The sequence below is a fragment of the Streptomyces sp. YKOK-I1 genome, from assembly GCF_054660435.1.
Window position 1 is genome coordinate 2,890,781 of the sequence record NZ_BAAGDR010000001.1, and the last position, 56,194, is coordinate 2,946,974.

Below are 56,194 nucleotides of genomic sequence, written 5' to 3' on the forward strand. Positions count from 1 at the left end.
GCGCTTCATCTTCAACCTCTGCGACCGCGTGGCCGTCCTGGTCCAGGGCGAGAAGCTCGTCGAGGGCGACAGCGCCACCGTCCAGGGCGACGAGCGCGTCGTCGCCGCCTACCTCGGCGAACCCTTCGAGAACGCCCCCGGCGACGAGGAAGTGGCCGAGGTCGAAGCCGCCGAAGCACAGGCCGGGACCCCGACGGACGCCGCGCCCGGCAAGGAGAACGACCGATGACCGCACTGCTCGAAGTCGAGGACCTCCGGGTCGCCTACGGCAAGATCGAAGCCGTCAAGGGCATCTCCTTCAAGGTCGAGGCCGGCGAGGTCGTCACCCTCATCGGCACCAACGGCGCCGGCAAGACCACCACCCTGCGCACCCTGTCGGGTCTGCTGAAGCCGGTCGGCGGCCAGATCAAGTTCAACGGCAAGTCGCTGAAGAAGGTCCCGGCCCACGACGTCGTCTCGCTGGGGCTCGCCCACTCCCCCGAGGGGCGGCACATCTTCCCCCGCATGACGATCGAGGACAACCTGCGCCTCGGCGCCTTCCTCCGCAGCGACAAGGCGGGCATCGAGAAGGACATCCAGCGCGCCTACGACCTCTTCCCGATCCTGGGAGAACGCCGAAAGCAGGCCGCGGGCACCCTGTCCGGCGGTGAGCAGCAGATGCTCGCCATGGGCCGCGCCCTGATGTCCCAGCCGAAACTGCTCATGCTGGACGAGCCCTCCATGGGCCTCTCCCCCATCATGATGCAGAAGATCATGGCCACCATCGCCGAGCTGAAGTCCCAGGGCATGACGATCCTGCTCATCGAGCAGAACGCCCAGGCGGCGCTGTCCCTGGCGGACCACGGCCACGTCATGGAGGTCGGCAACATCGTCCTCTCCGGCACCGGCCGGGACCTCCTGCACGACGAGTCGGTCCGCAAGGCCTACCTCGGCGAGGACTGAGGTCCTGACGTCCTGAGGCTACGACGAGGCCCGCACCCCTTCTCCGGGCGCGGGCCTTCGTCGTAGGTGCTGGACCTGCGGGGGTCAGCCCTTGTTGCTCTTCTTCTCCGCGGCGTCCTGGATGACGGCCTCGGCGACCTGCTGCATCGACATCCGCCGGTCCATGGACGTCTTCTGGATCCACCGGAACGCGGCGGGCTCGGTCAGGCCGTACTCCGTCTGGAGGACCGACTTCGCCCGGTCGACCAGCTTGCGGGTCTCCAGGCGGAGCGTGAGGTCGGCGACCTCCTTCTCCAGCTCCTTCAGCTCGTTGAACCGCGAGACGGCCATCTCGATGGCCGGGACGACGTCACTCTTGCTGAAGGGCTTCACGAGGTACGCCATGGCGCCGGCATCGCGGGCCCGCTCGACCAGGTCGCGCTGCGAGAAGGCGGTGAGCATCAGCACGGGCGCGATGCGCTCTTCCGCAATCTTCTCCGCGGCGGAGATGCCGTCCATCTTGGGCATCTTCACATCGAGGATGACCAGGTCGGGCTGGTGCTCGCGGGCCAGCTCGATGGCCTGCTCGCCGTCACCGGCCTCACCGACAACGCTGTAGCCCTCCTCCTCCAGCATCTCTTTGAGGTCGAGCCGGATCAGGGCCTCGTCCTCGGCGATGACGACACGGGTCGTCAGCGGAGGCACGTGCGACTTGTCGTCATCGGGCACGTCTACGGGCTGGGGCGACTCGGGGGCGGTCACGGGGGCTCCTTGTTGCGGGCCGGGCAGGTGCTGCTCCCCTAGAGCCTACCTAGCTGCAGCTCGGCATGGTCACCCGGTACACTCCTCTCGGGTTGGCTAGCCGGGTTGGCGCAACTGGCTGACGCGGAGGTCTCAAACACCTCTGTCCGAAAGGACGTGTGGGTTCGAATCCCATACCCGGCACCGATAAGGGGAGGATCACGTTCGCGTGATCCTCCCCTTTTTGCTGCGCGCCGTCGCGATTAGTCACGCAACGTGTTCGTATGAACTTTCATGGCACCGAGGTTCGGCAAAGGGCCCTCTCACTGCTGCGCAACGGTAGTCGGAACTCCGACGTGGCTCGTCAGTTCAACATCCCGCTGGGCACAGTCAGCTACTGGAAACACATGGACCGCGCGAAACGCGGCGAGGTGTACCAGCACCCCACCGACTGCCCCAGATGCACGGACCACGAGGTCGACCGGCCCGCCTACGCCTATCTCCTGGGCCTCTACCTCGGCGACGGCCACATCATCTCGAAACCCAAGCAGCATCACCTGTCCATCTTCTGCAATGAAAGGCAGACCGGGCTGATCGCGGCTGCGGAAGAAGCCATGCGCAAGGTGATGCCGCTCCCCCACATCAGTCGGCGTCACAGAATGGGGTGCGTGGAGGTCAAGTCGTACACCAAACACTGGACGTGCATGTTCCCCCAGCACGGCCCCGGCAAGAAGCACGAACGCCGGATCGTCCTCGAAGACTGGCAGCAGGCCATCGTCGACGCCCACCCCTGGGACTTCATCCGCGGCCTGATCCACTCCGACGGATGTCGTCTCACCAACTGGACGACCCGTGTCGTCGCCGGCGAACGCAAGCGCTACGAATACCCCCGCTACTTCTTCACCAACGTCTCCGACGACATCCGGAGGCTCTACACCGACACCCTCGACAAGCTCGGCGTCGAGTGGACGCACTGCACCCGCAACGGAAACCCGTACAACATCTCCGTCGCCCGCAAAGCCTCCGTCGCCCTCCTCGACGCCCACGTGGGCCCCAAGAACTGACCGGCCCCTACTTCGGGCTGTCGTCCTCGCCCACGTGGTGGACTCGGACCAGGTTTGTCGCGCCCGAGACTCCCGGCGGGGAGCCTGCCGTGATCACGATGATGTCGCCCTTCTCGCAGCGGCCGTACCTCAACAGCAGCTCGTCCACCTGGGCGACCATCGCGTCCGTGGAGCCCACCGGCGGGACCAGGAAGGTCTCCGCGCCCCAGGTCAGGCTCAGCTGGGAGCGGGTCGACTGTTCGGGGGTGAAGGCCAGGAGGGGGATCGGGGAGCGGTAGCGGGAGAGGCGGCGGGCCGTGTCGCCGGTCTGGGTGAAGGCGACCAGGAGCCTGGCGTTCAGGAAGTCGCCGATCTCCGCCGCCGCGCGGGCGACCGCGCCGCCCTGGGTGCGGGGCTTGTTGCGTTCGGTCAGGGGCGGGAGGCCCGTCGCCAGGATGTCCTCCTCGGCCGCCTCGACGATCTTCGCCATCGTGCGGACCGTCTGGATGGCGTATTTGCCCACGCTGGTCTCGCCGGACAACATCACGGCGTCCGTGCCGTCGATGATCGCGTTCGCCACGTCCGAGGCCTCCGCGCGGGTCGGCCGGGAGTTCTCGATCATCGAGTCCAGCATCTGCGTCGCCACGATCACCGGCTTGGCGTTGCGCTTCGCCAGCTTGATCGCTCGCTTCTGGACGATCGGGACCTGCTCCAGGGGCATCTCGACGCCGAGGTCGCCCCGCGCGACCATGATTCCGTCGAAGGCCGCCACGATGTCGTCTATGGCGTCCACCGCCTGCGGCTTCTCCACCTTCGCGATGACCGGGAGTCGGCGGCCCTCCTCGTCCATGATGCGGTGGACGTCGAGGATGTCCCGGCCGCTCCTGACGAACGACAGGGCGATCACGTCGGCCCCCGCGCGGAGCGCCCAGCGCAGGTCCTCCTCGTCCTTCTTGGAGAGGGCGGGGACCGAGACCGCGACTCCGGGGAGGTTCAGGCCCTTGTGGTCGGAGACGAATCCGCCTTCGACGACCCTCGTGTGGACCTCGTGGCCCACGACGTCCATGACCTCCAGACAGACCTTGCCGTCGTCGACGAGGATCCGTTCACCCGGTGTCACGTCCTCCGCGAGGCCGGCGTAGGTCGTGCCGCAGCGCTTGCCGTCGCCCGCGACGCCGTCCTCGACGGTGATCGTGAAGGTGTCGTCGCGTTCGAGGAGTACCGGCCCTTCCGCGAAGTGGCCGAGGCGGATCTTCGGGCCTTGAAGATCGGCGAGGACGCCGACGCTGCGGCCGGTCTCGTCGGAGGCCTTGCGGACGCGGCGGTAGCGCTCCTCGTGTTCGGCGTGGCTGCCGTGGCTGAGGTTGAGTCGGGCGACGTCCATTCCGGCCTCGACCAGGGCTTTGATCTGGTCGTAGGAGTCGGTGGCGGGGCCCAGGGTGCAGACGATTTTTGCTCGGCGCATGTTTCGAGCCTATGTCTTACCGGGCGGTAGCGAATTGGGGGGACGTGACCGGCCAACAACCGTTTGGTGAAGGAGAGTTGACAACTGTTGAATTGTGCGGGGTGCCGCTCTTATGAGCACACCGCAATCGGGCTCGCATTCCCCGAAAGGGTGAATTCACAGGGTCGGCGGCACCATCGTGAATTGCGCGCTGACCTCGGCCCGGACCCGCATCCGCTCCGGTTCGAGGTCCAGGGGCTCGGGCGCCGACTCCATCTCCTCCGCCGCCGCCGACATACGGCGCGCACGGCGGCCGAAGCCGGACTGCGGGCGGCCGGGCGCCGTGCCGGTCCCGGTGTCGGCCAGCTCGATCAGCGCGCCGATCGTCGTGCCCAGCGCTTCCGCGTACTCCTTCGCCCGCTGCACGGCGTCCCGCACGGCCTGCTGCCGGGCGCGGCGGTACACGGGCGAGTCGGGGCGCAGGGTCCACCAGGGGCCGTCGACCCGGGTCAGGTCCTGGTCGGCCAGGCGTGTCGTCAGCTCACCCAGTGCGGTGAAGTCGGTCAGCTCGGCGGTGAGGTGGACGCGGCCGTGATAGGCGCGGACACGTTCGCCGCGGCCGCGCTGTCCGAGTTCGGGGGTGAGGGAGACGGCGCCCGTGGAGACGTCCTCGACGGCGTCGCCGTAGGACTTGACGAGGGCGACGACCGTGGTGTTGCGGCGGGTGAGGTCGTCGAGGGTGGTGCGGCGGTCGCGTCCCCGTGCGGTGACGGTGATGCCGATGCGGGCGAGGTCGGGGTCGGTTTCCAGTTCGGCCTCGCCGCGCACGGCGAGGAGGGGCGCGTCGGGGGTGCCGTACGGGGGAATCCTCGGTGAGGTCATACGCCCCACCATGTCACGCCTTTCCCTTTTGCCGGGCCGGAGTTGACCCCTGGCTGCCCTCTCTGGTCACCAGATCGAAACCTTCGGGGCCTGTTGCCGTCGGTCATGGACGGGTCAGAATCTACGCGCGTTTGTCTACGCGCGTTGTTGACCATTCCCCTAGGAGCTCGCGACATGCCGTTGAACCGCCGGAAGTTTCTGAAGAAGTCCGCCGTGACCGGGGCCGGAGTGGCGATCGCGGGGGCGGCTGCGGCTCCGGCGGCGCAGGCCGCGGAGGCGAAGAAGCCGGGGAAGCCCGTCAAGCAGCCGAAGCGGTACGCGCTGACCGTGCTGGGGACGACGGACCTGCACGGGCATGTCTTCAACTGGGACTACTTCAAGAACGCGGAGTACACGGACAAGGCCGGCAACGCCCAGGGCCTCGCGCGCATCTCGACGCTGGTGAACCAGATCCGCGCCGAGAAGGGGCGGGAGAACGTGCTGCTGCTGGACGCGGGCGACACGATCCAGGGCACCCCGCTGACGTACTACTACGCGAAGGTGGACCCGATCACCGCCAAGGGCGGTCCGGTGCACCCGATGGCGCAGGCGATGAACGCGATCGGGTACGACGCGGCGGCGCTGGGCAACCACGAGTTCAACTACGGCATCGAGACGCTCAGGAAGTTCGAGAGCCAGTTGCGTTTCCCGCTGCTCGGGGCCAACGCGGTGGACGCCAAGACGCTGCGGCCGGCCTTCCAGCCGTACGCGATCAGGACGTTCTGCGTGAAGGGCGCGCCGCCGGTCAAGGTCGCGATCCTCGGTCTCACCAATCCCGGTATCGCGATCTGGGACAAGGCCTATGTGCAGGGCAAGCTGGCGTTCCCGGGGCTGGAGGAGCAGGCCGCGAAGTGGGTGCCGAAGCTGAAGGCGATGGGTGCGGACGTGGTCGTGGTCTCGGCGCACTCGGGTTCGTCGGGCACGTCCTCGTACGGTGACCAGCTGCCGTACGTCGAGAACTCGGCGGCGCTGGTGGCGCAGCAGGTGCCGGACATCGACGCGGTGCTGGTCGGGCACGCGCACGTGGAGATTCCCGAGCTGAAGGTGACGAACGAGAAGACCGGCAAGACGGTCGTCCTGTCGGAGCCGCTGGCGTACGCGGAGCGGCTGTCCGTGTTCGACATCGAGCTGGTGTTCGACAAGGGGCGGTGGACGGTCGAGTCCGTGGCGTCGAAGGTGCTGAACTCCAACACCGTGGCCGACGACCCGAAGATCACCAAGCTGCTCTCGGACGAGCACGCGAAGGTCGTGGAGTACGTCAACCAGGTGGTCGGTTCGGCGACGGAGACGCTGACGACGGTCGAGGCGCGGTACAAGGACGCCCCGATCATCGACCTGATCACCAAGGTCCAGGAGGATGTCGTCAAGGCGGCGCTGGCGGGGACGTCGTACGCGTCGCTGCCGGTGATCTCGCAGGCGTCGCCGTTCTCGCGCACGTCGGAGATCCCGGCCGGCAAGGTGACGATCCGGGATCTGTCGAGCCTGTACGTGTACGACAACACGCTGGTGGCGAAGCTGCTGACGGGTGCGCAGGTCAGGGCGTACCTGGAGTACTCGGCGCAGTACTTCGTGCAGACCGCGGCGGACGTGGTCGTGGACGTCGACAAGCTGACGAACGCGAACAACCGGCCGGACTACAACTACGACTATGTGTCGGGGCTGTCGTACGACATCGACATCGCGCAGGCGGCAGGGTCGCGGATCAAGAACCTGACGTACAACGGGGCGGCGCTGGACGACGCCCAGCAGTTCGTGTTCGCGGTGAACAACTACCGGGCGAACGGCGGCGGCGCGTTCCCGTATGTGGCCTCCGCCACCGAGCTGTGGTCGGAGTCGACGGAGATCCGGACGCGGATCGCGGAGTGGGTGACCGCGAAGGGCGTGCTGGACCCGAAGGACTTCGCGTCGGTGGACTGGAAGCTCACGCGGGACGGTACGCCGGTGTTCTGAGCCATGCTCTGAACCGAGGTGACGGCCTCAGATTCCGTCGCGCAGGGGGGTCAGTGTGTGGGGCCGGCGTGCGGGCGGGATCTGGGGCTGTCGTTGTTCGAGGCCGAAGGTGGTGAAGGCGGTGCGGGTGGGCAGGGGGTAGTTGTCCTTGCCGGTGAGGGTGTTGAGGACGGTGGCGCTGCGCCAGGCGGCGAGGCCGAGGTCGGGGGCGCCGATGCCGTGGGTGTGGCGTTCGGCGTTCTGGACGTAGATCTGGCAGCCGGTGGCGGTGATGGAGGGGTCGAGGGCGAGGCGGAACTGTGCGTCGATGCGGGGGCGTCCGGCGCTGTCGCGGCGCAGATAGGGGTCGAGGCCGGCGAGCATGCGGTCGAGGGGGCGTTCGCGGTGGCCGGTGGCGAGGACGACGGCGTCGGTGGTGAGGCGGGAGCGGGTGTTCTGCTGGGTGTGTTCGAGGTGGAGTTCGATGCGGGTGGTGGAGATGCGGCCCGCGGTGCGGACCTGGACGCCGGGGGTGAGGACGGCGTCGGGCCAGCCGCCGTCGAGGGTGCGGCGGTAGAGCTCGTCGTGGATGGCGGCGAGGGTGCCGGCGTCGATGCCCTTGTGGAGCTGCCACTGTGCGCCGACGAGGCGGTCGCGCACGGGTTCGGTGAGGGCGTGGAAGTAGCGGGTGTAGTCGGGGGTGAAGTGTTCGAGGCCGAGCTTGGAGTACTCCATGGGGGCGAAGGCCTCGGTGCGGCCGATCCAGTGGAGTTGTTCGCGGCCGGCGGGGCGGTGGCGGAGGAGGTCGAGGAAGACCTCGGCGCCGGACTGTCCTGATCCGACGACGGTGACATGGCCGGCCGCGAGGAGGGTGTCGCGGTGGGCGAGGTAGTCGGCGGCGTGCAGGACGGGGACGCCGGGGGCGTCGACGAGGGGGCGCAGGGGGTCGGGGACGTGGGGTTCGGTGCCGATGCCGAGGACGACGTTCCTGGTGTGGGTGCGGCCGAGGGCCTCGGCTTCGCCGTCGGTGTCGAGCTGGGTGAAGTCGACTTCGAAGATGTCGCGTTCGGGGTTCCAGCGGACGGCGTCGACCTGGTGGCGGAAGTGGAGTCCGGGGAGGTGGTCGGCGACCCAGCGGCAGTAGGTGTCGTATTCGGCGCGCTGGATGTGGAAGCGCTCGGCGAAGTAGAAGGGGTAGAGGCGGTGGTGGGCCTTGAGGTAGTTGAGGAAGCTCCAGGGGCTGGTGGGGTCGGCGAGGGTGACGAGGTCGGCGAGGAAGGGGACCTGGACGCGGGCGCCGTCGATGAGGAGGCCGGGGTGCCAGTCGAAGCGGGGGCGTTGTTCGTAGAAGACGGCGTCGAGTTCGGCGAGGGGGTGGGCGAGGGCGGCGAGGGAGAGGTTGCTGGGGCCGATGCCGATGCCGACGAGGTCGCGGGGGGTGTCGCTGTCCGGGGGTGGGGGCGTGTTCATACGGGGGTGCTTCCTTGTTTGTTTTCAGGAGACCGCGTTCAGGAGGGCGGCCAGGTCGTGGGGGCGGGTGTGGGGGTTGAGGAGGGTGGTCTTGAGCCAGAGGCGGCCGTCGAGGCGGGCGCGGCCCAGGACGGCGTGGCCGTCGGTGAGGAGGCGGCGGCGTATCTCCGCGACGGCGGTGTCGGTGGCGCCGGTGGGGCGGAAGAGGACGGTGCTGATGGTGGGCGGGGCGTGGAGTTCGAGGCCGGGGTGGTCGCGGACGAGGGCGGCGAAGGCGTGGGCGTGGTCGCAGACCTGGTCGACGAGGGCGCCGAGACCGTGGCGGCCGAGGGTCTTGAGGGTGACGGCGATCTTGAGGACGTCGGGTCGGCGGGTGGTGCGCAGGGAGCGGCCGAGGAGGTCGGGGAGGCCGGCTTCGGTGTCGTCGTCGGCGTTGAGGTAGTCGGCGTGGCTGTGCAGGGCGGTGAGGTCGGCGGGGTCGCGGACGGCGAGGAGTCCGGCGGCGACGGGTTGCCAGCCGAGTTTGTGCAGGTCGAGGGTGACGGTGTGGGCGGCGTCGAGTCCGGCGAGCCGGGGGCGGTGGCGGTCGCTGAAGAGGAGGCCGCCTCCGTAGGCGGCGTCGATGTGGAGGCGGGCGCCGTGGGCCGCGCAGACGGCGGCGAGGTCGGGGAGGGGGTCGATGAGTCCGGCGTCGGTGGTGCCCGCGGTGGCGGCGACCAGGTGGGGACCGGGGACGGTGGTGAGGGCGGCGTCGAGGGCTGCGGGGTCGAGGGTGCCCGCGGGGGCGGGGACGACGACGGGTCCGGGCAGGCCGAGGAGCCAGGCGGCGCGGGCCAGGGAGTGGTGGGCGTTGGCGCCGCACAGGAGGCGGACGCCGGGGCCGAGGGTCTCCCGGGCGAGGAGCAGGGCGAGTTGGTTGGACTCGGTGCCGCCGGTGGTGATCAGGGCGTCGGTGAGGCCGGCCAGCTGTGCGAGGGTCCGGGTGACGAGGGCTTCGAGTGCGGAGGCGGCCGGGGCCTGGTCCCAGGAGTCGAGGGAGGGGTTGAGGGCGGAGACGGCGAGGTCGGCGGCGGTGGCGACGGCGAGGGGCGGGCAGTGCAGATGGGCGGCGCACAGGGGGTGCGCGGGGTCGGCGGAGCCTTCGGCGAGGGCGCGGACGAGGGTGGGCAGGGCGTGGGGGTCGCCGTGGTCGGGGAGTACGTCGCCGACGGCGGCGCTCAGCCGGGCGGCGACCGTGTCGGGGCCGCCGGCCGGGAGGGGTCCGCCGCGTGCGGTGCGGCCGGCGTCCAGGGCGTCGAGGACGGTGGCGAGGAGCGGCCGGAGTGCGTCGGCGGCCTCGGGGCCTGAGGCGAGCGGCGGGGTGCTCATGGGGTCCTCCTGGCGGGCGTGTGGCGGGGGGGTTCCACCTTGTACGCCGGTGCGGGGACACGCCCGAAGAGAGCAACGATCGGTACCCGAAAGGGGGTACCGATCGTCGGGGTCGTCGCGGGGTCGTCGCGGGGCCGGTCCGGGCTAGGCCGTGCGCACCTTCAAAGCTCGCCGCAGGTCGTCGAGTTGGTCCGTCAGTTTGCGGCGCAGGGCCGGGATGGGGTCGGCGTCGCGCAGACAGGTCTCGCCGAGGGCGAGGGCCTCGGTGTCGACGGCGTGGGCGGGGAAGGCCCAGTGGCCGGCGGCGTCGGCGATGGCGGGGCCGCGGCGGGCTGCGACGGCGACGGCGTCCTCGTAGTAGCGGGAGACGTACGGGCGGACCAGGTCGGCCTGTTCGGGCTGCCAGAAGCCCTGGGCGGTGGCGGTGAAGAGGTAGTTGGAGAGGTCGTCGGAGGCGAACATGGCGGCCCAGGCCCTGGCCTTGGCGTCCTTGTCGGGGAGTGCGGCGCGGCAGCGGGCGGCGCCCTCGCGGCCGGCGGCGGAGGGGTCGCGCTCGAGTTCGGCGGCGATGGCGCTCTCGTCGGTGGCGCCGAGGACGGCGAGCCGGGCGAGGACGCGCCAGCGCAGGTCGGGGTCGAGTTCGGGGCCGCCGGGGACGGTGCCGTCGGCGAGCCAGGCGGCGATGGTGTCGGGCTGGGCGGCGACGTTGATGAAGTGGCGTACGGCGATCAGGCGCAGGCCGGGGTGGTCGCCGTCCTCGGTGCGGCGGATGAGGTCGCGGCACAGGGCGGAGAGGGTGGCGAGGGCGGCGGGGCGCTCGTCGGGGGCGAGGTAGCGGCCGGCGATCTGGGTGCCGGCGAAGGCGAGGACGCCCTGGACGAGGGCGAGGTCCCTCTCGTGCGGGAGGTGGGCGCGGGCGGCGTCGAGGTAGGCGGTGGGGGCGAGTTCGCCGTCGCGGACGGCGTCGCGCAGGGCGTTCCAGACGACGGCGCGGGTGAGCGGGTCGGGCAGTCCGCAGAGGTTGGCGGTGACGCCCTGGAAGGAGTGGGCGTCGAAGCGGATCTTGGCGTAGGTGAGGTCGCCGTCGTTGAGGAGGAGCAGGGTGGGGCGCTTGCCGACGGGGACGGGTGCGTCCTGCGGGACGTCGAGTTCGAGGCGTCCGCGCCGGGTGAGGCGGCCCTCGTCGCCGGGGAGGTCGAGGTCGTAGAGGCCGACGGCGATGCGGTGGGGGCGGCTGCCGGTGCGTTCGACGGTGAGGTGGTGGTCGCCGTTGTCGCCGGTGACGACGGGGGTGAGGGTGTCGACGCCGGTGGTGCGCAGCCAGGCGTCGGCCCAGGCGTGGACGTCGCGGTCGGTGCCGGCGGCGAGGGAGTCGATGAAGTCGGCGAGGGTGGCGTTGGCGAACTTGTGGCGGGCGAAGTGGGTGTTGATGCCGGCCAGGAAGTCCTTCTCGCCGAGCCAGGTGACCAGTTGGCGCAGGGCGGAGGCGCCCTTGGCGTAGGAGATGCCGTCGAAGTTGAGGAGGGCGGAGGCGGTGTCGGGGACGTCCTCGGGGGCGACGGGGTGGGTGGAGGGGCGCTGGTCGGCGTCGTAGCCCCAGGCCTTGCGGACGACGCCGAAGTCGGTCCAGGTGTCGGTGAAGCGGGTGGCTTCGGTGAGGGTCTGGTAGCCCATGTACTCGGCGAAGGACTCGTTGAGCCAGATGTCGTCCCACCAGGTGAGGGTGACGAGGTCGCCGAACCACATGTGGGCCATCTCGTGGGCGACGACCATGGCGCGGGTCTGGCGTTCGGTGTCGGTGACGGCGGAGCGGTAGACGAACTCGTCGCGGAAGGTGACGAGTCCGGGGTTCTCCATGGCTCCGGCGTTGAACTCGGGGACGAAGGCCTGGTCGTAGGAGTCGAAGGGGTAGGGCTCCTCGAACTTCTCGTGGTAGCGGTCGAAGCACGCGCGGGTGATGTCGAGGAGTTCGTCGGCGTCGGCGTCGAGGTGGGGGGCGAGCGAGCGGCGGCAGTGCAGGCCGAAGGGCAGGCCGCGGTGTTCGGTGCGCACGGAGTGCCAGGGGCCGGCGGCGACGGCGACGAGGTAGGTGGAGATGAGAGGGGTGGTGGCGGCGCGCCACTGTCCGTCGCCGAGGTGTTCGGTGACGCCGTTGGCGAGGACGGTCCAGCCTTCGGGGGCGCGGACGGTGAGGTCGAAGACGGCCTTGAGGTCGGGCTGGTCGAAGGCGGCGAAGACGCGCTGGACGTCGTCCATGAAGAGCTGGGTGTAGAGGTAGGTCTCACCGTCGCTGGGGTCGGTGAAGCGGTGCATGCCCTCGCCGGTGCGGGAGTAGCGCATGCGGGCGTCGACGCGCAGTTCGTGTTCTCCGGCGCCGAGGCCGTGCAGGGCGATCCGGTTGCCGTCGAGGCTGTCGGGGTCGATCGGCTGTCCGTCGAGCGTGACCGAGCGCAGGTCGGCGGGCTTGATCTCGACGAAGGTGTCCCCATCGGTGTGCGCGGTGAACCTGATGGCGGTGCGGGAGCCGAAGGTCTCGTCGCCGGTGGTCAGGTCGAGCTCGATGGTGTAGCGGTGGACGTCGAGGAGCCGGGCACGGCTTAGCGCTTCGTCGCGCGTCAGTACGGACATGCACGACATGCTGCCTGATACCGCTGGCCGGGCACAGGGGCGGATCGTTACGCGCCCAATGTCCCTTCTCGCGCCGGAGGCGCCGGGCATCGCCCGTGGTGGGGCGGGGCCCGGCCGGTTCTCGCCGTCGGGGGCGAGCGGGTGTCCCCGGGCCGGCCGTGGGCGCCGCGGCCCGGTGCGGGTCAGCCGGCCGTGGGGGTCGCGGTGTCCTCGGCGATGCGCTCGTGGTGGCGGATCACCTCGGCGATGATGAAGTTGAGGAACTTCTCGGCGAACGCGGGGTCGAGCTTGGCGTTCTCGGCGAGGGTGCGCAGCCGCTCGATCTGGCGGGCCTCGCGGGTCGGGTCGGCGGCGGGCAGCTGGTGGCGGGCCTTGAGGTGGCCGACCTGCTGGGTGGCCTTGAAGCGCTCGGCGAGCATGTGGACGACGGCCGCGTCGATGTTGTCGATGCTGTCGCGCAGCCGGTCGAGTTCGGCGCGGACGGCGGGGTCGACGCCTGCGGCGCCGGTTCCGGGGGTGTTGCGGGTGGTCATGGGCGATCACCCTAGGGCATGCCGTTCCGGGCCACCGTGCTGCCCGTACAGTGGAATCGGGTGCAGACGTCTTGGGGGTGCGGGCGTGGCCAACGGTGGACCGGTCGAGCACGGTTTTCCGCATCTGCAGACGGTGCGGGCCGCCGTCACGGCGCTGTACAGGAGGTTGTCGTACGACACGATCCACCAGTTCGCGGCCAGTGTGCCGCCGGTGGACGTGGCGTTCTGCGACACCGACGATCTGCATCTGGGGACGCAGCGGGTGGCGCGGGAGCTGGTGCGGCACTACCGGCTGCCGGACGCGCGGATGATCGTGGCGTTCCGGGAGATGGAGCACGCGGCGAACGTGGAGCTGGCGGCGGGTCCGGAGTACTTCGTCGAGCTGAACGACCGTTTCCGGACACATCGGCGGGACATCGGGGCGGCGCTGGCGCACGAGATCATGCATGTGTATCTGCACCGGCTGGATCTGTCGTTCGCGGGGACGCGGGACAACGAGATCCTCACGGACACGGCGACGACGTATCTGGGCGCGGGCTGGCTGCTGCTGGACGCCTACCGGGAGGACGCGGCCTCCTCGCAGAAGCTGGGGTATCTGACGCCGGAGGAGTTCGGCTATGTGCTGGCGAAGCGGTCGCTGGTGTTCGGGGAGGATCCGTCGGCGTGGTTCACCAGTGCCGAGGCGTACACGGCGTATGTGCGCGGCCGTGAGCGGGCTCTGCACGACGGGCGGCAGCCGCCGCTGACGGCGGCGGGGTGGGCGGGGCGGCGCCGGTACGCCCGGGACCGGCGCCGCGCGCAGGGCCGTGGGCACGGCGGGGACCACGGGCCGGCGACGGCCGCGGACCCGCCGTACGCGTTCGCGCCGGATCCGCTGGGGCCGCTGCGGGTGACGTTTCCCTGTCCCACCTGCCATCAGCGGATCAGGGTGCCCGTGAAGGGCCGGGTCCGGGCGCGGTGCGGGCTGTGCCGGACGGTTCTGGAGTGCGACACGTAAGGCTTCCGGCCCGGGGATGCGTCAGGAGCCGGAGATCGCCGTGCGGGGCAGTGCCGTGCACAGCACTGCCCCGCCGGTCGCCCAGGGCGTCGCGGTGCCCAGCGCCTCGGTGAGCCCTTGGTCGGCGTGGCCGGAGAACACGGTGCCGAGGATCGCCGCGCCGAGGGCGCCGCCGAACCGCTGGGCGGTGGAGAGGATCCCGGAGGCGCCGTCGGCGAGGTCGGCGGCGTACGGCGGACAGGACGACGTTGGCCGGGGGCACCACCAGGAAGCCGAGGCCGGCGCCGGGGGCGAGCGGCCGGGTGCCCCTGTGGACGGCGGCGGCGCGGTCGACGGCGGCCCCCACCCAGCCGAAGCCGCCGGCCCTGAGCAGTGCTCCGGCGGCCAGGACGGGCCGTGCGTGGCGTACGGCGAGGGCGTCGGCGGCCGGGGCGGTGAGAAAGCCGTCGGCGGAGAAGGTGGCGGTGAGCAGACCGGCCCGCACCGGGGTGTGGCCCTCGCCGGGAAGCCCAGCGGAAGGCCACGGCCCGTCTGACGGAGTGACGACTACGCCCCGTACACCGCCCCCGGCGGTTCGGCCGTCGCCAGCAGCTTCTGTACGGCCTCCCCCGCCTCCGCCGGGCTCCAGCGCGCGCCCTTGTCGGCGGTGGGCCCCGGACGCCAGCCCTCCATCACGGTGATCCGGCCCGCCTCCGCCTCGAAGACCCGGCCGGTGACGCCCGCGCTGGCGGCGGAGCCCAGCCAGACCACGAGCGGTGAGACGTTCTCCGGGGCCATGGCGTCGAAGCCGGACTCGGGGGCCGCCATGGTCTCGGCGAACGTGCGTTCCGTCATCCGGGTGCGGGCGGCGGGCGCGATCGCGTTGACCTGGACGCCGTAGCGGGCGAGTTCGGCGGCGGCGACCAGCGTCAGGCCGACGATCCCGGCCTTCGCGGCGCTGTAGTTGCCCTGCCCGACCGAGCCCAGCAGTCCGGCACCGCTGCCGGTGTTGACGATCCGGGCGGCCGGCGTGCGCCCCGCCTTGGTCTCGGCGCGCCAGTGCGCGGCGGCGTGCTTGAGCGGCAGGAAGTGCCCCTTGAGGTGGACGCGCAGGACGGCGTCGAAGTCGTCCTCGTCCAGGTTGACCAGCATCCGGTCGCGCAGGAAGCCCGCGTTGTTGACGAGGGTGTCGAGCCGGCCGTAGGTCTCCAGGGCGGTGGCGATCAGGGAGGCCGCGCCCTCGGGGGTGGCGATGTCGCCGCCGTGGGCGACCGCCTCGCCGCCCGCCGCGCGGATCTCCGCCACGACCTGTCCGGCGGGGCTGTCGGGTCCCGGCGCGCCGTCCAGGCCGACGCCCAGGTCGTTGACGACGACCCGGGCGCCCTCGGCCGCGAACGCACGCGCGTGCGCCCGCCCGAGGCCGCGTCCCGCGCCGGTGACGACGACCACCCGGCCGTCGCAGAGTGCTGCCATCTCAGGCCTCCTGCCTGTCCTGGGTGCCCTTGCCGTCCTTGTTGGCCGTCGCGGCGTCGAGGAACGCGGGCCGCTCCCCTCCCCCGTGCACGAGCAGACTCGCCCCGGTGATGTACGCGGCCGCGTCGGAGGCGAGGAAGACGGCCGCCGCGCCCACGTCGGCGGGCTGGGCGAGCCGGCCGAGCGGGACCGTGCGGGAGACGCCCTCGACGCCCTCGGGGCCGCCGTAGTGCAGGTGCGCCAGCTCGGTGTGGACCATGCCGACGACCAGGGTGTTGACCCGCACCTCCGGCGCCCACTCGACGGCCATCGAGCGGGCGAGGTGCTCCAGACCGGCCTTGGCGGCGCCGTAGGCCGCCGAGCCCGGCGAGGGGCGGCTGCCGCTGACACTGCCGATCATCACCACCGCGCCGCCGGCCCGCCTCAGGTGGGCGTGGGCGGCGAGGGAGACGGTCAGCGGGGCGAGCAGATTGAGCTCGACCACGCGCGCGTGGCGCTCGGCCGGGGCGTCGGCGAGCCGGCGGTACGGCGCGCCGCCCGCGTTGTTGACCAGCACGTCGCACCGGGGCAGCCCGGCGAAGAACTCCCGTACGGCGTCGGCGTCCCGCACGTCCAGGGCCGCGAACCCGGTCCTGGGCAGCGGGACTTCCGGGGGGCGGCGGGCCACGACCACCACCTCGGCGCCCGCGCGCGCGAAGGAGCGCGCGATACCGGCACCCACGCCCCGGGTGCCGCCCGTGACGACGGCGACCTTCCCGTCCAGCTCCATTCGCTGCTACCTTTCCACCTAACAAACGTTTGGTGGAAAGGTAGCTGATGCTTCCATGGGTGTCTCCACCTCGTCCCCCGAAAAGGGGATTTCACTGGTCACCGTCGACGTCCCGCCGGTCAACGCGCTGCCGGTGAGCGGCTGGTTCGCGCTGGCCGACGCGGTGCGCGCGGCCGGCCGCGACCCCGGCACCCGGTGTGTGGTGCTGGCCGCCGAGGGGCGGGGGTTCAACGCGGGCGTGGACATCAAGGAGCTCCAGACCCGGGGGCCGGGCGCGCTCGTCGGCGTCAACCGCGGCTGCTTCGAGGCGTTCGCGGCGGTGTACGAGTGCGAGGTCCCGGTGGTCGCGGCGGTGCACGGCTTCTGTCTGGGCGGCGGCGTCGGCCTGGCCGGCAACGCCGACCTGGTCGTGGCGAGCGAGGACGCGGTGTTCGGGCTGCCCGAGCTGGACCGGGGCGCGCTCGGCGCGGCGACCCATCTGGCCCGGCTGGTCCCCCAGCACCTGATGCGCGCCCTGTACTTCACCTCGCGCACGGTCACCGCGGCCGAGCTGCACGCGCACGGCTCGGTGTGGCGGGTGGTCCGGCGCGAGGAGCTGCGCGCGGCCGCGCTGGAGGTGGCGCGGGAGATCGCCGCCAAGGACGGGGAGCTGCTGCGGCTGGCGAAGGCGGCCCTCAACGGCATCGACCCGGTCGACGTGCGCCGCAGCTACCGCTTCGAGCAGGGGTTCACCTTCGAGGCGAGCGTCTCGGGGGTGGCCGACCGGGTCCGCGACACGTTCGGGAAGGAGCGCGGGTAGGTGACCGACAAGACGATGACCGCCGAGGAGGCGGTCTCCCGGCTGGAGAGCGGCATGACCCTCGGCATCGGCGGCTGGGGCTCGCGCCGCAAGCCGATGGCCCTGGTCCGGGCCCTGCTGCGGTCCGGGGTGACCGATCTGACCGTGGTGTCGTACGGCGGCCCGGACGTCGGCATGCTGGCGGCGGCCGGGCGGATCCGCAGACTGGTCGCCGCGTTCGCCACCCTCGACTCGATCCCCCTCGAACCGCACTACCGCGCGGCCCGTGAGCGCGGTGCGTTCGAGCTGACGGAGGTGGACGAGGCGATGTTCATGTGGGGGCTGCGGGCCGCCGCCAACCGGCTGCCGTTCCTGCCGGTGCGGGCGGGGATCGGCTCGGACGTGATGCGGGTCAACCCCGCCCTGCGGACGGTGACCTCGCCGTACGACGACGGGGAGACGTTCGTCGCGATGCCCGCCCTGCGGCTGGACGCGGCCCTGGTGCACGTCAACCGGGCCGACCGGCTGGGCAACGGGCAGTATCTGGGCCCGGACCCGTACTTCGACGACCTGTTCTGCGCGGCGGCGGACACCGCGTACCTGTCCTGCGAGCGGATCGTGGACACGGCCGAGCTGACGAAGGCGGCGCCGCCGCAGAGCCTGCTGATCAAGCGGCATGCGGTGACGGGGGTGGTGGAGGCGCCGGGCGGCGCGCACTTCACGTCCTGCGCGCCCGACTACGGCCGGGACGAGGCGTTCCAGAAGCGGTACGCGACCACGCCGTGGGAGGAGTTCGCGGCACGGTATCTGGCCGGGGACGAGGCGGCGTACCGGGCGGCCGTCGAGGAGGACTCATGACCACGCGTGCCGAGTACTGCGTGATCGCCTGCGCCGAGGCCTGGCGGGACGGCGGCGAGATCCTGGCGAGCCCGATGGGGCTGATCCCCTCCGTGGGGGCCCGGCTGGCCCGGCTCACCTTCGCGCCGGACCTGCTGCTGACCGACGGCGAGGCGACGCTCGTCCGGCCGGACGGAACGGCCGAGGGCTGGCTGCCGTACCGGCAGCATCTGGAGCTGGTCACCGGCGGGCGGCGGCACGTGATGATGGGCGCGAGCCAGATCGACCGGTACGGCAACCAGAACATCTCCTGCGTCGGCGACTGGGCCCGGCCGGTGCGGCAGCTCCTCGGGGTGCGCGGGGCGCCGGTCAACACCCTGAACAACCCGACCAGTTACTGGATCCCCAGGCACTCCCGGCGGGTGTTCGTCGAGCGGGTCGACATGGTGTGCGGGGTCGGGTACGACCGTGCGGCCGGCGCCCGGCACCACCGCATCCCGCGGGTCGTCTCCGACCTGGGCGTCTTCGACTTCGCCACGCCCGACCGCGCGATGCGGCTGGCCTCGGTGCATCCGGGGGTGACGGTGGAGGAGGTCCGGGAGGCGACGGGGTTCGCGCTCGTGGCCGCGGACGAGGTGCCGTGCACCCGTGAGCCGTCCGCCGCGGAGCTGCGGCTGATCCGCGAGGTGCTCGATCCGGGGAACACCCGGGCGCGGGAGGTCCCGCTCTGATGGAGACGGCGCTGACGCGGCTGGTCGGGGTGCGGCATCCGATCGTGCAGACCGGGATGGGCTGGGTGGCGGGGCCCCGGCTGGTGTCGGCGGTGGCGGAGGCGGGCGCGCTGGGCGTGCTCGGCTCGGCGACGATGACCGTGGACGGGCTGCGGGAGGCGGTACGGGAGGTCAAGTCCCGTACGGACGCGCCGTTCGGGGTGAATCTGCGGGCGGACGCGGGGGACGCCGGGGACCGGGTGCGGATCGTCGTCGACGAGGGGGTGCGGGTGGCGTCCTTCGCGCTGGCGCCCTCCCGGGAGCTGATCGCCGAGCTGAAGGAGGCCGGGGTCGTCGTGATCCCCTCCGTGGGGGCGCGGCGGCACGCCGAGAAGGTCGCGGCGTGGGGGGCGGACGCGGTGGTGGTGCAGGGCGGGGAGGGCGGCGGGCACACCGGTGAGGTGGCGACGACCGTGCTGCTGCCGCAGGTGGTGGACGCGGTGGACATCCCGGTGGTGGCGGCGGGCGGCTTCTTCGACGGGCGGGGTCTGGTCGCGGCGCTGGCCTACGGGGCGGCGGGCGTGGCGATGGGCACGCGTTTCCTGCTGACGTCGGACTCGACGGTGCCGGACCCGGTGAAGGCCCGCTATCTGGCGGCCACGGTCCGGGACGTCACGGTCACCCGCGCGGTGGACGGCCTTCCGCACCGCATGCTCCGCACGGACCTGGTGACGGCGCTGGAGGACTCCGGCCGGGCGAGAACGCTGCTGCGCGCGGTGCGCCGGGCGGCCGGTTTCCGGAGGCTGTCGGGGCTGTCCTGGCGGCAGCTGGTCCGCGACGGGCTCGCCATGAAGCACGGCAAGGACCTGTCCTGGAGCCAGGTCCTGCTGGCCGCCAACACCCCGATGCTGCTGAGGTCGGCGATGGTGGACGGCCGCACGGACCTCGGTGTGATGGCCTCCGGGCAGGTCGCCGGGGTGATCGACGACCTGCCGTCGTGCGCGGAGCTGGTGGCGCGGATCGTGAAGGAGGCCGAGTCGGTGAGAGACCGCCTCACAGCCTCTCGATGATCGTCACGTTCGCCTGGCCGCCGCCCTCGCACATCGTCTGGAGGCCGTAGCGACCGCCCGTGCGCTCCAGTTCGTGGAGGAGGGTGGTCATCAGTTTGGTGCCGGTGGCGCCGAGGGGGTGGCCGAGGGCGATGGCGCCGCCGTTGACGTTGACCTTGTCCGGGTCTGCGCCGGTCTCCTTCAGCCAGGCGAGGACGACGGGGGCGAAGGCCTCGTTGATCTCGACGAGGTCGATGTCGTCGAGGGTGAGGCCGGTCTTCTTCAGGGCGTGGGCGGTGGCCGGGATGGGCGCGGTCAGCATGCGGATGGGGTCCTCGCCGCGTACGGAGAGGTGGTGCACGCGTGCGCGGGGGGTGAGCCCGTGTTCGCGGACCGCGCGCTCGGAGGCGAGGAGCATGGCGGCGGCGCCGTCGGAGACCTGGGAGGAGCAGGCGGCGGTGACGGTCCCGCCGCCGATGACGGGCTTGAGGGCGGCCATCTTCTCCAGGGAGGTGTCCCGGCGCGGCCCCTCGTCGGCCGTCACCTCGCCGAGGGCGACGGTCTCCCGGTCGAAGCGGCCCTCGTCGATCGCCCGTACCGCGCGCCGGTGGGAGCGCAGGGCGAACTCCTCCTGGTCCTGGCGGCTGATGCCCCACTTCGCGGCGATCATCTCGGCTCCGGCGAACTGGTTGACGGGCCGGTCGCCGTAGCGGGCGCGCCAGCCCTCGCTGCCCGCGAAGGGGCCCTGGGTGAAGCCGAGGGGCTCGGCGGCCTGGCGGGTGGCGTAGGCGATGGGGATCTGCGACATGTTCTGCACCCCGCCCGCGACGACCAGGTCCTGGGTGCCGGAGAGCACGGCCTGCGCGGCGAAGTGGACGGCCTGCTGGGAGGAGCCGCACTGGCGGTCCACGGTGACGCCGGGCACCTCCTCGGGCAGCCCGGCGGCCAGCCAGCAGGTGCGGGCGATGTCCCCGGCCTGCGGTCCGACGGCGTCCAGGCAGCCGAACACGACGTCCTCGACGGCGGCCGGGTCGACGGCCGCGCGGGCGACGAGTTCCTTCAGCACATGGGCGCCCAGATCGGCCGGGTGGACCGCGCCCAGTCCTCCCCCGCGCCGCCCGACGGGCGTTCGGACCGCTTCGACGATGTAGGCCTCGGCCATGGCAACTCCCCAGTGGGTTACGTGCGTACGGCGATCCCGTCCAGCACCATCGACAGGTACTGCCGGGCGATCTCCTCCGGACTGTGCTGTCCGCCGGGCCGGTACCAGGACGCGGCGACCCAGACGGTGTCGCGGACGAACCGGTAGGTGAGACGGACGTCGAGGTCGGCGCGGAAGACCTGGAGCGCGACCCCGCGTTCCAGCGTGGCCAGCCACGCCTTCTCGAATCTGCGCTGGGACTCGGCGAGGAACGCGAAGCGTTCCTGCGCGACCAGCTGTCGGCTCTCCTTCTGGTAGATCGCGACGGCGGCGCGGTGCCGGTCGATCTCCCGGAACGACTCGGTGACCAGGGCCTCGAGGGTCTCGCGCGGGCCGAGACCGGCGTCGAGGACGGTGTCGTAGCCGTCCCACAGCTCGTCGAGGAAGGTGCGCAGGATCTCCTCCAGCATCGATTCCTTGGAGTCGAAGTGGTAGTAGAGGCTGCCGGCGAGCATGCCCGCGTGGTCGGCGATCTTGCGGACGGTGGTGGCGTTGTAGCCCTGCTCGGCGAAGACCTCGGCGGCGGTGTCGAGGAGTTCGCGCCGCCGCGCGGGCGCGGCGGTCACCTGGGGCTTCTTCTTGGTCGGCACGGGCCCATTGTCGTCCTACGCGTGCTGGCTGCTGACGGAGACGGTCTCGCCCGTCAGGTACGAGGAGTAGCCGGATGCGAGGAACACGATCACGTTGGCGACCTCCCAGGGTTCGGCGTACCGGCCGAAGGCCTCGCGCGCGGTCAGCTCCTGGAGGAGTTCGGGTGTGGTGACCTTCACCAGGTGCGGATGCATGGCGAGGCTCGGTGCGACGGCGTTGACGCGGACGCCGTAGGCGGCGGCCTCGATGGCCGCGCAGCGGGTCAGCGCCATCACCCCGGCCTTGGCGGCGGCGTAGTGGGCCTGTCCGGCCTGGGCGCGCCAGCCGACGACGGAGGCGTTGTTGACGATCACGCCGCGCCCGCTGTCGCGCATCAGGCGGAGCGCGGCCCGGGTGCAGCGGAAGGTGCCGTTCAGCGTGACGTCCAGGACGCGGGTCCACTGGTCGTCGGTCATGTCGACGAGGGGTGCGGTGCCGCCGAGCCCGGCGTTGTTGACGACGACGTCGAGCCGTCCGTGCGTCCGCACGGCCGCTTCGAACAGGGCCCGGACCTGGCTGTCGTCGGTGACGTCACAGGGGGTCGCGGTGACCGAGGCCGTGCCGAACTCCGCGGCGAGTTCGGCCTCGTACTCCTTCAGGCGCCGGGTGTGGGCGTCGCTGATGACGACGCGGGCGCCCTCCTCCAGGAAGCGCCGGGCGGTGGCGCCGCCGATGCCCGCGCCGGCCGCCGCGGTGATGACGGCGGTGCGGCCCGCGAGCAGTCCGTGGCCGGGTACGTACGCCGGAGTCTCGACGTCTGTCATACCGCCACGCTAACCTACCAAACACTTGTTAGGGAAGATTGGCCGCCCACGGGAACGGAAACGGAAAGGAGGGCCGCCCATGGATCTCGCCCTCACCCGGGAGGAGGAGGCGTTCCGCGCCGAGGCCCGCGCCTGGCTCGACGCGCACGTGCCCGCGGTCGCGCCGCCCTCACTGGAGACGGCCGAGGGCTTCGCCGCCCACCGCTCCTGGGAGGCCGAACTGGCCGCGGACGGCTGGTCGGTGGTGGACTGGCCGGCGGCGTACGGCGGGCGGGAGTGCGGGCTGATCCGCTGGCTGCTGTTCGAGGAGGAGTACTACGCGGCGGGCGCCCCGGGGCGCGTCAACCAGAACGGGATCAGTCTGCTCGCCCCCACCCTCCTGGAACACGGCACGCAGGAACAGCGGGCCCGCGTCCTGCCGCCCATGGCCACCGGCGAGACCGTGTGGGCGCAGGCCTGGTCGGAGCCGGAGGCAGGTTCCGATCTGGCCTCCCTGCGCTCGCGGGCGGTCCGCACGGCCGGCGGCTGGCTGCTGACCGGCCAGAAGACCTGGTCGTCCCGCGCGGCCTTCGCGGACCGCGCCTTCGGCCTGTTCCGCAGTGACCCGGACGCCGCGAAGCCCCACCAGGGGCTCACCTACGTGATGTTCGACCTGCGCGCGCCCGGGGTGACGGTGCGTCCGATCGGCCGGCTCGACGGGAAGCCGGCGTTCGCGGAGCTGTTCCTGGACGAGGTGCTCGTGCCGGACGAGGACGTGATCGGCGCGCCCGGGCAGGGCTGGCGGATCGCGATGTCGACGGCGGCGAACGAACGGGGGCTCACCCTGCGCTCCCCCGGCCGCTTCCTCGCCTCCGCCGACCGTCTGTACGACCTGTGGCGGGCGAAGGGCAGCCCTGCGGAGTCGGCCGCGCGGGTCGCGGACGCGCTCGTCGGGGCCCGCGCCTACCAGCTGTTCACCTACGGGGCCGCCTCCCGTTTCCTGGCGGGCGAGCGGCTCGGCCCGGAGTCCAGCCTGAACAAGGTCTTCTGGTCGGAGTACGACATCGCCCTGCACGAGACGGCGCTCGACCTGCTGGCCGAGGACGGCGAGCGGGCGGACACCGAGTGGGCGGAGCGGTACGTGTTCTCGCTGGCCGGTCCGATCTACGCGGGCACCAACGAGATCCAGCGGGACATCGTCGCCGAGCGGCTGCTCGGCCTGCCGAAGGGACGCCGCTGATGCGCTTCCTCCTCGACGCCGAGCAGCAGGCGTTCGCCGGTTCCCTGGACGCGCTGCTGACGGCGTCCGGCACGCCGGGGACGGTGCGGAAGTGGGGCCGGGGGGACCACGCGGGCGGGCGGGCGCTGTGGTCACGGCTGGCCGACGCGGGGGTGTTCGCGCTGGCGGTCCCGGAGGAGTACGAGGGGCTGGGTCGGCGGCCGGTCGACCTGGCCGTGGCGTTCGTGGAGCTGGGACGGCACGCGGTCCCGGGTCCGCTGGTGGAGACGGTGACCGCCGCGGCCCTGATCCGTGAACCGGGGCCCGCGAAGCGGCTGTTGCCGGCGCTGGCGGCGGGCGGGTCGGTGGCGACGGTGGCGTACGAGGGGGCGTACGCGCTGGACGGCGATCTGGCGGACGTACGGCTGTCTCTGGCGCCCGACGGTGTGCGGCTCGCCCCCGGTCATGACGCCGTACGCCCCTCCCTGGACCCGGCGCGCAGGCTCACCCGGCTGCGGCCGGGCGGAGAGCTGCTCGCCGCCGGGCCGCCGCCGGGTGAGGCCCTGCTGCTGGCCCGGCTCACCACCGCCGCCCAGGCGCTCGGGGTCGGTCTGGCGCTGCTGGAGCGGACGGTGGCGTATGTACGGCAGCGCACCCAGTTCGGGGTCGCGGTGGGGTCGTTCCAGGCGGTCAAGCACCGGCTGGCGGACGCGCGCATCGCGCTGGAGTTCGCCCGGCCGCTGGTGCTGGGCGCCGCCGTGACGATGGCCCCGGCGGACGTGGCGGCGGCGAAGGTGGGCGCCTGTGAGGCGGCGTACGCGACGGCCCGGACGGCACTCCAGCTGCACGGTGCGATCGGCTACACCGCGGAGTACGACCTGTCACTGTGGCTGACCAAGGCGCGGGCCCTGCGCACGGCGTGGGGCACGCCGGACGAGTGCCGGGCAGAGGTGCTCGCCTCCCGGACATGACCCTCAGCCGGTCACCTTGGCGACGAAGGCTGCGAGGTTGGCCACGGTCCGGCCGATCTTCTCCTCCAGGGTGATCGTCTCGTGCAGCCGGGCGCCGATGCCCGCGTCCCGCAGGCCGCGCACATAGAGCGAGCAGGCGAGGTCGGCGCACATGTAGGCGCCGACCGAGTTGCCCTGCTGTCCCGCCCGGCCCGCCTTGGGCGCGACCAACAGGGAGACACCGCCGGAGTGGGTCGTCAGGCACAGGGAGCACATGCTGCGCCGGGCCTGCCCGACGGCTCCGGCGGAGCCACGCAGGGTGAGGGCCTTCGGTCGGCCGTCCAGCTCGACGACGAGGTAGGCGCGGTCGGGGGCCTGCGGGTCGCGCCAGCCGAGGTAGTCCAGGTCGCCCCAGGGCCGCTCGGCCAGGTCGCGCGGGACGGACAGGCGCTTCGCCTCGCCCTTGCTGCAGTTGACGAAGGCCGCACGGATCTCGTTCTCGGTCAGGGGCTTCATAAAAGTGAGGCTAATTTGCCTAAAGCTTTTAGGCAAATGCATACTCACTTCAGGCGAAGGGCGAAGGATGTAGGGAGAGACATCATGGTGCGGGTCGGGCTGACCACGGAACGCCTCGTCCGGGCGGGCGCCGAGCTGGCCGACGAGGTCGGCTTCGACGAGGTGACCGTCTCGGCGCTGGCCAGACGGTTCGACGTCAAGGTGGCGAGTCTGTACTCCCATGTGAGGAACTCCCAGGACCTGCGGACCCGGATCGCCCTGCTCGCCCTGGAGGAGCTCGCCGACCGGGCCTCCGAGGCCGTGGCCGGACGGGCCGGCAAGGACGCCCTGAGCGCGCTGGCCAACGTCTACCGCGACTACGCCCATGAGCACCCCGGCCGCTACGCCGCCGCCCAGCTCCGGCTCGACCCGGAGACGGCGGCGGCGAGCGCGGGAGTCCGGCACGCGCAGATGACCCGGGCGATCCTGCGTGGCTACGACCTCGCGGAACCGGACCGGACCCATGCGGTCCGCCTCCTCGGCAGCGTCTTCCACGGCTATGTCAGCCTGGAGCTGGGCGGCGGCTTCAGCCACAGCGCCCCGGACACGGACGAGACCTGGACCCGCGTCCTGGACGCCCTCGACGCGCTGCTGCGCACCTGGCCCGCCGTATGACCGGGCCCGCGTGGATCACCACGCCGGTCACCGCGGACCTGCTGCGCGGCACCCTGGACGTCGAGCGCGCCGAGCACGGGGTCCTGCCGCACCGGCTGTCGGCCCGGGCCCGCGCCCAGTGCTCCGACGGACAGCCGCTCATGGCCGAGTCCCAGCCCTCGGGCGTACGGCTGGTCGTCCGCACCGCCGCCACCACCGTGGAACTGGACGCCCTGCCCACCCGGCGGGCCTATGTGGGCGCGCCGCCCCGGCCGGACGGGGTGTACGACCTGCTCGTCGACGGCCACCCGGCCGGGCAGGCGAGCGTGTCGGGCGGCGGCCACACGCTGACCGTCGACCTGGCGTCCGGCACCGGCGACCTCCGCCCCGGCAAGCCGGGCACCGTCCGTTTCGCCGGACTGCCGGGCGGGACGAAGGACACGAACACGGACCTGGTGATAACCAGGCGTGCGTCTGAGTAACACCTGTGTCGCGGCGGGACACGCCGGAGGGGTGACAGCCCGAAAGGGTTCGAGCGCCCGTGAACCTCAGCCCGCGAGGGCTGGAATCCTTCGGTCTCGATCGAAGGAGGATGTCAAGGCTTCCTCGACACGATCCGCAAGGGCCATCCGACCGCCCCACTGGTGGTCGTCTCACCGATCCTGTGCCCCAGGCACGAGGACACGCCCAGTGGCGAGCGGGAAGCTGTCCCAGCGCGTCATCCGCGACGAACTCACCCGCATGGTGCATCGGCGCTCAGCCGACGACCCGAACCTCCGGCCGCGACCTCTACGGCGAGGCCGACGCCGCCGAACTCCCCCTCCCCGACGGCCTCCACCCGGACGCGGCCACCCACCGCAGGATCGGAGAGCGCTTCGCCGAACGGCTGCTCGACCTGTAGGGCTACGGCCGTACGATCCCCGCCGCCCGTGCCGCCACCAGCCACTTCGGGAACTCGCCCACCAGCCGGTCGTAGAGCTCCGCGTCGGAGACCCGGCACGGATCCGGGCCGGCGTGGAAGAAGCCGGCGTTGTCGACGACCCGCCTGCCGGGCACGGCGAGGTCGTCGAGCCTGCGCAGGAAGTCGAACTGCTTGCTGCCCCGGTCGCCGAAGCCGACGAACTGCCAGAACAGCGGCAGCCGGGCCGCCTTGCACAGATAGCGCTCGGCGGCGAGCTTGTTGATCGGCCCGCCGTCGGTCTGGAAGACCACGAGCGCGGGCGCGCGCGAGCCGCTGTCGAGGTAGTGGTCGATGACCGCGTCCATCGCCAGGTGGTAGCTGGTCTTCCCCATGTGCCCGAGCCCGGCCGCGATCCGCTCCACCCGGCCCTGGTGGGAGGCGAGTTCGATGTCGGTGACGGCGTCCACGTCGGTGGAGAAGAACACCACCGGGACCCGGCCGTCGTCGTCGAGGTGCGCGGACAGGCCCAGCACCCGGTCGGCCAGCGCCTGCACACTGCCGTCCTGGTAGTACGGCTTCATCGACCCCGAGTAGTCGACCACCAGATACACGGCGGCCCGTTGTCCGTCGAGACCGTGCTTCGTGAGGGACACCCCGGCACTCTTGTAGAGGTTCACCAGCGCGGGAGCGGTCTCCTGGACCTTGCTCAGACTGATCGCGACCATGGCCCCCACCCTCCCACATCCAGCGGCGTTCGCTATTTTGTTCGCTCTTGCCGAGAAGCGCCCAGAGGAGCCGGTCCGTGGAGTCCGAGTCCACCGTCACCACCTGCTACCGCCATCCCCAGGTGGAGTCCTACGTCAGCTGCACCCGCTGCGAGCGGTTCATCTGCCCGGACTGCATGCGGGAGGCGGCCGTGGGCCACCAGTGCCCCGACTGCGTACGGGAGGGGGCCCGGTCGGTCCGCCAGGCGCGGACCGTCGTCGGCGGCCGGGTCTCTGCGGTGCCGCTGGTGACGTACGTGCTGATCGGGCTCAACGTGCTCGCGTATCTCGCGGAGCTGGTCGACGAGGACGTCGTCAACCGGTTCGACATGCTGGGCACCGTGCCGGCGGGCTATCTCCCGGAGGGCGTCGCGCACGGCGAGTGGTACCGGCTGCTGACCGGCGCGTTCCTGCATCTGCCGCCCACCCAGGGCACCTTCGGGATCCTGCACATCGTGATGAACATGGTGTCGCTGTGGAACCTGGGCCGGGTGGTGGAGGCCCAGCTCGGGCGGATCCGCTACCTCGCCCTCTATCTGCTGTCGGCGCTCGGCGGTTCGGTGCTGGTGCTGCTGATCGCCCCCATGACCCCGACCGTCGGCGCCTCCGGCGCGATCTTCGGCGTCGGCGCCGCCTACTATGTCCTGGCGCGCCGCCTCGGCGCCGACATGAGCCAGGTCAACCGGTTCATGGCGGGCCTGCTGCTGTGGCTGGTGGTCTCGGCGGGCCTCACCTCCTGGCAGGGACACCTCGGCGGCCTGTTGACGGGCGGCGCGGTGGCCCTGGGCTTCGCCTACGCGCCCCGGGACGGGCGGCGGCCGTGGATCCAGGCGGGCATCTGCGTGGCCCTGCTGGCCCTGCTGGTGGTGTGCGCCGTGCTGAAGGCGGGTCAACTCGCCTGATCAGGGGCTCTCGACGACCTGTCCGTCGCCGAGTTCCAGCACCCGGTCGGCGAGACCCAGGAGTTGCGGGTCGTGTGTGGCGACGAGGGCCGTGACGCCCTCGCTGCGCACCACGGCCCGCAGCAGTTCCATCACCGCGAGGCCGGTGGCGGCGTCGAGCTGGCCGGTCGGCTCGTCGGCGAGCAGCAGCGCGGGCCGGTTGGCCAGCGCGCGGGCGATGGCGACCCGCTGCTGCTGGCCGCCGGAGAGCTCGGCCGGCCGCTGTGTCCCGTGGCCGGCCAGACCCACCAGGGCCAGCAGCAGGGCCACCCGCTCCTCGCGTTCACGCGGCTCGGCCCGGCGCAGCCGCAGCGGCACCCCCACGTTCTCGGCGGCGGTGAGGATGGGGATGAGCCCGAAGGACTGGAAGACGAAGCCGATCTGGTCGCGGCGCAGCTCCAGCAGCCCGCTCTCGCCGAGCGCCGACAGTTCGGTGCCGCCGAGGACGATCCGGCCGCGCTGCGGGGAGTCGAGGCCGCCGATCAGATGCAGCAGGGTTGTCTTGCCGGAGCCCGAACGGCCCTTGAGGGCGACCAGTTCGCCGCGCCGGACGGCGAAGGACGCCCCGCGCAGCGCGTGGACGGCGGCGGCGCCGGTGCCGTAGGAGTGGTGCAGATCCTCCACCAGCAGCATGGGGTCCGCCGCAAGATCGGTGGTGCCGGTCGCGAGGGCGGCGGTGTTCTCCGTCATCCCGGCATCCCACCCGCTGCCCGCCCCCATCGTCAAGAGCCGTACGAACACACCGTCACCGCCCGTGCGAACCCCGCCCCCGAACACGTGTACCCGTCCGGTAACTCCGTGATATGCATGCCGCGTAGGGGACTTCGGGGGGAGCGGGGGACGCGTGACGGGCTTCTTGGTGCTGCGCGTGCGCGCACACCGGCTGCTGCTCGCCGCCGCGCTGCTCGCGGTGCTGCTGACCGCCTCGGTGCTCGCCGCCCTCGCCGCGTTCTCCGGTTCCGTCGGCGACGCCGCCCTGCGCACGACGCTCGGCGGCCGGGCCGCGGGCTCGGCGGCGATGGTGGTCGACACGGACGTGCCCCGGGACGAGACGGCGGCGGACGTGGCCCGGCGGGCGCGGGAGGCGTTCGGCGGGCTGCCGGTGACCGTGCGGGCGCTGGAGCGCTCGACGGCGTACGCCCTGCCCGGGACCCCGCAGGCCGGGCAGCCGGACCTGACCTTCCTCGCCGCCCTGGACACCTCCCGGATCCGGCTGGTCGCGGGCGCCCTGCCCGGGCCGGCGGCCCCGAACGCGCCGGTGCCTGTCGCGCTGCCCGAGGCGGCCGCCGACCGGCTGGGGCTGGGGCCCGGGGCCCGGGTGGCGCTCACCGACCGGCTGACCGGGAAGCCGCTCACGGTCCGGGTGACCGGGGTCTACCGGGCGGCCGACACCGCCGACCCGTACTGGCAGGCGGACACCCTCGCCGGGCACGGGGTGCGCACGGTCGTCTTCACCACCTACGGCCCGCTCCTCACCGACGCCTCCGTGCTCGCCTCGGGCCGCGCGGCCGTCGACGGCACCACCTGGGTGGCGACGGCCGACTACCGCACGCTCACCACCGCCGGCCTCGACCGGCTGGGCGCGGCGAACGCACGGGCCGCCGGGGAACTGCGCCAGGCGCTCGGGGAGAGCGCGTCCGTGCACACCGACCTGCCCGCTCTGCTCGACCGGACCGCGCGGGCCCTGCTCGTGTCCCGCTCCACCCTGACGATCGTCTCGGTGCAGCTGGTGCTGCTCGCCGGGTACGCGCTGTTGCTGGTGGCCCGGCTCCTCGACGGCGAGCGGGCGGGCGAGACCGAACTGCTGCGCGCCCGGGGCGGATCGCGCGGCCGGATCGCCTCACTCGCCGCGCTGGAGGCGCTGCTGCTGGCGGTGCCGGCCGCGGTCGGCGCCGCGCTGCTGTCCGGTCCGCTGGCCCGGCTGCTCGCCCGCTGGTCCTCGCTCGACCGGATCGGGCTGCGCCTCGAGGCGGCCCCCGCGGGCCGGGTGTGGCTGGTCGCGGGCGCGGTGGCGGCGGCCTGTGCGACGGCGGTCGTGGCGCCCGCGCTGGCGGCGACGGCCGGGACGCCCGTACGGCTGCGGCGGCTCCGGGCCACGGCCTCGGCGGCGCCGGTGCGCGCCGGAGCCGATGTCGGGCTGCTGCTGATCGCGGGGATCGCCTACTGGCAGCTCGATCGGCGCACCGACGCGGGCGGCGGCGCGCTCAGCCGGGACCGGGCCGGGGAGCTGGGCGTGGATCCGCTGCTGGTCGCCGCTCCCGCGCTGGCGCTGCTGGCGGGCACGGTGCTGACACTGCGGCTGCTGCCGCTCGCGGCCCGGCTCGCGGAGCGGCGGTCGGCGAGCGGCCGGGGGCTGCCGGCGGCGCTCGCGGGCTGGCAGTTCAGCCGGCGTCCGCTGCGCGGCGCGGGTCCGGTGCTGCTGCTGGTCGTCGCGGTGGCGACGGGCATGCTGGCGATCGGGCACGGGGCGTCCTGGGACCGGTCGCAGGACGACCAGGCCGACTTCCGCACCGGCGCCTCGGTGCGGGTCCTCGACACCAGGCCGGGCAGCCCCGGCCAGACCGGTCTGTACGCCGGGCTGCCCGGGGCCCGCGACGCCGCCCCCGCCCACCGCACCACCCTGGACCTCTCCGGCGGCCGTACGGCCACGGTCCTCGCCCTGGACACCACCCACGCCGGGGAGGACCTGCTGCTGCGCGGCGATCTCTCCCGGGAGTCCCCGGCGAAGCTGCTGCGGGCGCTGGCCCCCGCCGGGCAGGACACCGACCGCGCGATCCGGCTGCCCGAGGGCACCCGGCGGCTCGCGCTCGATGTGCGGATCACCGACGTCACGGACCCGGCAGCCCGCGCCTCCGGTCTCGCGCCGCAGCTCACCCTGGTCGTCGAGGACGGCTACGGCATCGCCTACCGGATGAGCGCCGGGACGATCCCCGTCGACGGCCGGGTGCACCGGGCCGCCGTGGACCTGGACGTCACGGCGACCGGCGGCCGGGCCGCCCCGGCCGGACCGCTGCGGCTGACCGGTCTGCAACTCGACGGCGCCTCCCCCGCGGGCCGTCCGCAGGGGCACCGGTTCACCGTCGAACGCCTGCTCGCCACCGGCGCGGACGGCCCCGCGCGGACCGTCCCGGCGCCCGCCGGACTGCGCTGGTCGGGCGGCTGGACCGGGTCGGAGAACGGCACGGTCGCGGCCCGGACGACGCTGAAGCCCGGGGCGGAAGCGGGGCTGATGACCGTCGAGTACGGCACGGGCGTCGACGGCGGTCTCGGTTTCGCGCCGCCCGCGTTCACCGTCCGCGTCGACACCGCCGGCGCGTCGGCCGCGGCGAGCCTGCCCGGTCTGGCCACCGAGGAGTTCCTGCGCGCCGCGGGCGCGAAGGTCGGCGACGGCATCGATGTGACGCTGGCCGGGGAGCGGTTGCGGGTGCGGATCGTCCGGTCCGTCCAGGCCCTGCCGACGACCGCGGTCGCCCCGGACGAACAGAGCGGGGACGGCGGGGCGCTGCTGCTCGATCTGCGGGCCGTCGACGCGGCGCTGGCCGCGCGGGCGAGTAGGCCGCTCACGCCGAACGAGTGGTGGGTGGACGCCGCCCCCGGCCGGGCCGCACGGGTGGCCGCCGCGCTGCGGGCGCGTCCCGATCTCGCCCCGGACCAGGTGCTGGTGCGCGACGAGACCGCCGCCGCACTGCTGCGCGACCCGCTCGGCGCCGGGCCGCGCTCGGCCCTGACGGCGGTCGCGGTGGCCGCCGTGGCCCTCGCGGCCGGGGGGTTCGCGGTGAGCGCGGCCGGGGCGCGGCGGGAGCGGTCGGCGGAGTTCGCGGTGCTGCGGGCACTGGGCGCGCCGCGCCGGGACCTGGCCCGGCTGGTCGCGACCGAGCAGAGCCTGCTCGTCGGCGCCGGGCTGCTCGCCGGGCTGGGCCTGGGGACCGTGCTGACCCGGGCCGTCGTGCCGTTGATCGTGCTGACCTCCGACGCGGCCCGGCCCGTCCCGCCCGTCCTGGTCGAACTGCCGCTGCCGAGGGTGGCCCTGCTGCTCGCGGGGGTCGCCGCCCCGCTCCTGCTGATCACCGCCGCCTCCGCGTTGCGCCGGACGGAACCCGCGGTCGCGCTGCGCCACCAGGGGGAGGACTGAGATGCGCCCGGACCGTCATGGCGCGCCCTGGGTGCGGACCCGGCTGCGCACCGCGCCGGTGGCCGCCGTCGCCTTCGGTGTGCTGGTGCTGCTCACCGCGTTCCTCGCGGCCCTGCTGCCCCGGGCCGTCGAGGCCTACGGGACCCGGGGGCTGCGCGAGGCCGTGGCCGACGCTTCCCCGGCGTCCACGGTGCTGGAGCTGAAGGCCCCGCAGCCGGGGCTCGAACTGCGGTGGGAGGCCCGGGAGGAGGCTCTGCGGCCCGGGGCGCTCGCGGCCGTCGACGCCAAGGCCTCGGCCGCGCTGCCCGGACCGCTGAAGGCGGACCCGGCCGAGTCCGCGTACGGCGTGCGGACCGCGAAGAGCCTGGAGGCGCAGGAGGCGTCCCTGCCCCGGCCGGACGGGCTGCCGCCGAAGTTCACCCTGCTGACGCAGTCGGGGCTCGCCGGGCACGCCACCGTACGGGAGGGCCGGCTGCCCGCCGCCGAGGGGCCGGTGACGGCGGACACCCGGGTGGTGGAAGGCGCCGTGACCGACGAGACCGCCCGGACGCTGAATCTGCGGGCCGGGTCCACCCTCACGCTGGACGGGTTCACGGGGGCACCGCTGACCGTCCGGATCACCGGGATCCTCACTCCCCGGCATCCGCAGGGGAGTTACTGGGCGGTGGAGCCGACCCTGCGCACGCCCGCCCTGGCCTACCTCAAGGAGACTCCGCCCCAGTTCTACTGGGAGGCGGCCCTGCTGCTGGCGCCCGAGGCGGCCCCGGCGCTGCTCGGCGGCCAGGGCGAGCCGGAGAAGTACTGGCGGATCGCCCCCGCCACCGGGCGGCTCACCGCACGGGACGCCGCACCGCTCGTCGACGCGGTCGCCTCCCTCGAAGGCGGGCCCGGGCTGCTGCGGCTGCGCGCGGCGGCCGGTCCCACGGCCGCGCTCTCCACCGGTCTGGAGCAGGTCGTCGGGGCCACTACAGCGGTCTCTGACGCGATCACGCCCGTGGTCGCCGTCGGGGCGTTCGGGATCGCGGCGGTCGCCGTCGTCGTCCTGGTCATGAGCGCCGGTCTGGCGGCCGCCCGCCGCGAGCGGGAACTGGCCCTGCTGCGGGCCCGGGGCGGCTCGCTGCGCGGTATCGCGGGGCGGCTGCTGGGCGAGACGGCCGTGGTGGCGGTGCCCTCGGCGGCCGGCGGCCTGCTGCTCGCCGTGGTCGCGGTGGACGGGGCGCGGCTGCTGCCCGCGGTGCTCGGCGCGGGCGGTGTGGCGGTGCTCGCCTGTGCGGCGCTCCCGGTGCGCGCGGTCGTCGCCCACCGCAGCCCGCGGGCCCATCAGGAGCGGGACGATCTCGCCCGCGCCCGGCCCGGCGCGCGCCGCACCGTCGCCGAACTGACCCTGCTGGTGCTGGCCGTGGGCTCGGTGGCGGCGCTGCGCCGCCGGGGCACGGGCGCGTCGGGCGATCTGCTGGTGAGCGCGGCGCCGGTGCTGGTCGGGCTGGTCGCGGCGCTGATCCTCGTACGGCTGTATCCGCTGCCGCTGCGGTGGGCCGCCGGGCCGGCCGCGCGGCTGCGGGGCGCGGTCGGGTTCCTGGCGCTGGCCCGTGCGGGCCGCTCCTCGGCCGGGGTCGCGGCGCTGCCGCTGCTCGCCCTGCTGACGGCCCTGACGACGGCGGCGTTCGGGGGGTCCGTGCTGTCGGGGGTCGCGGACGCCCGGGACCGGGCCGCGCTGCTGACGACGGGCGCGGACGCGCGGATCGCCACGACCGACGGCACCCCGCTCCCGGCGGACCTGGTGCGGGCGGTGCGGGGCGTGACGGGGGTACGGGAGGTGGCGGGCGTACGGATCGAGCGGGCCTCGACGAGCGCGTCCGACGAGACGCATCCGCTGACCGTGGTCGGGGTCGAGCCGGACGCGTACGCGGGGCTGGCCCGGCGGGTCGGGCTCGGCGGCTTCCCGGACGGGCGGCTGGCGTCGGCGGGCGGGGTGCTGGACGCCGTCGCCTCGCCCGGGGTCGCCGAGCGGCTGGGGCGGGCGGCGCGCCCGATCGTGACACCGGGCGGAGTCGTCACGGTGCGGATCACGGCGGTGCGCGACCGTACGCCCGCCGTGCCCGACGGGGAGTTCCTGCTGGTCGACGCGGCAGGACTGAAGGGTTCCGGCGGTTCTACGACCCTGCTGGCGGCCGGTGCCGGACTCGACGCGCGGGCGCTGCGGGCGGCCGTGCGCGGGGCGGACCGCACGGTGACGCTGCGCGCCGAGGAACGCGCGGCGCTGTCCGACACACCGCTCCAGGAGAGTGCGGGGCGGATCTACGGCTGGGCGGTCGGCGCGGGCGCCGGCTACGCCGTACTGGCCCTGGTGCTCTCGCTGCTGCGGGCCGCGCCGGAGCGGGCCGCGCTGCTGGCCCGGCTGCGCACGCTGGGCCTGACGGCCCGCCAGGGCCGGCGGCTGCTCGGTCTGGAGGCGCTGCCCCAGGCCCTGATCGCGGCCGGCGGGGGCGTGGCCGTCGGCTGGGCCACCGTCCGGCTGCTCGCGCCGGGCGTCGATCTGGACCGGCTGGCCCTGCCGGCCGGCGCCACCGTGCACGGCGCGGCCCTGCGGGCCGACCTCTGGTCGCTGGTGCTGCCCGCCGCGGGCGCGGTGCTGCTGGCGGGCGCGGTGGCCGTCGGGCAGGCCTGGTGGGCGGGGCGCCGGACACCGATCACCCATCTCAGGGCGGGAGACATGCGATGAGCGGGACCACACGGTCGCTGGCGGAGCTGGAGCGGCGGGCGGCGGACCGGCGCGACCGGCCCGCGTACGGGCACGACGCGCTGATCGCCTGCGACCGGCTGGTGCGGATCTTCTCCGGGCGCGGCGGCGGCGACGCGGTGGAGGTGCAGGCGCTCCAGGGGCTCGATCTGCTGGTCCGGGAGGGCGAGCTGATGGCGCTGGTCGGGGCGTCCGGCAGCGGCAAGTCGACGCTGATGAACATCCTCGCGGGCCTGGACGTGCCCACCGCGGGCTCGGCGCGGGTGGCGGGCCGTGATCTGCTGACGATGGACGCGAAGGCGCGGCTGCGGTACCGGCGCGAGGTGGTGGGCTTCGTCTGGCAGCAGACGGCGCGGAATCTGCTGCCGTATCTGACGGCCGCCCAGAACGTGACGCTGCCGACGCAGCTGGCGGGGGTGCGGCGCGGGAAGCGGGGCGGGCGGGCGGCGGAGCTGCTGGCGCTGCTCGGGGTCGCCGACTGTGCCGACCGGTATCCGCGGCAGCTGTCCGGGGGGCAGCAGCAGCGGGTCGCGATCGCCGTCGCCCTCGCCAACGCGCCCGCGGTGCTGCTCGCCGACGAGCCCACCGGTGAGCTGGACTCGGCCACCGGACAGCAGGTGTTCGCCGCGTTCCGGCGGGCCAACGAGGAGCTGGGCACGACGATCGTCGTGGTCACCCACGACCAGGCGGTGGCGGGGGAGGTCCGGCGCACGGTCGCGATCCGGGACGGCCGCACCTCGACGGAGGTGCTGCGGCGCACGGAGGTCGACGAGGAGGGCCAGGAGGCCCTGGTGGCGCGGGAGTACGCGATGCTCGACCGGGCCGGGCGGCTGCAGCTGCCCGCCGAGTACACGGCCGCGCTGGACATGGCGGACCGGGTGCTGCTGGAACTGGAGGAGGACCACATCCAGGTGTGGCCGGACGAGATCGGCTGAGGATGTGCGACAGCGCCTGCCCAGTCGTCCGGTCGGGGACTGTGGGGCAGACGCTGCCAGTGTTCCGTACGCCTTTGTACGGGACGTCTGTCGACCCTGGGGGTCAGACCATCAGGGACCGGTCCGTCGGGCGGATCGGGGCCGGCAGGTCGCTGGCGCCGGTCAGGAAGCGGTCGCAGCCGCGGGCGGCGGAGCGGCCCTCGGCGATCGCCCACACGATGAGCGACTGGCCGCGGCCCGCGTCACCGGCGACGAAGACGCCCGGCACATTGGTCTGGAAGTCGGCGTCGCGGGCGACGTTGCCGCGCTCGTCGAGCTCCAGGCCGAACTGCTCGACCAGGCCGTTGTCCCGGTCGGTGCCGGTGAAGCCCATGGCCAGGGTGACGAGCTGCGCGGGGATCTTGCGCTCGGTGCCCGGCTTCTGGGTGAGCTTGCCGCCGACGAACTCGACCTCGACCAGGTGCAGCCACTGGACGTTGCCGTCCTCGTCGCCCTCGAAGTGGGTGGTGGAGACGGAGTAGACCCGCTCGCCGCCCTCCTCGTGCGCGGACGTGACCTTGTAGAGCATCGGGAAGGTCGGCCACGGCTGGTGCGGCGCGCGGTCCTCGCCCGGCCGGGGCATGATCTCCAGCTGGGTGACGGAGGCCGCGCCCTGGCGGTGGGCGGTGCCCACGCAGTCGGCGCCGGTGTCGCCGCCGCCGATGACGACGACGTGCTTGCCCTCGGCCGTGATCGGGGAGGTGACGTAGTCGCCCTCCTGGACCTTGTTGGCCAGCGGCAGGTACTCCATCGCCTGGTGGACGCCCTTGAGCTCACGGCCGGGGACCGGGAGGTCACGGGCGGTGGTGGCGCCGGCGGCGATGACGACCGCGTCGTACCGCTTCTTCAGGTCGGTCGCCTTGAGGTCGCGGCCGATCTCGATGCCGGTGCGGAAGCGGGTGCCCTCCGCGCGCATCTGCTCGATACGGCGGTTGATGTGCCGCTTCTCCATCTTGAACTCGGGGATGCCGTAGCGCAGGAGGCCTCCGACGCGGTCCGCGCGCTCGTAGACGGCGACAGTGTGACCGGCCCGCGTCAGCTGCTGGGCGGCGGCGAGTCCCGCCGGGCCCGAGCCGATGACGGCGACGGTCTTGCCGGACAGGCGCTCGGGGGCCTGCGGGGCGACGGTGCCCGCGTCCCACGCCTTGTCGATGATCGAGACCTCGACGTTCTTGATGGTCACGGCCGGCTGGTTGATGCCGAGCACGCACGCCGACTCACAGGGCGCCGGGCAGAGGCGGCCGGTGAACTCCGGGAAGTTGTTCGTGGCGTGCAGGCGCTCCGACGCGGCCGACCAGTCCTCGCGGTAGGCGTAGTCGTTCCACTCGGGGATGAGGTTCCCGAGCGGACAGCCGTTGTGGCAGAACGGGATGCCGCAGTCCATGCACCGGCTGGCCTGCTTGCTGATGATCGGCAGCAGTGAGCCGGGGACGTAGACCTCGTTCCAGTCCTTGAGGCGCACGTCGACGGGACGGGACTTGGCGACCTCGCGGCCGTGGTTCAGAAAGCCCTTCGGGTCAGCCATTGATCGCCGCCTCCATCATCTTCTCGGTGATCTCGGACTCGGAGAGTCCCGCCTGCTCGGCGGCGTCCTTGGCGGCGAGCACTGCCTTGTACGTGCTGGGGATGATCTTGCTGAAGCGGGCCACGGACGCGTCCCAGTCCGCGAGGAGCTTCTCGGCGACCGTGGAGCCGGTCTCCTCGGCGTGCCGGCGCACGACGTCGTGCAGCCACTGCCCGTCCGCGGCGTCCAGCGCCTGTACGGCGTCCAGGTTGCCGACGTTGACGTTGTCGCGGTCGAGGTCGATCACGTAGGCGATACCGCCGGACATGCCGGCCGCGAAGTTGCGGCCCGTCTCGCCGAGGACCACCGCGTGACCGCCGGTCATGTACTCGCAGCCGTGGTCGCCCACGCCCTCGGAGACGACCAGCGCGCCGGAGTTGCGGACGCAGAACCGCTCACCGGTGCGGCCGCGCAGGAACAGCTCGCCGCCGGTGGCGCCGTAGGCGATGGTGTTGCCCGCGATGGTGGAGTACTCGGCGAGGTGGTCGGCGCCCCGGTCCGGGCGGACGACGACGCGGCCGCCGGAGAGGCCCTTGCCGACGTAGTCGTTGGCGTCGCCCTCCAGGCGCAGCGTGACACCGCGCGGCAGGAAGGCGCCGAAGGACTGGCCCGCGCTGCCGGTGAAGGTGATGTCGATGGTGTCGTCGGGCAGACCCGCGCCGCCGAACTTCTTCGTCACCTCGTGGCCGAGCATGGTGCCGACCGTGCGGTTGATGTTGCGGACCTTGACCTGGGCGCGCACCGGCTGGGCCTCGGTGGCGTCGGAGGCGGCCAGGGCGTCGGCGGCGAGCTTGATCAGCTCGTTGTCGAGCGCCTTCTCCAGACCGTGGTCCTGGGCGACGGCGTGGTGGAGCACCGCGCCCTCGGGCAGCTCGGGCACGTGGAACAGCGGGGCGAGGTCGAGGCCCTGCGCCTTCCAGTGGTCGACGGCGCGCTCCACGTCGAGGACCTCGGCGTGGCCGACGGCCTCCTCGATGGAGCGGAAGCCCAGCTCGGCCAGCAGCTCGCGGACCTCCTGCGCGATGAACTTGAAGAAGTTCACCACGTACTCGGCCTTGCCGGAGAAGCGGTCGCGCAGGACCGGGTTCTGGGTGGCGATGCCGACCGGGCAGGTGTCCAGGTGGCAGACGCGCATCATGACGCAGCCGGAGACGACGAGCGGGGCGGTCGCGAAGCCGAACTCCTCGGCGCCGAGCAGCGCGGCGATGACGACGTCACGGCCGGTCTTGAGCTGGCCGTCGGTCTGGACGACGATCCGGTCGCGCAGACCGTTGAGCAGCAGGGTCTGCTGGGTCTCGGCGAGGCCGAGCTCCCAGGGGCCGCCCGCGTGCTTCAGCGACGTCAGCGGGGAGGCGCCCGTACCGCCGTCGTGGCCGGAGATGAGGACGACGTCCGCGTGCGCCTTGGACACACCCGCCGCGACCGTGCCGACGCCGACCTCGGAGACCAGCTTCACGTGGATCCGCGCCTGCGGGTTCGCGTTCTTCAGGTCGTGGATCAGCTGGGCGAGGTCTTCGATGGAGTAGATGTCGTGGTGCGGCGGCGGGGAGATCAGACCGACGCCCGGGGTGGAGTGCCGGGTCTTGGCGACCCACGGGTAGACCTTGTGGCCGGGCAGCTGGCCGCCCTCGCCGGGCTTGGCGCCCTGGGCCATCTTGATCTGGATGTCGTCCGCGTTGACCAGGTACTCGCTCGTCACGCCGAAGCGGCCGGAGGCGACCTGCTTGATCGCGGAGCGGCGCGCCGGGTCGTACAGGCGCTCCGGGTCCTCGCCGCCCTCACCGGTGTTGGACTTGGCGCCCAGCTGGTTCATGGCGATGGCGAGGGTCTCGTGCGCCTCCAGGGAGATGGAGCCGTACGACATGGCACCGGTGGAGAAGCGCTTGACGATCTCGGAGACCGGCTCGACCTCGTCGACGGGGATCGACGGGCGGCCGGAGGAGAAGCCGAACAGACCGCGGAGCGTCATCAGGCGCTCGGACTGCTCGTTCACCCGGTCCGTGTACTTCTTGAAGATGTCGAAGCTGCCCGAGCGCGTCGAGTGCTGGAGGCGGAAGACCGTCTCCGGGTCGAACAGGTGCGGCTCGCCCTCGCGGCGCCACTGGTACTCGCCGCCGATCTCCAGCGCGCGGTGCGCGGGAGCGATGCCGGAGGCCGGGTAGGCCTTGGCGTGGCGGGCGGCGACCTCCTGGGCGACGACGTCGATGCCGACGCCGCCGATCTTGGTGGCGGTGCCGTTGAAGTACTTCTCCACGAAGGCGTCGTCGAGACCGACGGCCTCGAAGACCTGGGCGCCGCGGTAGGAGGCGACGGTGGAGATGCCCATCTTGGACATGACCTTCAGGACGCCCTTGCCGAGGGCGTAGATCAGGTTGCGGATGGCCTTCTCGGACTCGATGTCCGACAGGAAGGTGCCGGCGCGGACCAGGTCCTCGACGGACTCCATCGCCAGGTACGGGTTGACGGCGGCGGCGCCGAAACCGATCAGCAGGGCGACGTGGTGGACCTCGCGGACGTCACCGGCCTCGACCAGCAGGCCCACCTCGGTGCGCTGCTTGGTGCGGATGAGGTGGTGGTGGACGGCCGCGGTGAGCAGCAGCGAGGGGATCGGCGCGTGCTCGGCGTCCGAGTGGCGGTCCGACAGGACGATCAGCCGGGCACCGTTGTCGATGGCGGCGTCGGCCTCGGCGCAGATCTCGTCGATGCGCGCGGCGAGGGAGTCACCTCCGCCGTGCACCCGGTACAGGCCGGAGAGCGTCGCGGCCTTGAAGCCGGGCATGTCGCCGTCGGCGTTGATGTGGATGAGCTTGGCCAGCTCGTCGTTGTCGATCACCGGGAAGGGCAGGGTGACCGTGCGGCAGGAGGCGGCCGTCGGCTCCAGCAGGTTGCCCTCGGGGCCCAGCGAGGAGCGCAGGGAGGTGACCAGCTCCTCGCGGATCGCGTCCAGCGGCGGGTTGGTGACCTGCGCGAAGAGCTGGGTGAAGTAGTCGAAGAGCAGCCGCGGGCGGGAGGACAGCGCGGCGATCGGCGAGTCGGTGCCCATGGAGCCGATCGGCTCGGCGCCGGCCTTGGCCATCGGCGCGAGGATGACGCGCAGTTCCTCCTCGGTGTAGCCGAAGGTCTGCTGGCGGCGGGTGACCGAGGCGTGGGTGTGCACGATGTGCTCACGCTCGGGCAGGTCGCCCAGCTCGATCTCGCCGGCCTCGAGCCACTCGGCGTACGGGGCCTCGGCGGCGAGCTGCGCCTTGATCTCGTCGTCCTCGATGATGCGGTGCTCGGCGGTGTCGACGAGGAACATCTTGCCGGGCTGGAGGCGGCCCTTGCGGACGACCTTGGCGGGGTCGATGTCGAGGACGCCGACCTCGGAGCCGAGGACGACGAGGCCCTCGTCGGTGACCCAGTAGCGGCCGGGGCGCAGACCGTTGCGGTCGAGGACCGCGCCGACCTGGGTGCCGTCGGTGAAGGTGACACAGGCCGGGCCGTCCCAGGGCTCCATCATCGTGGAGTGGAACTGGTAGAAGGCGCGCCGGGCCGGGTCCATGGAGTCGTGGTTCTCCCACGCCTCCGGGATCATCATCAGCACGGAGTGCGGCAGCGAGCGGCCACCGAGGTGGAGCAGTTCCAGCACCTCGTCGAAGGTGGCGGAGTCGGAGGCCTCCGGCGTGGCGATGGGGAAGATCCGCTCCAGCTTCTCCTGCGGGCCGAACAGGTCCGAGACCAGCTGCGACTCACGGGCGCGCATCCAGTTGCGGTTGCCCTTGACGGTGTTGATCTCACCGTTGTGCGCGACGAAGCGGTACGGGTGCGCGAGCGGCCACGACGGGAAGGTGTTCGTGGAGAAGCGCGAGTGGACGAGCGACACGGCCGAGGCGAAGCGGCGGTCGGACAGGTCCGGGAAGAAGGGCTCGAGCTGGCCGGTGGTCAGCATGCCCTTGTAGACGATCGTGCGGGCGGAGAGCGACGGGAAGTACACGCCGGCCTCGCGCTCGGCGCGCTTGCGCAGCACGAACGCCTTGCGGTCGAGGGCGATGCCCTGGCTGGCGCCGTCCGTGACGAAGATCTGCCGGAAGACCGGCATGGTGGAGCGGGCGGTGGCGCCGAGCAGCTCGGGGGCGACCGGGACCTCGCGCCAGCCGAGGACGGTGAGGCCCTCGTCGGCGGCGATCGTCTCGATCTGCGAGACGGTGTCCTGCGTGCCGTCCTCGGGCAGGAAGGCGATGCCGACGGCGTAGGAGCCGGCCTCGGGCAGCTCGAACCCGGTCACCTCGCGGAAGAACGCGTCGGGGACCTGGGTGAGGATGCCCGCGCCGTCGCCGGAGTCCGGCTCGGAGCCGGTGGCGCCGCGGTGCTCGAGGTTGCGCAGAACGGTCAGCGCCTGCTCGACCAGCGTGTGGCTCGCCTCACCGGTGAGGGTGGCCACGAAGCCGACGCCACAGGCGTCGTGCTCGTTGCGGGGGTCGTACATACCCTGCGCAGCAGGGCGAGCATCCATGAAGGACCAGTTCTGGCCATTCGCGGAATGCTGGGACGGCTGGCGCGGCGTACGCATCGGCTCTCCCGTCGTCGTCTCAAGTGGCATATCTGCGTGCCGAGGGACGACGTTGGCCCTCTGCGTGTGCGCAAAATTTCGTGCAGGTTACATGATGGAACGGTTCTCGGGAACCGGATACTCCGTTCCAACATGCGGACGCCACGGGCCCGCGGCGGGGGTACCGTGCGCGTGGCTGAAAGTGTGTGGGGGGATCGAACGGGACAGATCGGTGTCCGTCGATCCGGGGCGGGAAGAGCGTCGTCGTTCACCCCGCGAGTGCGCCGCAGGCGTCATTGCCCACAGCGCTTACGGCTCATGCCCACTGGTTAAGCCCTCGAAACCAGTCGGTAACGGCTACTTATGCGGCCCAACGCATAAGTAGCAGTCGCACTATCCTACGGCCGTTCCGAACAAACTGCCCAGGGCGTACGTCACACCGGCCGCGGCGCCACCGAGCGCGAGCTGCCGCAGCCCGCTGTACCACCAGGTCCGCGCGGTCACCCGGGCCACCACCGCCCCGCACGCGAACAGCCCGAACAGCGCCAGCAGCACGGCCGGCCACAGGGTGCTCGCACCGAGCAGATACGGCAGCACCGGCAGCAGCGCGCCCAGCGCGAACGAGCCGAAGCTCGACACCGCCGCAACCAGCGGCGAGGGCAGGTCGGAGGGGTCGATGCCCAGCTCCTCGCGGGCATGGATCTCCAGCGCCTGCTCGGGATCACGGGAGAGCTGCGCGGCGACCTGCCGGGCGAGGCCGGCGTCGACGCCCCGCGCCTCGTAGAGAGCGGCCAGCTCGGCCTCCTCGTCCTGGGGGTGCCTGCGCAGCTCCCGGCGCTCGACGTCCAGCTCGGCCTCGACGAGTTCGCGCTGCGAGGCGACGGAGGTGTACTCACCGGCGGCCATGGAGAAGGCGCCGGCGGCGAGCCCGGCCAGCCCGGTCAGCACGACGGCCTGCTGCCCCACCGACCCACCGGCGACACCGGTCATCAGGGCGAGGTTGGAGACCAGGCCGTCCATCGCGCCGAAGACGGCGGGGCGCAGCCAGCCGCCGTTCACATCGCGGTGCGTGTGGTTGTCACGGTGCGCCTCGTGGAGCGGCGCCTCGATGTCGATGATGGCCATACAAGTCCCCCAGCAAGAGTGAGCGAAGATAGGTGAGCCAAAGCTAACTTTGGACAGATTCTAATTTCTGACAACGCCAAAGTACGGCTCTTTCTTCCCCTTCACCAGCAAGGAAAGGCTCGGCTAACCTGCGCTTTTGCACTTGTGCGCTCATTCGATCGGGAGTCTGCACAAATGTCGACCGGGTGATATGAGGGGATTCGAGGCTCGGGTCAACCGCCGATGGTGGGACACATCCGCAAACGGTTCCGCGCCCGTGCGGAACCTGCGGAGGAGAGGCCCTGCATGCCAACCATCCGTGAACGAGCCCGCGGGGCCCTGCTCGGCCTCGCCGTCGGAGACGCCCTCGGGGCACCGGCCGAGAACCTCAAACCGTCGGAGATCCGCGCCCGTTGGGGCCGCATCACCGGGTACGTCACCGACCGGCCGGCCGGCACGGACGACACGGAGTACACGATCTTCTCGGGCCTCCTGCTCGCCCGGCACGGCTCGGCCCTCACCCAGGCCCATGTGGAGAGCGCCTGGCACGAGTGGATCGCCGACCGCGACGAGGGCCCCTTCCGCGGTGCCGGCTTCAGCGAGCGCGGCACGCTGGAGAACCTGCGCCGGGGCCTGGCCGCCCCGATCTCCGCCCAGCACCGCCACGCCTGGAGCGACGGGCTGGCCATGCGCGCGGCCCCCTTCGGCGTCTTCGCGGCGGGCCGCCCCGCCGAGGCGGCCCGCCTCGTCGCCGTCGACGGCTCGGTGAGCCACGACGGTGAGGGCATCTACGGCGGCCAGGCGGTCGCGGCGGGTGTGGCGGCGGCGATGGCCGGCGCGCCGACGACCGCGGTGGTCGCCGCCGCCCTGGCCGTCGTCCCCGAGGACTCCTGGACGGCCCGCTCCCTGCGCCGCGCGGTGGCCGTGGCGCACCGGGGCGAACGCGCGGTGCGCTCCGCGGTCGTCATCGGCGGCTACCCCTGGACCGACCTCGCCCCCGAGGCCGTCGCCCTGGCGTTCGGCGCGTACGCGGCGGCGGACGGCGACTTCCCTGAGGCGGTCCTGACGGCCGTCAACATGGGCCGCGACGCCGACACCACGGCGGCGGTGGCCGGCGCCCTCGCCGGCGCCACGGAGGGCGTCGCGGCGATCCCCACCACCTGGGCGGCGGCCATCGGCCCGGCTCGCGGCACCTGCCTGCCCGCCATGGCCGGCCACCACATCCTCGACGTGGCGGAACTCCTGGTCCCGGACGACGGCGGCAAATGGGGAGCGGACCTGGTGACCCCGGAATCGATCACCGACCTCCTCCACGCCATCCGCCACACCACCGCGACGGAGGCAACGGCATGAGACCACCGACCCCGTGGGACGAGGGCGCCCCCGCCGGAACGGCACCGGGGGACGGGGAAACGCCGACGGACGAGGAGGGAACACTGACGGGGACGGGAACGACATCGGGGACGGACTCGGCGACCGGGACGGCATCGGGGACGTACCCGGCGACGGGGACGGGCTCGGCAACGGCCACCGGGACGGGGGCAAGCCCAGGAACGAGCGCGGCCACCGGGACGGGGGCAAGCCCAGGAACGAGCGCGGCCACCGGGACGGGGGCAAGCCCAGGAACGAGCGCGGCCACCGGGACGGGGGCAAGCCCAGGAACGAGCGCGGCCACCGGGACGGGGGCAAGCCCAGGAACGAGCGCGGCCACCGGGACGGGGGCAAGCCCAGGAACGAGCGCGGCCACCGGGACGGGGGCAAGCCCAGGAACGAGCGCGGCCACCGGGACGGGGGCAAGCCCAGGAACGAGCGCGGCCACCGGGACGGGGGCAAGCCCAGGAACGAGCGCGGCCACCGGGACGGGGGCAAGCCCAGGAACGAGCGCGGCCACCGGGACGGGGGCAAGCCCGGGAACGAGCGCGGCCACCGGGACGGGGGCAAGCCCAGGGACGGGCTCCGCCACGGCTACCAGGACGGAGGCAAGCCTGCGGACGGGCGCAACCGTGGGGGCGGGGACCGCCACGGCCACCGGGACGGGGGCAAGCCCACAGACGAGCGCAGCCGCCGGGACGCAGACAACCCCGCGGACGGGCACAGCCCTGGGAGCGGGGACCGCCACCGCCACGGCCACCGGGACCGCGAGGGGGAGAACGGGGACGGCGGGAGCCGGTGGGCGAGTGGGTACGGTGGAGCCGGGCGGGCCCGCGGGCGCCGACGGCGGGGACGCCCCACCGGGGCCACCCGCGCCCGACGACGAAACCCGCGCGGATGGTGTGGGTGGGAAACAGCGGGCCGACGGCGAGGCCGGGGCCCGCGTCCACGGCCTCCTCCTCGGCCTCGCCGCAGGCGACGCCGCCGGCTGGCCCGCCGCCCGCCACCGCGCCTCCCGCATGCCCGACTGGACCCGCCGCCTCACCCGCGAACTCGACACCTTCGCCGAACACAACGCGACGACCACCCTCCCCGTCCCCATCGCCCTCAACCAACCCCCCGAACCCCTCCGCCTCGGCCCCTCCGACGACGCCGAATGGGCCGCCTTCGCCGCGGAGGCGGTCCTGCGTGCGGGCGACGACACGGCTCTCGGCGACCTCAGCCGGGAACGCCGTATGCGCGCCGCCATCGACCTCACCTGGAACGCGATCGCCTGCGAGGTCGCGGCCGCAGCCGACCGCGCGCCCGAGATCGAGTCCGCCGTGCTCCCCCTGCGCGCCCGCATCTCCGTCCGCGCCGGCCTCGGCAACCTCGCCGCCGGCCTGCGGCCCCCCGCCACCGGCCACGACAACCCGCACTACTTCGACGACGCCGCCTGCGTCCGCGCCTGCGTGCTCGCCGTGGCGCACCCCGGCGACCCCCGACTCGCCGCCGAACTGGCCGAGTTCGACGCCCGCTACACCCAGGACGGCGACGGCGTGCACGGCGCCCGCGCGATGGCCGCGGCCGTCTCCCTCGCCCTGGCCGGCGCACCCCCCGAGGCCTGTACGACCGCGGCCCTCGCCGAACTCCCCGAACACACCGAGATCGGCCGCAACGCCCGCCACGCACTGCGCCTCGCGCACGAGGCCGACAGCGCCTTCGCCCTGATCCCCCTCCTGGAACACCAGATCGTCGACCACGTCTACAGCTACGGCATCGCCGCCGCCGAGACGGTCCCGGTGGCCCTGGCCCTGGTCGACGCCGCCAGGGGCCGTATCAGCGAAGCGGTACCGGCGGCGGCCTGTCTGTCCCGGGTCGCCGACTCGGCCCCGGCGCTCGCGGGCGCACTGGCGGGCGCCCTCGGCGGCAAGGACGCGATCCCCGCCTCCTGGCGCGACGCCTGCCGCGTCCTCTCCGGCTGTGCGCTCCCCCGCCTCACCGGCACCGACCTGGTGGAACTCGCCGAACTCCTGGAAGCCGCACAACCGGCGTCACCAGGAGGATGATTCGGGGCATGACGCCCAAAGAAACAGAAAGCGCCAAAGACTCGGACACCACCCTGCCGGAAACCACTCTGGAAGAACGGATCACCGGGGCCCTCGTCGGCGCGGCGGTCGGCGACGCCCTGGGCGGCCCCGTCGAGGGCTACTCCCCCGACCAGATCGTGGAACGTCACGGCGGCCGCGTCCACGGCGTCGTCGGCCCCTGGAACGGCGACGCCTGGCGCACCGCCCGCCCCATCGCGCCGTACCACAAGGGCGACGGGCACATCACCGACGACACCTTGATGACCCACGCCCTGATCAGGGTCTACGACCGGGTCCGCGACCACCTGGACGCGTACGCGATCACGGACCACCTGGTCCCGGACCTGATGACGACCCCCCGCTGGATCCCGGAACTGGAGACCGAGGCCCTGCCCCTGCACCGGCTCTTCCTGGCGGAGAAATGGCTGGTGACCAGGCTCCACTACGGCCACGCGGACCCCCGCGAGGCCGGCACCGGCAACATCGTCAACTGCGGGGCGGCGATGTACATGGCCCCGGTCGGCCTGGTCAACGCAGCCCACCCGGCGGGCGCGTACGCCGAGGCCCTGGACATCGCGGGCGCGCACTCGTCCTCGTACGGCCGTGAGGCGGCGGGCGTCTTCGCGGCGGCCGTCGCGGCGGCCTGCGCCCCGGACGCCACCCCGGACTCGGTCGTCACCGCCTGCCTCGCGCTGGCCAAGGACGGCACGCGCACCGCGATCGAGAAGGTCTGCGAAGAGGCCTCCCGGCACCGGGACTTCGAGTCGGCGCTGCTCCCGCTGCGGGCGGCGGTGGCCCCGTACGACACCGTGGGCCCCGACTACCGCGCCCCCTCCCTGGCCGCCCGCCGCCCCTCCCGTCTGCACGCGATCGAGGAACTCCCCGTCGCCCTGGGCATGGTGCTGGTGGCCGACGGCGACTACCGCCACGCGGTCCTCGGCGCGGTCAACTACGGCCGGGACTGCGACTCGATCGCCACGATGGCGGGCGCCCTCGCGGGCGCCCTCGGCTCCCCCGTCCCCGACGACTGGTCGAAACAGGTCGCGGAGGCGAGCCGGCTGGACCTCCGGGAACCGGCCCGCGTCCTCGCCCAGGTCACCCGGGAGATCTTCGCGAAGGACGTCCGGGCCCGCCGCTCCCACGAGACGGCCCTCACCACCCTGCTCGGAGGCCGAGGATGCTCCGCCTGACCTGGGTCCAACCGGAGGACCTGCTGGGCCATGAACTCCGCCAGGCCGCCGAGGACGGCCGCGAGCCGTCGGCCGTCGCCGCACGCTGGCGGGCGGCGGGCGGCCCCGAGGCCCCCGACCGGGCGGGAGCCTCCCCCCGGCGCGCCTCCCGCTACCTGCGCCAGCTGGCCGAGGACCTGCTGGACGAACTCGCCGACCTGCCGAGCAGACTGGCGGAGGACGAGCCGACGGACCTGGACCTCATCCGCCGCAGCTGCGGGCAGTCGTGCCGCTGGGGCGACGGGGGTGATCCCCCGGCCCGCCCCCACCCCGCCCCCACCCCGGCCGCCCTGGAAGCCGCCTGGCTCGGCAGAGCAGTCGGCTGCCTCCTGGGCAAACCGGTCGAGAAGCTCCCCCTCGACGCCATCCGCAACCTGGCCAGGTCCACCGGCAACTGGCCCCTGAACACCTACTTCACCGCCCAGGGAGTCCCCCCGGACCTCCTCGCCGAACACCCCTGGAACCGCCGCTCCGCCGCCACCTCCCTCGCCGAGAACATCGACGGCATGCCGGAGGACGACGACCTCAACTACCCCCTCCTCAACCTCCTCCTGCTCCAGCGCCACGGCCCCGGCTTCACCCCCACCGACGTGGCGGGACTCTGGCTCGACGAGCTGCCCCCGGGCCGCACCTTCACCGCCGAGCGCATCGCCTTCCGCAATCTCCTCTCCGGTGTCGAACCCCCGCACACCGCCCGCCACCGCAACCCGTTCCGCGAATGGATCGGCGCCCTCATCCGCGCCGACGTCCACGGCTGGACCAACCCCGGCGACCCGGCCGCCGCCGCCGAACAGGCCCACCGCGACGCCACCCTCACCCACACCGCCAACGGCGTCTACGCGGCCATGTTCACCGCGGCCGCCCTCGCGACGGCCGCCGGCGGCACCCAGGACGTCCACGCCTGTCTGCGCTCCGGCCTGACGGTGGTCCCGCCCCGCTCCCGCCTCGCGAAGGCCGTCACCCACGCGATCCGACTCGCCGAGGCGCACCGTGACTTCGACACGGTCGTGGACGAACTCCACACCGTCCACAAGGATCTGCACTGGGTCCACGCGATCCCCAACACCGCCCTGATCGCCGCCGCCCTCACCCACGCCGACGGCGACTTCACCGGCTCGATCTGCCGTGCGGTGTCCGGCGGCCTGGACACCGACTCCAACGGCGCGACGGCGGGCAGCATCGCCGGCCTCCTCGCCGGCGACCCCGCCGCCCTCCCCGCCCGCTGGACGGCCCCGCTGAAGAACCGCCTCGCCACCTCCGTCACCGGCTTCGACGGCATCGGCTTCGACGCCCTCGCCCACCTCACCTGGTCCCTCACCCACCGGGAGGCATCCCGCCCATGACCGACATCGTCGTGCTCGGCAGCACGAACATGGATCTCGTCGCCTACGTCGAGAAGGCCCCGCAGCGCGGGGAGACCGTGACGGGACGGGAGTTCCGTACGATCCCCGGCGGCAAGGGCGCCAACCAGGCGATCGCCGCCGCCCACGCCGGAGGCACCGTCTCGATGATCGGCGCGGTCGGCAACGACTCCTTCGGCGCCCGGCTCCGCTCCACCCTCGAACACTCCGGTGTCAACACCGACCATCTGCGCACGGTGGAGTTCCCCTCCGGCATCGCGCACATCGTCGTGGACGACGAGGGCGGCAACGCGATCGTCGTCGTCCCCGGCGCCAACGGCACCGTCGACCATCTCGCCCCTGGCGACGAGGGCCTCATCGGCTCCGCCGACGCGCTCCTGCTCCAGCTGGAGATCCCGCTGCCCGCGGTCGTCGCGGGCGCCCGCGCGGCCCGCGCCCACGGGGTCCGTACGATCCTCACCCCGGCCCCCGCCCAGCCCCTGCCGCCCGAACTGCTCGCCGCCACCGACCTGCTGGTGCCCAACGAGCACGAGGCGACCACGCTCACCGGCCGCACCGACCCCCGCGAGGCCGCCGCCGCGCTGCTGGAGCTGGTCCCGGAGGTCGTGATCACCCTCGGCGCGGCCGGCGCCCTGCACGCGGCCCGCGGCGCCGAACCGCTCACCGTGCCCGCCCCGCAGGTCACCGCCGTCGACTCCACCGGCGCGGGCGACACCTTCGTCGGCGCCCTCGCGGTCGCTCTGGGCGAGGAGCGCTCCGTACGGGAGGCCCTGGCCTGGGCGGCCGCGGCGGCCGCGCTCTCGGTCCAGCGGCCGGGCGCCTCCGCGTCGATGCCGTACCGCTCCGAGATCGAGAAGCAGTACACGTCATGACCGGGACCGCCACCGCGACCGTCCCGCCGCTGCACGGTCTGCGCGTCCTCGATCTCGCCACCCTCTTCGCCGGCCCGCTCGCCGCCACCCTGCTCGGCGACTTCGGCGCGGAGGTCGTCAAGGTCGAGCACCCCGCCAAACCCGACCCGTCCCGGGGCCACGGACCGGCCAAGGACGGCATCGGTCTGTGGTGGAAGCTCCTCGGCCGCAACAAGCGCACGATCACCCTGAACCTCTCCACCCCCGGTGGCCGTGCCACCCTGCTGCGGCTCGCCGCCGAAGCCGATGTGATCATCGAGAACTTCCGCCCGGGCACCCTGGAGAGGTGGGAGCTCGGCTGGGAGGAGCTGTCCGCCGCCAACCCCCGGCTGGTCCTCACCCGGGTCACCGCCTTCGGCCAGTTCGGGCCGTACGCCCACCGCCCCGGCTTCGGCACCCTCGCCGAGGCGATGAGCGGCTTCGCCGCGATCACCGGGGAACCGGACGCGCCGCCGACGCTCCCGCCGTTCGGCCTCGCCGACTCCATCACCGCCCTGGCCACCGCCTACGCCGTCATGACCGCCCTCGCCGCCCGGGAGCGCACCGGCCACGGCCAGGTCGTGGACATGGCGATCATCGAGCCGATGCTCGCGGTCCTCGGCCCGCAGACCCTCTGGTACGACCAGCTCGGATACGTCCAGAAGCGCACCGGCAACCGCTCCGCCAACAACGCCCCGCGCAACACCTACCGCACGGCCGACGGCACCTGGGTCGCCGTCTCCACCTCGGCCCAGTCGATCGCGGAACGCGTGCTGCGGCTGGTCGGCCGCCCGGAACTGATCGACGAGCCGTGGTTCGCGACGGGCGCCGGCCGGGCCGAGCACGCCGAGGTCCTCGACCGGGCCGTCGGCACCTGGATCGCGGCCCGCCCCCGCACCGAGGTGCTCGCCGCCTTCGAGAAGGCGGAGGCGGCCGTCGCCCCGATCCAGGACGTACGGGACGTGATGGACGACCCCCAGTACCAGGCCCTCGGCACGGTCACCGCCGTGGACGACCCGGAACTGGGCCGGATCCGTATGCAGAACGTCCTGTTCCGGCTCTCGGCGACCCCCGGCGCGATCCGCTGGACCGGCCGCCCGCACGGCGCCGACACCGACGAGGTGCTCACGGAGCTGGGCCTGACCCCGGCCGAGCTGGCCGCCCTGCGAGCGGAGGGCGCGCTGTGACCCCGTTCCCGCTGACCTGGCTGTACGCCCCCGGGGACCGCCCGCACACCGTCACCAAGGCCCTCGCCTCGGGCGCCGACGTCGTGATCATCGACCTGGAGGACGCGGTCGCCCCCGACCGCAAGACCTACGCCCGCAAGGCCACGGCAGAACGCCTCGCCGAGCCCCAGCCCGTCCCGGTGCACGTCCGGGTGAACGCCCTCGACGGCCCGCTGGCCTCCGCCGACCTCCAGGCGGTGGCCGCCCTGCCCGGCGTGGCGGGACTGCGGCTGCCGAAGGTGACGGCCCCGCACCAGATCACCCGTATCGCCGAGACCACCGCCCCGGCCGACGGCGGCGCACCCCCGCTGCACGCCCTGTTGGAGAGCGCCCTCGGCATCGAACACGCCTACGCCATCGCCAGTGCGCACCCGGCCCTGCGCGGTATCGCCCTCGGCGAGGCCGACCTCCGTGCCGACCTCGGCATCCGCGAGGACGCGGGCCTCGACTGGTGCCGCTCCCGGGTCGTCGTCGCGGCCCGTGCCGCGGGACTCGCCCCGCCGCCGCAGTCCGTCCACCCCGACACCCGGGACCTCAACGGCCTCGCTGCCTCCTGCGCCCACGGCCGCACCCTCGGCTTCCTGGGCCGCGCCGCGATCCACCCGCGCCAGCTCCCCATCATCGAGCGCGCCTACCTGCCCACCGAGCAGGAACTGGACGAGGCCGAGACGATCGTCAAGGCGGCGGTGACCGAACAGGGCGCCCAGGCCCTCCCGGACGGCCGCTTCATCGACGCGGCGGTGGTGGCGGCGGCCCAGCGCACCCTGTCCCTGGCCCGCCGCACCTAGCGGCTCCCACGACGGAGGGCGCCCGGAAAACCCCGGGCGCCCTCGTCGTCGTAGAACCGGTGGAACCGGCCGTCAGCTCTTCTTCCCCGCCGACTCGGCCTCGACCTCGGCCTCGTCCTTGGACTTGTCCCCGTCCCCGGTCTCGGTCTCGGCCTTGCTCTCGGTCTCGGCCTTGCTCTCGGTCTCGGCGTCCTTGCCCTTGGCCTCGGCCTCGGTCTCCGAGGTCTCCGCCTCGGCCTTGGGCTCGTCCTCCGACGTGCCCTCGGCGTCCGCCTCGGCCGCACCGCCGGAGGCGAGCGGTTCCACGACCTCTTCCCGGCCCGGCCGCTTCTTCGCCGACACCACGATGTACGTCACCGCGAGCAGGCCCACGACGATCGCGGTCCAGACGTTGAGCCGGACGCCCAGGATGTGGTGGGCGTCGTCGATGCGCATGTACTCGATCCAGCCGCGCCCCGCGCAGTACGCCGCGACGTAGAGCGCGAACGCCCGGCCGTGCCCGAGCTTGAAGCGGCGGTCCGCCCAGATGACGAGAAGGGCGACGCCGATGCACCACAGCGACTCGTACAGGAACGTCGGGTGGTAGTAGCCCGGCACCCGGCCGTCCGCCGAGGACGTGATGTGCAGGGCCCAGGGCAGATCGGTCGGCTTTCCGTACAGCTCCTGGTTGAACCAGTTGCCCCAGCGGCCGATGGCCTGTGCGAGGGCGATGCCGGGGGCGATGGCGTCGGCGTAGGCGGGCAGCGCGATGCCCCGGCGGCGGCAGCCGATCCAGGCGCCGACGGCCCCGAGGGAGATCGCGCCCCAGATACCGAGGCCGCCCTCCCAGACCTTGAAGGCGTCCACCCAGTCACGGCCCTCGGTGAAGTAGAGCTCGTAGTCCGTGATCACGTGGTAGAGCCGGCCGCCGACCAGGCCGAAGGGCACCGCCCAGACCGCGATGTCGGCCACCGTGCCGGCCTGCCCGCCCCGGGCGAGCCAGCGCTTGTTGCCGAGCCAGACCGCGACGAAGACGCCGATGATGATGCAGAACGCGTAGCCGCGCAGCGGAATGGGGCCGAGGTACAGCACCCCGCGCGACGGGCTGGGAATGTAGGCAAGTTCCATGGCAGGTCCGACGCTACCCTGCCGCACCGGGCCGACGGCGGGCGGCCCGGCTACGGCTCCATAACGGGCCGGTGAGAAACGCTCACCCCTGGTTGGCCTCCTCCACCATCTGCTGGAACTTCGCCGGTGTCATCGTCTGGTCCTGGTAGATGTTCTTGCCGTTGAACAGCACGGTCGGCGTGCCGCCGAAGCCGCCGTTCTGGAAGGCCTGGTGGGACTTCACGACCCAGCTGGTGTGGGTGCCCTTCTCGACACAGGCGCGGAACGCCGGCGTGTCGAGGCCGTCGACCTTGCCGGCCAGCTCGATCAGCTTGCTGTTCTTGCTGAAGGCGTCGTCCGTCTCCTCCGGCTGGTTCTCGTACAGCACGTCGTGGTACGCGGTGAACTTTCCGGCGTCCTGGGCACAGGCCGCCGCGTTGGCCGCGTTGCGGGAGCCGCTGCCGCCCATGTTGCCGTCGATGAGGGTGGCCAGGTGGTACTCGACGCGCAGCTTCCCGGCGTCGGTCAGTTCGTGGATCGTCGGTCTGTACGCCGTCTCGAAGGCCTTGCAGGCCGGACAGCGGAAGTCCTCCCACACGGTGAGCATGGCCTTGGCGTCGTCCTTGCCGACCGGGATCGCCAGGGCGTCCTTGCCCTGGGCCCCCGAGGGGGCCACGACGGGGCCGGACTTGGCACTGTCCTCGTCCTTGCCGGAGTTCGCCGCGACGATGCCGATCACCGCGGCCAGGCCCAGCACACAGACGACGCTCGCGCCGACGATCAGCGTGCGCCGCCGCCGCTCGGCGGCCTTCTGCTTCTCGCGCTCCACCGCCAGCCGCTCCCGGGCGGTGCGCTTTCCCTCACGATTCTTCTCGCTCACACCCCCAGAACGAACCGGGGAGGCGCATTGCGCCTCCCCGGTCCCAGGTCCACCCGTACGGGTGAACCACACGAAATGTCCCGCTCTGTTACGCCTCTCCGCGCACGCCCTTCGCCAGCTCACCGGCGAGCGCGCGGACGGCCTCGACACCGGCCGCGGCGTCCGGGGCGTCCAGCATCCGCTTGACGAAGGCCGAGCCGACGATCACCCCGTCGGCGAAGCCGGCGACCTCGGCGGCCTGCCGGGCGTCGGAGACGCCGAGGCCGACGCAGACCGGCAGGCCGGAGCCGGTGGCCCGGGTGCGTTCGACCAGGTCCTGGGCCTGCGCGCCGACCGACTCACGGGTGCCGGTGACACCCATCAGCGAGGCGGCGTAGACGAAGCCGCTGCCCGCCGCGGTGATCTGCGCGAGCCGCTCGTCCTTGCTGCTGGGCGCCACGACGAAGACCGTCGCGAGGCCGTGCTTCTCGGCGTGCTCCCTCCACAGCCCCGCCTCCTGCACCGGCAGGTCGGGCAGGATGCAGCCCGCGCCGCCCGCCTCGGACAGCTCGGCCGTGAACCGCTCGACGCCATAGCGGTCGATGGGGTTCCAGTACGTCATGACGAGCACCGGCTTCCCGGTGGCCTCGTGGGCCTCCTTCACCGTGCGCATGACGTCCGCGATCCTGACGCCGCCGCGCAGGGCGATGTCGTCGGCGGTCTGGATGACCGGGCCGTCCAGGACGGGGTCGCTGTGCGGCAGACCGACCTCGACGACGTCCGCGCCGCCGTCGAAGACGGCCTTGATCGCCTCGATGCCGCCCTCCACGGTCGGGAACCCGGCCGGGAGGTAGGCGATGAGCGCGGAGCGGCCCTCGGCCTTCGCGGCGGCGAGGGTGTCCGACAGCAGTTGGATGTTCCCGCTCACTTGGCGTCCCCCTCGATCTCGGCGACGTCGGCGGCGTCGGCCGCGACCTCGGCGTCGGTGTCGTACAGCCCGAAGTAGCGGGCGGCGGTGTCCATGTCCTTGTCGCCGCGGCCGGACAGGTTGACGACGATCAGACCGTCCCTGCCCAGCTCCTTGCCGACCTCCAGCGCGCCCGCGAGGGCGTGCGCGGACTCGATGGCCGGGATGATGCCCTCGGTGCGCGACAGCAGGCGCAGGGCCTGCATGGCGGCGTCGTCGGTGACCGCGCGGTACTCGCCGCGGCCGCTGTCCTTGAGGTAGGAGTGCTCGGGGCCGATGCCCGGGTAGTCCAGGCCCGCCGAGATGGAGTACGGCTCGGTGATCTGGCCCTCGTCGTCCTGGAGGACGTAGGAGCGCGAACCGTGCAGGATGCCGGGCTCGCCCGCGGTGAGGGTCGCCGCGTGCTCGCCGGTCTCCACGCCGTGGCCGGCCGGCTCGCAGCCGATCAGACGGACGGAGGCGTCCGGGATGAAGGCGTGGAAGAGGCCGATGGCGTTGGAGCCGCCGCCGACGCAGGCGATCGCCGCGTCGGGGAGGCGTCCGGCGCGCTCCAGGAGCTGGCGGCGGGCCTCGACGCCGATGACCCGGTGGAAGTCGCGGACCATCGCCGGGAAGGGGTGGGGACCGGCGACCGTGCCGAAGAGGTAGTGGGTGCGGTCGACGTTGGCGACCCAGTCGCGGAACGCCTCGTTGATGGCGTCCTTCAGGGTGCGGCTGCCGGACTTCACGGCCACGACCTCGGCGCCGAGCATGCGCATCCGGGCGACGTTGAGGGCCTGGCGCTGGGTGTCGATCTCGCCCATGTAGATCGTGCACTCGAGGCCGAACAGGGCGCAGGCGGTGGCCGTGGCCACGCCGTGCTGGCCGGCGCCGGTCTCGGCGATGACCCTCGCCTTGCCCATGCGCCGGGTGAGCAGGGCCTGGCCGAGGACGTTGTTGATCTTGTGGGAGCCGGTGTGGTTGAGGTCCTCCCGCTTGAGGAAGATCCTCGCCCCGCCGGCGTGCTCGGCGAACCTCGGCACCTCGGTCAGGGAGCTGGGGCGCCCGGTGTAGTGGACCAGCAGGTCGTCGAGTTCGCGGGCGAACTCCGGGTCGTGCTTGGCCTTGTCGTACTCGACGGCCACCTCGTCCACGGCGGCGACGAGGGCCTCCGGGATGAACTTGCCGCCGAACGCGCCGAAGTAGCCTTCGGCGGTGGGGACTTGACCCTCGGGGTCG

General features: G+C 72.9%; 46 protein-coding genes, 1 tRNA gene and 1 pseudogene (2 of these 48 cut by a window edge). 26 read left to right on the forward strand and 22 right to left on the reverse strand.

Features of this window, described 5'->3' with window-relative positions; genetic code table 11:
- Positions 1-229: the final stretch of an ABC transporter ATP-binding protein gene (locus ACYQ8Q_RS12450; RefSeq protein WP_460064472.1), read on the forward strand. It extends 668 nt beyond the left edge of the window; 229 of the gene's 897 nt are visible here — the last part of the coding sequence; its start codon lies off the left edge, out of view; it ends in the stop codon at positions 227-229.
- Positions 226-942, forward strand: a complete 717-nt coding sequence (locus ACYQ8Q_RS12455; protein ID WP_460064473.1) for an ABC transporter ATP-binding protein — start codon at positions 226-228, stop codon at positions 940-942. The genes ACYQ8Q_RS12450 and ACYQ8Q_RS12455 overlap by 4 nt, the downstream gene beginning before the upstream one ends.
- An 84-nt stretch (positions 943-1,026) precedes the next feature.
- On the opposite strand, the gene ACYQ8Q_RS12460 is transcribed toward ACYQ8Q_RS12455, so the two are convergent.
- Positions 1,027-1,683: an ANTAR domain-containing response regulator gene (locus ACYQ8Q_RS12460; protein WP_055635600.1), complete on the reverse strand. Its 657-nt coding sequence runs from the start codon at positions 1,681-1,683 to the stop codon at positions 1,027-1,029.
- Positions 1,684-1,782: 99 nt separating this feature from the next.
- Here ACYQ8Q_RS12460 and ACYQ8Q_RS12465 point away from each other — a divergent pair.
- Both ACYQ8Q_RS12465 and ACYQ8Q_RS12470 read left to right on the forward strand, forming a co-directional pair.
- A tRNA-Leu gene (locus tag ACYQ8Q_RS12465) sits at positions 1,783-1,866 on the forward strand.
- An 80-nt stretch (positions 1,867-1,946) separates the two neighbouring features.
- Positions 1,947-2,726, forward strand: a complete 780-nt coding sequence (locus tag ACYQ8Q_RS12470) for a helix-turn-helix domain-containing protein (RefSeq protein ID WP_460064475.1) — start codon at positions 1,947-1,949, stop codon at positions 2,724-2,726.
- 7 nt (positions 2,727-2,733) lie between these two features.
- On the opposite strand, the gene pyk is transcribed toward ACYQ8Q_RS12470, so the two are convergent.
- Together pyk and ACYQ8Q_RS12480 are read right to left on the reverse strand one after the other, a co-directional pair.
- Positions 2,734-4,170 (reverse strand): pyruvate kinase, encoded by a 1,437-nt coding sequence (pyk, locus tag ACYQ8Q_RS12475; protein ID WP_460064476.1) that lies wholly within the window; start codon positions 4,168-4,170, stop codon positions 2,734-2,736.
- A gap of 156 nt (positions 4,171-4,326) precedes the next feature.
- The gene (locus ACYQ8Q_RS12480) at positions 4,327-5,031 is read right to left on the reverse strand and encodes an SIMPL domain-containing protein (RefSeq protein ID WP_460064478.1); all 705 of its coding nucleotides are present in this window, start codon (positions 5,029-5,031) and stop codon (positions 4,327-4,329) included.
- 174 nt (positions 5,032-5,205) lie between these two features.
- Here ACYQ8Q_RS12480 and ACYQ8Q_RS12485 point away from each other — a divergent pair, with 174 nt between their 5' ends.
- The gene (locus ACYQ8Q_RS12485; protein ID WP_460064479.1) at positions 5,206-7,020 is read left to right on the forward strand and encodes a bifunctional metallophosphatase/5'-nucleotidase; all 1,815 of its coding nucleotides are present in this window, start codon (positions 5,206-5,208) and stop codon (positions 7,018-7,020) included.
- 27 nt (positions 7,021-7,047) lie between these two features.
- Here the strand turns inward: ACYQ8Q_RS12485 and ACYQ8Q_RS12490 are convergent, their stop codons facing one another.
- From ACYQ8Q_RS12490 to ACYQ8Q_RS12505, 4 genes are all read right to left on the reverse strand, one after another.
- Positions 7,048-8,469, reverse strand: a complete 1,422-nt coding sequence (locus ACYQ8Q_RS12490; RefSeq protein ID WP_460064481.1) for a lysine N(6)-hydroxylase/L-ornithine N(5)-oxygenase family protein — start codon at positions 8,467-8,469, stop codon at positions 7,048-7,050.
- Between the two features lie 24 nt (positions 8,470-8,493).
- Positions 8,494-9,837 carry a pyridoxal phosphate-dependent decarboxylase family protein gene (locus ACYQ8Q_RS12495; RefSeq protein WP_460064483.1) on the reverse strand — a complete coding sequence of 448 codons (1,344 nt, stop codon included), beginning with the start codon at positions 9,835-9,837 and terminating at the stop codon, positions 8,494-8,496.
- 144 nt (positions 9,838-9,981) lie between these two features.
- Positions 9,982-12,465 (reverse strand): aminopeptidase N, encoded by a 2,484-nt coding sequence (gene pepN, locus ACYQ8Q_RS12500; protein WP_460064485.1) that lies wholly within the window; start codon positions 12,463-12,465, stop codon positions 9,982-9,984.
- A gap of 182 nt (positions 12,466-12,647) precedes the next feature.
- Complete coding sequence (locus tag ACYQ8Q_RS12505) at positions 12,648-12,998, reverse strand: chorismate mutase (RefSeq protein ID WP_460064486.1); 351 nt, start codon at positions 12,996-12,998, stop codon at positions 12,648-12,650.
- A gap of 85 nt (positions 12,999-13,083) precedes the next feature.
- On the opposite strand from ACYQ8Q_RS12505, the gene ACYQ8Q_RS12510 reads away from it, so the two are divergent.
- Positions 13,084-13,995 (forward strand): hypothetical protein, encoded by a 912-nt coding sequence (locus ACYQ8Q_RS12510; RefSeq protein ID WP_460064487.1) that lies wholly within the window; start codon positions 13,084-13,086, stop codon positions 13,993-13,995.
- Between the two features lie 16 nt (positions 13,996-14,011).
- Complete coding sequence (locus ACYQ8Q_RS12515; protein ID WP_460064488.1) at positions 14,012-14,530, forward strand: hypothetical protein; 519 nt, start codon at positions 14,012-14,014, stop codon at positions 14,528-14,530.
- Between the two features lie 11 nt (positions 14,531-14,541).
- On the opposite strand, the gene ACYQ8Q_RS12520 is transcribed toward ACYQ8Q_RS12515, so the two are convergent.
- Entirely contained in the window at positions 14,542-15,447 is a 906-nt protein-coding gene (locus ACYQ8Q_RS12520; protein ID WP_460064489.1) for an SDR family oxidoreductase, read from the reverse strand.
- A gap of 1 nt (position 15,448) precedes the next feature.
- Positions 15,449-16,216 (reverse strand): SDR family oxidoreductase, encoded by a 768-nt coding sequence (locus ACYQ8Q_RS12525; protein WP_460064490.1) that lies wholly within the window; start codon positions 16,214-16,216, stop codon positions 15,449-15,451.
- Between the two features lie 55 nt (positions 16,217-16,271).
- On the opposite strand from ACYQ8Q_RS12525, the gene ACYQ8Q_RS12530 reads away from it, so the two are divergent.
- The 4 genes from ACYQ8Q_RS12530 to ACYQ8Q_RS12545 are packed head-to-tail and all read left to right on the forward strand — an operon-like array spanning position 16,272 to position 19,611.
- Entirely contained in the window at positions 16,272-17,015 is a 744-nt protein-coding gene (locus ACYQ8Q_RS12530) for an enoyl-CoA hydratase family protein (protein ID WP_460064492.1), read from the forward strand.
- Positions 17,016-17,852: a CoA transferase subunit A gene (locus ACYQ8Q_RS12535; protein ID WP_460064494.1), complete on the forward strand. Its 837-nt coding sequence runs from the start codon at positions 17,016-17,018 to the stop codon at positions 17,850-17,852.
- A complete protein-coding gene (locus ACYQ8Q_RS12540; RefSeq protein ID WP_460064495.1) occupies positions 17,849-18,562 on the forward strand; it encodes a CoA-transferase subunit beta in 714 nt (237 codons plus the stop codon). The genes ACYQ8Q_RS12535 and ACYQ8Q_RS12540 overlap by 4 nt, the downstream gene beginning before the upstream one ends.
- The gene (locus tag ACYQ8Q_RS12545) at positions 18,562-19,611 is read left to right on the forward strand and encodes an NAD(P)H-dependent flavin oxidoreductase (protein WP_460064496.1); all 1,050 of its coding nucleotides are present in this window, start codon (positions 18,562-18,564) and stop codon (positions 19,609-19,611) included. The genes ACYQ8Q_RS12540 and ACYQ8Q_RS12545 overlap by 1 nt, the downstream gene beginning before the upstream one ends.
- Here the strand turns inward: ACYQ8Q_RS12545 and ACYQ8Q_RS12550 are convergent.
- Genes ACYQ8Q_RS12550 through ACYQ8Q_RS12560 form a run of 3 tightly spaced genes read right to left on the reverse strand, consistent with a single transcriptional unit; the run spans position 19,595 to position 22,185 of the window.
- A complete protein-coding gene (locus ACYQ8Q_RS12550; protein ID WP_460064497.1) occupies positions 19,595-20,752 on the reverse strand; it encodes an acetyl-CoA C-acetyltransferase in 1,158 nt (385 codons plus the stop codon). The two genes, ACYQ8Q_RS12545 and ACYQ8Q_RS12550, sit on opposite strands and share 17 nt — an antisense overlap.
- Before the next feature lie 17 nt (positions 20,753-20,769).
- Positions 20,770-21,381, reverse strand: coding sequence for a TetR/AcrR family transcriptional regulator (locus tag ACYQ8Q_RS12555; protein ID WP_460064498.1), 612 nt, complete (start codon positions 21,379-21,381; stop codon positions 20,770-20,772).
- A gap of 15 nt (positions 21,382-21,396) precedes the next feature.
- Positions 21,397-22,185, reverse strand: a complete 789-nt coding sequence (locus ACYQ8Q_RS12560) for an SDR family oxidoreductase (RefSeq protein ID WP_460064500.1) — start codon at positions 22,183-22,185, stop codon at positions 21,397-21,399.
- Positions 22,186-22,264: 79 nt separating this feature from the next.
- Between ACYQ8Q_RS12560 and ACYQ8Q_RS12565 the strand changes: the two genes are divergently transcribed.
- Both ACYQ8Q_RS12565 and ACYQ8Q_RS12570 read left to right on the forward strand, forming a co-directional pair.
- Complete coding sequence (locus tag ACYQ8Q_RS12565; RefSeq protein ID WP_460064501.1) at positions 22,265-23,404, forward strand: acyl-CoA dehydrogenase family protein; 1,140 nt, start codon at positions 22,265-22,267, stop codon at positions 23,402-23,404.
- On the forward strand, positions 23,404-24,354 hold the full coding sequence (locus ACYQ8Q_RS12570; protein ID WP_460064503.1) for an acyl-CoA dehydrogenase family protein: 951 nt from the start codon (positions 23,404-23,406) through the stop codon (positions 24,352-24,354). Before ACYQ8Q_RS12565 ends, ACYQ8Q_RS12570 begins: the two co-directional genes overlap by 1 nt.
- Positions 24,355-24,357: 3 nt before the next feature.
- Here the strand turns inward: ACYQ8Q_RS12570 and ACYQ8Q_RS12575 are convergent, their stop codons facing one another.
- A complete protein-coding gene (locus ACYQ8Q_RS12575) occupies positions 24,358-24,849 on the reverse strand; it encodes an FBP domain-containing protein (RefSeq protein ID WP_460064505.1) in 492 nt (163 codons plus the stop codon).
- An 84-nt stretch (positions 24,850-24,933) separates the two neighbouring features.
- On the opposite strand from ACYQ8Q_RS12575, the gene ACYQ8Q_RS12580 reads away from it, so the two are divergent.
- Both ACYQ8Q_RS12580 and ACYQ8Q_RS12585 read left to right on the forward strand, forming a co-directional pair.
- Positions 24,934-25,503, forward strand: coding sequence for a TetR/AcrR family transcriptional regulator (locus ACYQ8Q_RS12580; protein ID WP_460064506.1), 570 nt, complete (start codon positions 24,934-24,936; stop codon positions 25,501-25,503).
- Positions 25,500-26,383 (forward strand): annotated as a pseudogene (locus ACYQ8Q_RS12585) (SGNH/GDSL hydrolase family protein). Before ACYQ8Q_RS12580 ends, ACYQ8Q_RS12585 begins: the two are co-directional and overlap by 4 nt.
- Positions 26,384-26,385: 2 nt before the next feature.
- Here the strand turns inward: ACYQ8Q_RS12585 and ACYQ8Q_RS12590 are convergent.
- Positions 26,386-27,108 (reverse strand): vWA domain-containing protein, encoded by a 723-nt coding sequence (locus tag ACYQ8Q_RS12590; protein WP_460064508.1) that lies wholly within the window; start codon positions 27,106-27,108, stop codon positions 26,386-26,388.
- A 77-nt stretch (positions 27,109-27,185) separates the two neighbouring features.
- Between ACYQ8Q_RS12590 and ACYQ8Q_RS12595 the strand changes: the two genes are divergently transcribed.
- Entirely contained in the window at positions 27,186-28,049 is an 864-nt protein-coding gene (locus ACYQ8Q_RS12595) for a rhomboid family intramembrane serine protease (RefSeq protein WP_460064509.1), read from the forward strand.
- Here the strand turns inward: ACYQ8Q_RS12595 and ACYQ8Q_RS12600 are convergent, their stop codons facing one another.
- On the reverse strand, positions 28,050-28,778 hold the full coding sequence (locus ACYQ8Q_RS12600) for an ABC transporter ATP-binding protein (protein ID WP_460064511.1): 729 nt from the start codon (positions 28,776-28,778) through the stop codon (positions 28,050-28,052). It abuts the gene before it with no gap.
- Between the two features lie 154 nt (positions 28,779-28,932).
- On the opposite strand from ACYQ8Q_RS12600, the gene ACYQ8Q_RS12605 reads away from it, so the two are divergent.
- Genes ACYQ8Q_RS12605 through ACYQ8Q_RS12615 form a run of 3 tightly spaced genes read left to right on the forward strand, consistent with a single transcriptional unit; the run spans position 28,933 to position 35,895 of the window.
- Positions 28,933-32,220 (forward strand): FtsX-like permease family protein, encoded by a 3,288-nt coding sequence (locus tag ACYQ8Q_RS12605; RefSeq protein ID WP_460064512.1) that lies wholly within the window; start codon positions 28,933-28,935, stop codon positions 32,218-32,220.
- Position 32,221: 1 nt separating this feature from the next.
- On the forward strand, positions 32,222-34,942 hold the full coding sequence (locus tag ACYQ8Q_RS12610; RefSeq protein WP_460064513.1) for an ABC transporter permease: 2,721 nt from the start codon (positions 32,222-32,224) through the stop codon (positions 34,940-34,942).
- Positions 34,939-35,895, forward strand: coding sequence for an ABC transporter ATP-binding protein (locus tag ACYQ8Q_RS12615; protein WP_460064514.1), 957 nt, complete (start codon positions 34,939-34,941; stop codon positions 35,893-35,895). The genes ACYQ8Q_RS12610 and ACYQ8Q_RS12615 overlap by 4 nt, the downstream gene beginning before the upstream one ends.
- 103 nt (positions 35,896-35,998) lie before the next feature.
- Here the strand turns inward: ACYQ8Q_RS12615 and ACYQ8Q_RS12620 are convergent, their stop codons facing one another.
- From ACYQ8Q_RS12620 to ACYQ8Q_RS12630, 3 genes are all read right to left on the reverse strand, one after another.
- The gene (locus ACYQ8Q_RS12620; RefSeq protein ID WP_460064516.1) at positions 35,999-37,459 is read right to left on the reverse strand and encodes a glutamate synthase subunit beta; all 1,461 of its coding nucleotides are present in this window, start codon (positions 37,457-37,459) and stop codon (positions 35,999-36,001) included.
- A complete protein-coding gene (gene gltB / locus ACYQ8Q_RS12625) occupies positions 37,452-42,047 on the reverse strand; it encodes a glutamate synthase large subunit (RefSeq protein WP_460064518.1) in 4,596 nt (1,531 codons plus the stop codon). The genes ACYQ8Q_RS12620 and gltB overlap by 8 nt, the downstream gene beginning before the upstream one ends.
- 372 nt (positions 42,048-42,419) lie before the next feature.
- Positions 42,420-43,151, reverse strand: coding sequence for a VIT1/CCC1 transporter family protein (locus ACYQ8Q_RS12630; protein ID WP_460064519.1), 732 nt, complete (start codon positions 43,149-43,151; stop codon positions 42,420-42,422).
- A 285-nt stretch (positions 43,152-43,436) separates the two neighbouring features.
- Between ACYQ8Q_RS12630 and ACYQ8Q_RS12635 the strand changes: the two genes are divergently transcribed.
- From ACYQ8Q_RS12635 to ACYQ8Q_RS12665, 7 genes are all read left to right on the forward strand, one after another.
- Positions 43,437-44,483, forward strand: a complete 1,047-nt coding sequence (locus ACYQ8Q_RS12635; RefSeq protein ID WP_460064521.1) for an ADP-ribosylglycohydrolase family protein — start codon at positions 43,437-43,439, stop codon at positions 44,481-44,483.
- A gap of 920 nt (positions 44,484-45,403) precedes the next feature.
- Positions 45,404-46,549 (forward strand): ADP-ribosylglycohydrolase family protein, encoded by a 1,146-nt coding sequence (locus ACYQ8Q_RS12640; RefSeq protein ID WP_460073279.1) that lies wholly within the window; start codon positions 45,404-45,406, stop codon positions 46,547-46,549.
- A gap of 8 nt (positions 46,550-46,557) precedes the next feature.
- The gene (locus ACYQ8Q_RS12645; protein ID WP_460064522.1) at positions 46,558-47,760 is read left to right on the forward strand and encodes an ADP-ribosylglycohydrolase family protein; all 1,203 of its coding nucleotides are present in this window, start codon (positions 46,558-46,560) and stop codon (positions 47,758-47,760) included.
- Positions 47,748-49,142: an ADP-ribosylglycohydrolase family protein gene (locus ACYQ8Q_RS12650; protein WP_460064523.1), complete on the forward strand. Its 1,395-nt coding sequence runs from the start codon at positions 47,748-47,750 to the stop codon at positions 49,140-49,142. Before ACYQ8Q_RS12645 ends, ACYQ8Q_RS12650 begins: the two co-directional genes overlap by 13 nt.
- Positions 49,139-50,032 (forward strand): ribokinase, encoded by an 894-nt coding sequence (gene rbsK, locus ACYQ8Q_RS12655; protein WP_460064524.1) that lies wholly within the window; start codon positions 49,139-49,141, stop codon positions 50,030-50,032. Before ACYQ8Q_RS12650 ends, rbsK begins: the two co-directional genes overlap by 4 nt.
- Positions 50,029-51,237 (forward strand): CaiB/BaiF CoA transferase family protein, encoded by a 1,209-nt coding sequence (locus tag ACYQ8Q_RS12660; RefSeq protein ID WP_460064526.1) that lies wholly within the window; start codon positions 50,029-50,031, stop codon positions 51,235-51,237. Before rbsK ends, ACYQ8Q_RS12660 begins: the two co-directional genes overlap by 4 nt.
- Complete coding sequence (locus tag ACYQ8Q_RS12665; protein ID WP_460064527.1) at positions 51,234-52,064, forward strand: HpcH/HpaI aldolase/citrate lyase family protein; 831 nt, start codon at positions 51,234-51,236, stop codon at positions 52,062-52,064. Before ACYQ8Q_RS12660 ends, ACYQ8Q_RS12665 begins: the two co-directional genes overlap by 4 nt.
- Before the next feature lie 72 nt (positions 52,065-52,136).
- On the opposite strand, the gene lgt is transcribed toward ACYQ8Q_RS12665, so the two are convergent.
- The 4 genes from lgt to trpB all read right to left on the reverse strand — a co-directional run.
- Positions 52,137-53,171 (reverse strand): prolipoprotein diacylglyceryl transferase, encoded by a 1,035-nt coding sequence (gene lgt, locus ACYQ8Q_RS12670; RefSeq protein ID WP_460064529.1) that lies wholly within the window; start codon positions 53,169-53,171, stop codon positions 52,137-52,139.
- 82 nt (positions 53,172-53,253) lie between these two features.
- Positions 53,254-54,030, reverse strand: a complete 777-nt coding sequence (locus tag ACYQ8Q_RS12675; protein ID WP_460064531.1) for a DsbA family protein — start codon at positions 54,028-54,030, stop codon at positions 53,254-53,256.
- A gap of 88 nt (positions 54,031-54,118) precedes the next feature.
- Complete coding sequence (gene trpA, locus ACYQ8Q_RS12680) at positions 54,119-54,937, reverse strand: tryptophan synthase subunit alpha (protein WP_460064532.1); 819 nt, start codon at positions 54,935-54,937, stop codon at positions 54,119-54,121.
- Positions 54,934-56,194: the 3' portion of a tryptophan synthase subunit beta gene (trpB, locus tag ACYQ8Q_RS12685; protein WP_460064533.1), read on the reverse strand. The gene runs 23 nt beyond the window's last position; 1,261 of the gene's 1,284 nt are visible here — the last part of the coding sequence; the start codon falls outside the window, past its right edge; it ends in the stop codon at positions 54,934-54,936. The genes trpA and trpB overlap by 4 nt, the downstream gene beginning before the upstream one ends.

Bases quoted from the DNA above. Each gene is read 5' to 3' on its own strand.
- ACYQ8Q_RS12455 (WP_460064473.1), top strand. From the start codon at position 226: ATGACCGCACTGCTCGAAGTCGAGGACCTCCGGGTCGCCTACGGCAAG.
- ACYQ8Q_RS12470 (WP_460064475.1), top strand. From the start codon at position 1,947: ATGAACTTTCATGGCACCGAGGTTCGGCAAAGGGCCCTCTCACTGCTG.
- pyk (WP_460064476.1), bottom strand. From the start codon at position 4,170: ATGCGCCGAGCAAAAATCGTCTGCACCCTGGGCCCCGCCACCGACTCC.
- ACYQ8Q_RS12480 (WP_460064478.1), bottom strand. From the start codon at position 5,031: ATGACCTCACCGAGGATTCCCCCGTACGGCACCCCCGACGCGCCCCTC.
- ACYQ8Q_RS12485 (WP_460064479.1), top strand. From the start codon at position 5,206: ATGCCGTTGAACCGCCGGAAGTTTCTGAAGAAGTCCGCCGTGACCGGG.
- ACYQ8Q_RS12490 (WP_460064481.1), bottom strand. From the start codon at position 8,469: ATGAACACGCCCCCACCCCCGGACAGCGACACCCCCCGCGACCTCGTC.
- ACYQ8Q_RS12495 (WP_460064483.1), bottom strand. From the start codon at position 9,837: ATGAGCACCCCGCCGCTCGCCTCAGGCCCCGAGGCCGCCGACGCACTC.
- pepN (WP_460064485.1), bottom strand. From the start codon at position 12,465: ATGTCCGTACTGACGCGCGACGAAGCGCTAAGCCGTGCCCGGCTCCTC.
- ACYQ8Q_RS12505 (WP_460064486.1), bottom strand. From the start codon at position 12,998: ATGACCACCCGCAACACCCCCGGAACCGGCGCCGCAGGCGTCGACCCC.
- ACYQ8Q_RS12515 (WP_460064488.1), top strand. From the start codon at position 14,012: ATGCGTCAGGAGCCGGAGATCGCCGTGCGGGGCAGTGCCGTGCACAGC.
- ACYQ8Q_RS12520 (WP_460064489.1), bottom strand. From the start codon at position 15,447: ATGGCAGCACTCTGCGACGGCCGGGTGGTCGTCGTCACCGGCGCGGGA.
- ACYQ8Q_RS12525 (WP_460064490.1), bottom strand. From the start codon at position 16,216: ATGGAGCTGGACGGGAAGGTCGCCGTCGTCACGGGCGGCACCCGGGGC.
- ACYQ8Q_RS12530 (WP_460064492.1), top strand. From the start codon at position 16,272: ATGGGTGTCTCCACCTCGTCCCCCGAAAAGGGGATTTCACTGGTCACC.
- ACYQ8Q_RS12540 (WP_460064495.1), top strand. From the start codon at position 17,849: ATGACCACGCGTGCCGAGTACTGCGTGATCGCCTGCGCCGAGGCCTGG.
- ACYQ8Q_RS12545 (WP_460064496.1), top strand. From the start codon at position 18,562: ATGGAGACGGCGCTGACGCGGCTGGTCGGGGTGCGGCATCCGATCGTG.
- ACYQ8Q_RS12550 (WP_460064497.1), bottom strand. From the start codon at position 20,752: ATGGCCGAGGCCTACATCGTCGAAGCGGTCCGAACGCCCGTCGGGCGG.
- ACYQ8Q_RS12560 (WP_460064500.1), bottom strand. From the start codon at position 22,185: ATGACAGACGTCGAGACTCCGGCGTACGTACCCGGCCACGGACTGCTC.
- ACYQ8Q_RS12565 (WP_460064501.1), top strand. From the start codon at position 22,265: ATGGATCTCGCCCTCACCCGGGAGGAGGAGGCGTTCCGCGCCGAGGCC.
- ACYQ8Q_RS12570 (WP_460064503.1), top strand. From the start codon at position 23,404: ATGCGCTTCCTCCTCGACGCCGAGCAGCAGGCGTTCGCCGGTTCCCTG.
- ACYQ8Q_RS12575 (WP_460064505.1), bottom strand. From the start codon at position 24,849: ATGAAGCCCCTGACCGAGAACGAGATCCGTGCGGCCTTCGTCAACTGC.
- ACYQ8Q_RS12580 (WP_460064506.1), top strand. From the start codon at position 24,934: ATGGTGCGGGTCGGGCTGACCACGGAACGCCTCGTCCGGGCGGGCGCC.
- ACYQ8Q_RS12590 (WP_460064508.1), bottom strand. From the start codon at position 27,108: ATGGTCGCGATCAGTCTGAGCAAGGTCCAGGAGACCGCTCCCGCGCTG.
- ACYQ8Q_RS12600 (WP_460064511.1), bottom strand. From the start codon at position 28,778: ATGACGGAGAACACCGCCGCCCTCGCGACCGGCACCACCGATCTTGCG.
- ACYQ8Q_RS12610 (WP_460064513.1), top strand. From the start codon at position 32,222: ATGCGCCCGGACCGTCATGGCGCGCCCTGGGTGCGGACCCGGCTGCGC.
- ACYQ8Q_RS12615 (WP_460064514.1), top strand. From the start codon at position 34,939: ATGAGCGGGACCACACGGTCGCTGGCGGAGCTGGAGCGGCGGGCGGCG.
- ACYQ8Q_RS12620 (WP_460064516.1), bottom strand. From the start codon at position 37,459: ATGGCTGACCCGAAGGGCTTTCTGAACCACGGCCGCGAGGTCGCCAAG.
- gltB (WP_460064518.1), bottom strand. From the start codon at position 42,047: ATGCGTACGCCGCGCCAGCCGTCCCAGCATTCCGCGAATGGCCAGAAC.
- ACYQ8Q_RS12630 (WP_460064519.1), bottom strand. From the start codon at position 43,151: ATGGCCATCATCGACATCGAGGCGCCGCTCCACGAGGCGCACCGTGAC.
- ACYQ8Q_RS12635 (WP_460064521.1), top strand. From the start codon at position 43,437: ATGCCAACCATCCGTGAACGAGCCCGCGGGGCCCTGCTCGGCCTCGCC.
- ACYQ8Q_RS12645 (WP_460064522.1), top strand. From the start codon at position 46,558: ATGACGCCCAAAGAAACAGAAAGCGCCAAAGACTCGGACACCACCCTG.
- ACYQ8Q_RS12650 (WP_460064523.1), top strand. From the start codon at position 47,748: ATGCTCCGCCTGACCTGGGTCCAACCGGAGGACCTGCTGGGCCATGAA.
- rbsK (WP_460064524.1), top strand. From the start codon at position 49,139: ATGACCGACATCGTCGTGCTCGGCAGCACGAACATGGATCTCGTCGCC.
- ACYQ8Q_RS12660 (WP_460064526.1), top strand. From the start codon at position 50,029: ATGACCGGGACCGCCACCGCGACCGTCCCGCCGCTGCACGGTCTGCGC.
- lgt (WP_460064529.1), bottom strand. From the start codon at position 53,171: ATGGAACTTGCCTACATTCCCAGCCCGTCGCGCGGGGTGCTGTACCTC.